The following is a 56,350-nucleotide window of genomic DNA, read 5'->3' on the forward strand; positions in this document are numbered from 1 at the left end:
GCTCGCGCAGGAGTACACGCGCGTGCACGGCGTGAAGGCCCCGAGGCCCGATCGACCCTAGAGCCCACGGAACCCGCCGAGCCCACCCGGCCCGCCGAGCTCGCCGGACATGTCCTGGATGAGCCCGTGCTCCGTCAGGTACTCGAGTTGCGCCCTGACCGACAGCTCCGCGGCCGGCCACAGCGAGCGGTCGACGTCGGCGTACACGTGCGCGACGACCTCGGCGGAGGTGCGGTAGCCGTCCTCGACGGCCGTCTCGACCTGGGCGAGGCGGTGGGCGCGGTGGGCGAGGTAGAACTCGACGACGCCCTGGGCGTCTTCCAGGACCGGCCCGTGGCCCGGCAGGACGGTGTGGACGCCGTCGTCGACCGTGAGGGACCTGAGCCGCCGCAGGGAGTCCAGATAGTCGCCCAGACGGCCGTCGGGGTGGGCGACGACGGTCGTGCCGCGGCCGAGGATCGTGTCGCCGGTCAGGACGGCACGGTCGGCCGGGAGGTGGAAGCAGAGCGAGTCGGCGGTGTGGCCGGGCGTCGGCACGACCCGCAGCTCCAGACCGCCCACCGCGATCACGTCCCCGGCGCCCAGGCCCTCGTCGCCCAGCCGCAGCGCCGGGTCCAGAGCCCGCACCTTCGTCCCGGTCAGCCCGGCGAAGCGGGCGGCGCCTTCGGCGTGGTCGGGGTGTCCGTGCGTCAGCAGGGTCAGAGCGACGCGCTTGCCGGCCTGCTCGGCGGCGCCGACGACCGCGCGCAGATGGCCGTCGTCCAGCGGGCCGGGGTCGATCACGACGGCCAGGTCGGAGTCGGGCTCGGAGACGATCCAGGTGTTCGTGCCGTCCAGGGTCATCGCGGAGGCGTTCGGCGCGAGGACGTTGACCGCGCGCGGGGTGGCGGCCCCCGAGAGGACTCCGCCTCGCGGCTGGCCGGGGAGGGCGGCTGCGTCGGTCATGCGGGGCCCCCGGGGGTCGTCTCGATCGCCTCGATCGCCTCGACCGTCCCGGTCGGCTCGGCGGTCCCGAGCGGGATGTGCTTGGTGAACTCGTCATGCCCCGGCCAGGACAGCACGACCTCGTCGTCCTCCAGGCGGGCCTCCGCCAGGACGGGGGTCAGGTCGAGGTCGGGGGCCGCGGCGAGCGCGTCCGCGGCCGTGGCGTGCGGGGCGAGCCCGCGCAGGGTCGCGATGGTCGGCGGCATCATCAGCAGTTCGCCCTTGTCGTACGAGGCGGCCGCGTCCGAGGGACGGATCCACACCGTGCGGTCGGCCTCCGTGGAGGCGTTGCGGGTGCGCTGGCCCTCAGGGAGCGCGGCCACGAAGAACCAGGTGTCGTAGCGGCGCGGCTCGAACTCCGGAGTGATCCAGCGCGTCCAGGCGCCGAGCAGATCGGAGCGCAGGACCAGGCCGCGCCGGTCGAGGAACTCGGCGAAGGACAGGTCCCGGGCGACCACCGCGGCCCGGTCGGCCTCCCAGTCGGCGCCCGTGGTGTCGCCGACGACGGAGTCGGGGGTCGGCCCCGCGAGCAGGACGCCGGCCTCCTCGTAGGTCTCGCGCACGGCCGCGCAGACGATCGCCTGGGCCGCCGTCTCGTCGACGCCGAGCCGCTCGGCCCACCACGCGCGCGTGGGGCCCGCCCAGCGGACGTGACGGTCGTCATCACGTGGATCGACGCCGCCGCCCGGATACGCGTACGCGCCTCCGGCGAAGGCCATGGAGGCGCGTCTGCGCAGCATGTGGACGACGGGGCCGCTGTCGGTGTCCTTCAGGAGCATGACGGTGGCCGCGCGCTTCGGGGCGACCGGGATGAGCGTGCCGTCCGCAAGCGCGCGAATGCGTTCCGGCCAGTCCCGGGGAAACCACTGCCCATTAGCCATGGGCGCGAGGCTATCCCCTGGTGCGCGAATGTTCGAGAGGTCCCCGAGGTCAGAGCGCGCCCAGGGGCTCTACGGCCGTACTCCTACGGGAGGAGCTCCACCTGGATCTCGACCTCCACGGGCGCGTCCAGCGGCAGCACCGCGACGCCCACCGCGCTGCGCGCGTGCACGCCCTTGTCGCCGAGAACCTCGCCCAGCAGCTCGCTCGCGCCGTTGAGGACGCCCGGCTGGCCGGTGAAGTCCGTGGCCGACGCCACGAAGCCGACGACCTTCACCACGCGCGCGATGCGGTCCAGATCTCCCGTGACCGACTTGACGGCGGCCAGGGCGTTCAGCGCGCAGGTGCGGGCCAGCTCCTTGGCCTCCTCGGCGGTGACCTCGGCGCCGACCTTGCCGGTGACCGGCAGTTTCCCGTCCACCATGGGCAGCTGGCCGGCCGTGTACACGTACGGGCCGGACTGCACGGCGGGCTGGTAGGCGGCCAGCGGCGGCACGACCGCCGGGAGGGTCAGCCCCAGCTCGGCGAGCCTCGCCTCGACCGCACTCACGCCTTGGCCCGCTTCAGGTAGGCGACGAGCTGCTCCGGGTTGTTCGGCCCGGGCACGACCTGGACGAGCTCCCAGCCGTCCTCGCCCCAGGTGTCCAGAATCTGCTTCGTGGCGTGGACGAGCAGCGGCACGGTTGCGTATTCCCACTTGGTCATGGGCCCGACTGTATCCGCTGTCGCCCGAGGGGCTGTTCCACAGGCCATGTGGCCGATTGCCGCCCCGTTGTCCACAGCCTCCCGATTGCCTCGGGCGCCGACTGGTTACGCTCGAAGACGTGAGCAGGCTCCAGGTCGTCAGCGGAAAGGGCGGGACCGGAAAGACGACGGTCGCCGCGGCACTCGCGCTTGCCCTCGCCACGGCGGGGAAGCGAACGCTTCTCGTCGAGGTGGAGGGCCGGCAGGGCATCGCACAGCTCTTCGAGACGGAGGCGTTGCCCTATGAGGAACGCAAGATCGCCGTCGCCTCGGGGGGCGGTGAGGTGTACGCGCTGGCCATCGACCCCGAACTGGCCCTTCTGGACTACCTCCAGATGTTCTACAAGCTGGGAAGCGCCGGCCGGGCCCTGAAGAAGCTCGGCGCGATCGACTTCGCCACCACCGTAGCGCCCGGCCTGAGGGACGTGCTCCTCACCGGCAAGGCGTGCGAGGCGGTACGGCGCAAGGACAAGAACGGGCGGTTCGTGTACGACTACGTCGTCATGGACGCCCCGCCCACGGGCCGCGTCACCCGCTTCCTGAACGTCAACGACGAGGTCGCCGGGCTGGCCCGGATCGGCCCGATACACAATCAGGCGCAGGCCGTGATGCGGGTGCTGAAGTCGGCGGAGACGGCCGTGCATCTGGTCACGCTGCTGGAGGAGATGCCCGTCCAGGAGACCGCCGACGGCATCTCCGAGTTGCGGGCGGCGAAGCTGCCGGTGGGGCGGATCATCGTCAACATGGTGCGGCCCGAGGTGCTGGACGAGGACGGGTTGGAACTCGTCCGGACCGTGACGCGTTCTTCTGTCGCCCGGTCGTTGTCCGCGGCCGGGCTGGGCGGGGCGCGGCGCGGCGGGCGCGCCGAGCGGCTGGTGGATCCGCTCCTCCGGCAGGCCGAGGAGTACGGCGAGCGGTATGCGCTGGAGCACGAGCAGCGCGCGGTCCTGGGCGGCCTGGACCTGCCGTTGCACGAACTTCCGTTGCTCGCCGAGGGCATGGACCTCGCGGGCCTCTACCAGCTCGCCACCGAACTGCGGAAGCAGGGGATCGCATGAGTCCGGACCAGGCTCACGACCACGGAAGCACCCGTCGCCGGCTCTCCCCCGCGCCCGTGCTGGACCTCGATCCGCTGCTCGACGACCCGGCGACCCGCATCGTGGTGTGCTGCGGCTCGGGCGGCGTCGGCAAGACGACCACGGCGGCGGCGCTGGGCCTCCGGGCGGCCGAGCGCGGCCGCAAGGTGGTGGTCCTCACCATCGACCCGGCCCGCCGGCTCGCGCAGTCCATGGGCATCGACTCGCTGGACAACACTCCGCGCCGCGTCAAGGGCGTCGAGGGGACCGGCGAACTGCACGCGATGATGCTCGACATGAAGCGCACCTTCGACGAGATCGTCGAGGCGCACGCGGACGGCGAGCGGGCGGACGCGATCCTGGGCAACCCCTTCTACCAGTCGCTCTCGGCGGGCTTCGCGGGCACGCAGGAGTACATGGCGATGGAGAAGCTCGGGCAGCTACGCGCGCGTGAGGAGTGGGATCTGATCGTCGTCGACACCCCGCCGTCGCGTTCGGCGCTGGACTTCCTGGACGCGCCGAAGCGGCTCGGGTCGTTCCTGGACGGCAAGCTGATCCGCGTCCTGCTCGCGCCCGCCAAGGTCGGCGGCCGGGCGGGGATGAAGTTCCTGAACGTCGGAATGTCGATGATGACGGGCGCGCTCGGCAAACTGCTCGGCGGCCAGCTGCTGAAGGACGTGCAGACGTTCGTGGCGGCGATGGACTCCATGTTCGGCGGCTTTCGCACGCGCGCGGACGCCACGTACAAGCTGCTCCAGGCGCCCGGCACGGCGTTCCTGGTGGTGGCGGCTCCCGAGCGGGACGCGCTGCGGGAGGCCGCGTACTTCGTGGAGCGACTGGCCGCCGAGGACATGCCGCTGGCCGGTCTGGTGCTCAACCGCGTCCATGGCAGCGGTGCCGCCCACTTGTCCGCCGAGCGGGCGCTCGCCGCTGCGGAAAATCTTGAAGAGCCCGGCATTGTGGATCAGGACGGCGGGAAAGCTGGACTTCGTAACTCTCCCGACTCGTACGACAGTTCAGAACCTCCCGCACCCGATCCGGAAGCAGCCGCTCGCCCCGCACCTGATGCGGCACCCGATCCGGAACACGACGCCCCCACCGACGCGGACCGGACCGTTGACGACCTCACCGCAAGCCTGCTGAGGCTGCACGCGGAACGCATGCATCTGCTCTCTCGCGAGCAGCGCACGCGTGACCGCTTCACCGCGCTCCACCCCGAGGTGGCGGTGGCCGAAGTGGCCGCGCTGCCCGGCGATGTGCACGACCTCACGGGGCTGCGGGACATCGGGAACCGGCTCGCGGCCAACCGACCGGAGCTGCCTGAGGTTGCCGACGCCGGGACCGCCGAGGCTTCCGACGCCTGAGCCGAGGTCTCCTCAGCTCACGTCAGCACGTCAGCTCACCGCCGCGAAGTTCTCGTACATCTGGTCGTCGTCGAGCGGCAGGATGCCCGCCCCACGCTCGTACTCCGAACGCGCCGTCTCCAGGAGCCGGCGCCAGGAGGTCACCGTCGGCCGCCTGCGCAGCAGTGCGCGGCGCTCACGCTCCGTCATGCCTCCCCACACGCCGAACTCGACGCGGTTGTCGAGCGCGTCGGCCAGGCATTCGGTGCGTACCGGGCATCCGGTGCACACCGCCTTGGCCCTGTTCTGCGCTGCTCCCTGAACGAACAGTTCATCCGGATCGGTAGTGCGGCAGGCAGCCTGCGCACTCCAGTCGGTTACCCAGCCCATACCGGCGCCGTCCTCTCCCGAATCGAGGCTCCCCCACGGCGGCAGCGGCATATTCACCGCCGCCAGTTGAGGACGTTACGGAAGGTGGGCACAGCGCAACACCCCCTTCGGGCCCAATCTTGAATGGCCCGAACGGACTATGCGTAAGCGGCAGATCACCCGGGGGAGTGAGCCCGCGACATACGTGACTTTCCCGGCAAACGGGACAGTTCAGTTGAGTCACAACGGACGCCGAGTGACACACAAGGCGGATTCGGACACGCATCCACCAAAAAAGTTGGGGAACGACCGGAACGATTCGGGGTCGCCGGACGTATTGATACGTAGCCCTGCTGCTGTGACAGTTGAGAGCAGCTTAGGCCAAGGCATTGACGTGTGTCCGGCGAATCAGAACGTAGGCTGCCCCCATGCCAAAAAAGCGCTCGGGCGGTGGTCTGTCGCCAACGCAGCAGGCCGCCAAGTTCCTCGGTGTCAGTGTGCTCGCAGGAGCGATGCTGGCCGGTATCGCCCTGCCCGCCTTCGGCGCGCTGGGCCTGGCCGCCAAGGGGTCGGTGGAGTCGTTCGACGAACTCCCGGCCAACCTCAAGACGCCGCCACTGAGCCAGCGCACCACGATCCTCGACTCCGAGGGCGGCCAGATCGCCACGGTCTACTCCCGTGACCGCACGGTGGTCGACCTCAAGAGCATCTCGCCGTACATGCAGAAGGCGATCGTCGCGATCGAGGACTCGCGCTTCTACGAGCACGGCGCCGTCGACCTCAAGGGCATCCTGCGCGCGCTCAACAAGAACGTGCAGAGCAGCGGGGTCGCCCAGGGCGCCTCGACGCTCACCCAGCAGTACGTGAAGAACGTCTTCGTGGAAGAGGCCGGCGACGACCCGACGAAGGTCCAGCAGGCCACCCAGCAGACCATCGGCCGCAAGATCAAAGAGCTCAAGTACGCGATCCAGGTGGAGGAGGAGCTCGGCAAGAAGAAGATCCTCGAGAACTACCTGAACATCACGTTCTTCGGCGAGCAGGCCTACGGCGTCGAGGCGGCCGCCCAGCGCTACTTCTCCACGCACGCCAAGGACCTCACCCTCCCCCAGGCCGCGTTGCTGGCCGGAATCGTCCAGTCGCCCAGCCGCTACGACCCCATCAACGACGAGGCCGAGGCCACCAAGCGCCGTAACACCGTGCTGCAACGCATGGCCGAGGTCGGCGACATCACCGAGTCCGAGGCCGCCACGGCGCAGAAGGCCCCGCTGGGCCTGAAGGTCAAGCAGCCGAAGAACGGCTGCATCACCGCCGTCCAGGGCGCCAGCTTCTTCTGCAAGTACGTGGAGCGCGTCTTCCTCAGCGACCCGGTCTTCGGCAAGACCAAGGAAGAGCGGGCGAAGGTCTGGAACCAGGGCGGTCTGACGATCCGGACGACGCTGGAGCCGCAGTCCCAGAAGTCCGTCCAGGACTCGCTCAAGGACCACGTCTACCAGTCGGACAAGGTCGCCGCGGCCGCCACGCTCGTCGAGCCCGGCACCGGCAAGATCCTCGGCATGGGCCAGTCGAAGCCGTACGGCTACGGCAAGAACGAGACCGAGTACAACTACTCGGTCAACTCCTCCATGGGCGGCTCGAACTACGGGTTCCCGACCGGTTCGACCTTCAAGCCCTTCGTGGCCGCGGCCGCGCTGGAGGAGGGCCGCCCGGCGAACCAGTCCTACCCGGCGCCGTACCAGATGTCGTACCCGTCCACGGTCCAGACGTGCAGCAGCAAGCCGTGGACCAACGAGGGCAACGACACGCTGGAGAACGAGAGCTCGTCCGAGAAGGGCCCGTACCAGCTGAAGAAAGCCATGGAGCTTTCGGTCAACACCTACTTCGTGCAGATGCTCGCCGACATCGGCATGTGCCCCGTGGTGAAGATGACCGACAAGCTGGGCGTCGTCCAGGGCAACGGCGACAAGGTGCCCGAGGTGCCCTCGTCGATGACCCTCGGCTCCACCGGCCTCTCCCCCCTGACGATGGCCAGCGCCTACGCGGCCTTCGCCAGCCGGGGCATGTACTGCACCCCGATCGCCATCCAGTCGATCACCCAGACGGTCGGCGGCACGAAGAAGTCGCTGGAGGTGCCGAAGTCGACCTGCTCGCGCGCGATGAGCCAGAAGACCGCGGACACCATCAACACGCTGCTGAGCGGCGTCGTCGACTCCGGTACGGGCCAGCAGGCCGGTCTTTCCGGCGGCCGCGACAACGCCGGTAAGACGGGCACCACCGACTCCCGCAAGAACGCCTGGTTCGTCGGCTACACCCCGAACCTCTCCGGCGCCGTCTGGGTCGGCAGCGCCACGCAGAAGGTCGAGATGAACAACATCACGATCGGCGGCGTCTACCACGGCCAGGTCTACGGCGGCGACACCCCCGGCCCGATCTGGCGGGACGCCATGACCGGCGCGCTGGAGGGCAAGGATGCCCCGTCCTTCAACCTCGTCAACATCCCGAACCCGCCCGTCGCCAAGGACCCCGACGACGGCAACCGCGACGACGAGGGCGACGACAACGACGACGGTTTCCTCACCGGCCTGCTCACCAACGGCGGGACGACGGGCAACACGTCGTCGACCGGTGGCAACGACGGAGGCACCCTCTTCCAGGGCCAGAGCAACGGAAACGGCAATGGCGGAGGCGGCGGACGCGGCTGAGGCCGAGGCCGAGCAACTCCGACTCTGATCTGGATACAACGCTGAATACGACGAACGGCCTCTGCCTCTCTGTACGAGAGGCAGAGGCCGTTCGTCGTATCCGTATCCACGTATCCCCGTATCCCCGTATCCGTCACACCCCTCGCACCCGTCACACGGGGACGAGGGACGAGAGTCGGGGGATGAGAGTCGGGGACGAGAGTCGGGGACGAGAGTCGAGGGGTCAGCCCGCGAGCAGCTTCTTGACGACGGCGGCGACGCGGCCGCCCTCGGCCAGCCCGGCCACCTTCGGGTTCACGATCTTCATGACGGCGCCCATGGCCCGCGGCCCCTCGGCGCCGGCCGCCTTCGCCTCCTGGACGGCCTGGGCGACGATGTCGTCCAGCTCCTCGTCGCTCAGCTGCTTGGGCAGGTACGTGGCAAGGAGCTCGCCCTCGGCCTTCTCCCGCTCGGCGCTCTCGGCCCGACCACCCTGCGCGAAGGCGTCGGCCGCCTCGCGGCGCTTCTTCGCCTCCTTGGTGATCACCTTGAGGACCTCGTCGTCGGAGAGCTCGCGCTTCGTCGTGCCCGCGACCTCCTCCTTGGTGATGGCGGTGAGCGTCAGCCGGAGCGTCGAGGAGCGGAGCTCGTCGCGCTCCCTGATCGCAGCGTTGAGGTCTTCCTGCAGCTTCGACTTGAGCTTGGTCATGGGTCTGATTGTCGCAGGTGTGGGCGGCCGGACGCCCGCTCATTTAAGGGGCCTCAGGGGGACGGCACTTGAGGGACGGTGGCGGCGGACATGTCGGCGGCGTCTGACACGATGGACGTATGCGCGCGCGATACGGAGTACCTCTGTCCCTTGCGGCGGCCGGCGCCGCCGGTCTGGTGTACGCGGCGGGTTTCGAAGCCCGCTCCTTCCGGCTGCGGCGGGTGACGGTCCCCGTCCTCCCTGCCGGGATGCAGCCCCTGCGCGTGTTGCAGGTCTCCGACATCCACATGGTCCGCGACCAGCGCAAGAAACAGCGCTGGCTGCGCTCGCTCGCCGGGCTGCGCCCCGACTTCGTGATCAACACGGGCGACAACCTGTCCGACCCGGAGGGCGTGCCCGAGGTCCTGGACGCCCTCGGCCCGCTGATGGAGTTCCCGGGCGCGTACGTCTTCGGCTCGAACGACTACTACGGCCCGAAGCTGCGCAACCCCGCGCGCTACCTCTTCGAGAAGGCCCAGGGCCGCCACGGCCTCAACGGCAACGCGCCCGCGGTGAACGTCGTCCACAACCCGTGGGAGGACCTGCGCGACGGCTTCGACGCGTCGGGCTGGCTGAACCTGACGAACACGCGAGGCGTGCTGAAGGTCGAGGGCGTGTCGGTGGAACTGACCGGCCTGGACGACCCCCACATCAAGCGCGACCGCTACGCGCAGGTGGCCGGCGGCCCATCGGCGTCGTCCGACTTCTCGATGGGCGTCGTACACGCGCCCTACCTGCGGGTCCTGGACGCCTACACGGCCGACGACTACCCCCTCATCCTGGCCGGCCACACCCACGGCGGCCAGCTCTGCATCCCCTTCTACGGCGCCCTGGTCACCAACTGCGACCTGGACACGGACCGCGTGAAGGGCCTGTCGACGCACACGGCCGAGGGCCACACCTCCTACCTGCACGTATCAGCAGGCTGCGGCACAAACCGCTACACCCCGGTGAGGTTCGCCTGCCCACCGGAGGTAACGCTGCTGACGCTGGTGGGGAGGGAGTAGCGAGGCTGGGGGTTCGGGCGGAGGACGCGGGGCTGGGGGTTCGGGCGGAGGACGCGGGGCTGGGGATTCGGGGCGGAGGACGCGAGGCTGGGGATTCGGGGCGGGGCCTCTGTCGGGTGGTGCGAGCGCCCGTCCCCCATCCGCCGTCCCTGCCCCCGTCCCCCGAACGGCCCGCCCACATCGCCCCTTTTGTCATGCTTGCCTAGCGTGAGGGCATGACCGCGCCGATACCCAGGGACCTCCCGGATCTGCCCGCGATCCCGCGAACCCACGCGCTCCTGCTCTCCTCCGTCCCCGCCGCGGCGGTGGTGACTCCCGCCCGCCGGCCACTGGCCGCCGCCCTCCGCCTGCTGCTGGCCGGCACTGCGGCCGCGGGCGTGACGCTCGCCTTCCTGCTCGGCAGCCCACCCCGGGTCGTGAGCCACTTCGCGATCCAGGCCAACATCCTGCTGGCCCTGGTCACGCTGCTGTCCGCGCGCCGCGCGTGGACGGCCCGCCACCCCCTCCCCGCAGCCCTGACCGGCGCCGCACTGCTCTACGTCATGATCACCGGCCTGGTGTACCACCTGCTCCTGGCAGACGCGGCCACCCCCTACTCGGTGACCGGCACGACGACCGCCCCCACAGGCTGGCACCTGGTCGCCACGCACCTCCTCCAGACCGTGACACCGGTGGCCGCCGTCCTGGACTGGCTGCTGCTGACCGCCCCGGGCTGCATGCGCCTGCGCCGGGCCGCGACATGGATGCTCTACCCCGTGATCTACCTGGCGTTCTCGTTCACCCGCGCCTGGCTGATCCACCCCGGCGCGCCGGGCCGCTACCTCTATCCCTTCCTCGACGCCGAGGCCCACGGCTACAAGCACGCCCTCGCCAACGCACTCCTCCTCGGCCTCTCCTTCTACGCCCTCGCGATCCTCCTCGTGGCCCTCGACCACGCCCGCCCCAACCTGATCAGCCACCGCGCCAAAACCGGATTTCGTCTCCAGCCACCGGTGGGCTAAAGTAAACGACGTCGCCGCGACAAGCATCACAAGCAGCGACATCGGGGTGTAGCGCAGCTTGGCAGCGCGCTTCGTTCGGGACGAAGAGGTCGTGGGTTCAAATCCCGCCACCCCGACAGCTGAATAGCAGTTCAGAGGGCCCTTACCGGATCGGTAAGGGCCCTCTGGCGTTGCTGCGTGTCTAACTGCGTGACTATGGTTCGCGATCACGCGCAGGGGCCACCGCAACCTCGGCCCGGGTTCGCGGGCAGCGCGCCAGCTCTAGACATCACTGCCGCATCCTCCGCTCGTAGCGCCATCGCTCGTATGCGACGTAAACCGCAGCGATACCAACGCCAACGCCGAGCCACACTCCAGCTCTCAGGTAGCCGAGCGGCGCCCCTACCAGGGTGCCGACGACTGCCGTGATCACCGCGAACTGGCCGATGCTTCGGGCATCCATTCGCCAGCCGTCCCTCTCGCGACTGGCCTTCCGCCACCGCCCATGCAACTGAGCAGCGGCACATACGGCGCGGAGCGGCAAGATGTATTGGCTCATGCCAACCGTGCCTATTCCGACTATCGCGACACGCTTCGCAGTGTTCTGGCAGTCCTCTACGAGGTACTGCGGATGGGCTATGCGGCACGGACACTGGCACTCGTTCATCGCCAGCGCCTGAGAGTGCAACTCAAAGCCTTCAGTACGCCAAGTGGTGCGACGTCTGTCGGGACCGTCTGGAAGATCCGGCAACATGTAGCCGTCCAGGTCACGCGGCATGATCCCCCCTGGGCCCTGCCATGGATACCAATGTGGAGACAGAGCGTACAGCCGGGCCTATGTGTCTAAGCCCGGCTGTACGTATGACTCTGCAAACCCCATCAGCGACCAATAGGGTCCGTAAAGATGCTGTCCATCACGACGGCCCCGGTCTGGATGACAGGCCGGATCTGCTTCCGGTAGATCTCCTCCGTCACAGCCGTCCCAGAACGCCCGACGAGCCGCGAAATCATTTCCAGCGGGACACCACGGTCGGACAGCAGCGACACGAAGCTGTGCCGGAGCTCCCGCGGCGTCCACTCGTCGGCGTCGATCCCGTCGACGTCCTTGAGCGCCTGGCGGAAGGCGCGGCGGACGTTGGCGGCGTCGAGCGGCTTGCCCACGGCCGAGGAGAAGACGAGCCCGTGTTCCTCCCACTTCTCGTCAGCGGCGAGCCGATCCCAGCCCTGATCTTCGAATTGCTGCCAGAGAGCTTCGACGCAGCGCGCCGGCAGGGCGAGCGTGCGCCGGGACTTCCGGGTCTTGGTGTCCCCGCTCTTTCGGACCGAGCGCCACACGGCGATATGCGGAGGCTGCGGCGGGTCGGCATCCGGCTTGCCCTGGAGAAAGACGTGATCCCAGGGTCTGTCAATCGAACGGGTCTTCCAAGATTTTCGTAGCAGGTGATCGGGCCAACTGGCCTGTGGTGTCGTCCGGTTGGCGGTGCCATCCTGGTGGTGTGTGCGATACGGCTGGAAGACCTCTTACCGCAGCTGGCCGCGGTACGGGGCGATCGTGTGGAGGCCAGCGGTGATCTGCTGCGGATCGCGGCCCGGACCCGGGACGATGCCGCAGCTGTCTGCCGGGGTGCGGGACGGAGTCGGACTGGGTGCACTCCCGGTACGTGCGGCATGCCGCGGACGAGGCGGTGGGCGGCCGGGCTGTCGTCATCGACCTGTCGGTGCGCCACCTGTACTGCAAGAACTCCGATTGTCCCAAGACCACCTTCGCCGAGCAGGTCACCAGGTTGACGGTGCGTTACCAGCGGCGCACCCCGGCCCTGCAGCATCTGGTGAACGCGGTGGCGCTGGCGGGATCTGCCGGGGCCCGGCTGCTGGCCGTGCTGCACTGCGTGCTGTCCTGAACTGCCTGATGCGCATCCCCGTGCCGTCGTCGGCAGTCCCGCGCGTGCTGGGCATCGACGAGTGCGCCCTGCGCCGGGGCCACCGTTACGCCACGATCATCATCGACGCCGCCACGGGCGCGCGTGTCGACGTGCTCGCGGACCGTACGAAGGAGCCGGTCGCCACCTGGCTGCGCAAGCATGCGGGATTCGAGGTGGTGTGCCGGGACGGGGCCGGCAGCTTCGCCCAGGCCATCACCGACGCGGCACCCCACGTCGTGCAGGTCGCGGACTGCTGGCACCTGTGGCACCTGCTCGGCGAGGCGACACACAGGGAAGTCCTGGCGCACAGCGCCTGCTGGGCACCCCTGGGACCACCGATCCGCGACGGCAGACGCGCGCAGACCACCCGCGAGCGCTGGCAGCAGGTCCACGACCTGCGAGATCAGGGCGTGAGCCTGCTCGAATGCGCCCGACGCCTGAACCTCGCGCTGAACACCGTCAAACGCTACGCCCGCCACGCCGAGCCCGACCGGCTCGTCCGGGCCTCGCAGTACCGCCCCACTCTGGTCGATCCCTACCGCGAGCACCTGCGTAGACGCCGGGCCGCGGACCCCGCCGTCCCCGTCACCCACCTGCTCGCCGAGATCCGCGCGGGGGAGCGTCGTGCGGTGCGTCCGTTGCGCCAGACTTACGGCCGGGCCGGCTTACCTGGGGCGCGGTGCAACTACAGGCGGTCGGCACTCAGGGCACCTACATGCCACGGTCTCCTCGAAACGAACATTTGCCGACGAGCTGGATTACCAGCCGAATGGGGCGACCGGGAGTGCCTGGACGTCACTCTGGTGCGGCACGAATTGATCCGAGGCCGGCGTCGACGTCACCCAGGCTATCGACGGCACCGGTGGCAATTTGCGGTCCTTAAGTCCCTTACGGCGGGATGCCGACGATGCTGGAGGACGCCCGAGGGGGACGCCCTCAGTCGGTGGCAGCGCCCCAGATCTGCGCTTTATTGACAACCCGAAGGGGCTTGACCCGCTTGTCGATCTTGCTATTGACGGCGTTAATGCTGGTGAGATCCCCGGAGCGTTCATCGAGGAGCAACAGGCTCTGCCCTGACCAGGCAACTCCGAATGTGTGCTCTATGTCGCTCGAGTCGAGCGCGGGTGAAATGTCGAGATCGCGGCAGGTGTTCCGGCTCAGGTCGAGGATCGCCAGATGGTTGGAGCGGAGATCACTTGCGTACCAGCGACCACTGTGGTCGAGCGTGCCCACGCCTACGGTGTCACCGCCCTCGCAGGAGGGAACTTGCTCGCTTTTTCGCTTCTTGAGGTCGTAGGCCTGTGTGCAGTTGCCTTTGCTGCACACGTCATCACGCCAGATCACGCGGTTGTTGGAGGTGGCCACCACGCTGGCGTCGGCGGCTATGGTCTTGACGGCTGCGCTTGCCTGGGCGTTGAGCAGAACGATCTCGGTCTTCGCTCGCACACCGTTGCCGCTGCCTACCGCATCGCCGGTGGTTCGCACGGCCAGCAGGCCCTGGGAGGTATCCGCGAGTGGCCGCAGGCCACAGGGCAGCGTGAGAGACGTGCGGGACGGGCGGCCGGTGGTCTCATATTTGCTCACGGTGAAGCGGGTCGTCACCGTCTGCGGGAGTCTTTGCCCGGCGCAGGCCGTGTCGGCCGGCTCTTCGGTGACGGCCCACAACTGCTTGCCGTCGGTGCTGGGAAACCAGGCGCCGGCCGGTCCGAGGAGTACTGCTCGGCCGGGCTCGCTCGGCGCGATGGCGACGACCCCGGCGTCGCGCATGCCCACGATCATCCCCGAGGCCAGCTGGCGCGGGTTGGCCAGGCGGTAGGCGTCAGCGTCTTCAGCTCCCGCCGGACGCGGGCCGACGACTCGGGGGGAGGCGTCCAGATCGTCCAGGACGGCTACTTCGCCGTCCAGGTTGACCACGATGTCGTGCGGCGCGGGCTGGCTCTCGCCGTCATCATTGCCTGATCCGCATCCGGTGGCCAGGGCGGCGAGGACGCCCAGGCCCAGCAGGGCACCACATCGCTGCCACCGCGTCGTGGTGAGAGTCGTCTTCTGGGCCATTGGGGTTCCCCCAGTGTCGTGTCAGGTGCGCGGGATGCCGGGAGCAGGTGGTCAGCCCGCTCCCAGCTAGGTGGGTCTTACGGCTTGGGCGTGCAGGCACTCCTGGCCGTGCACTCCGAGAAGAAGGGGTAGGCGGTGATGCCGCCCAACGTTCCCACGTCGCCGAGGAAGCGCGCCCCGCAACTTGGGGTGTCCTGCCACTTCTCTATGGTGAACTTGCGCCGTTCGATCTTCGGTGTGGTGTAGCCGTAGCTCCCACCCGGGACGTTGAGGGTGTTCGAGACCGTCTTCCCGCTGGTGGTCGACTCGGTGATGTCGTAGTTCGTCTTGCCTTCCACCTCGACAACTGCCCACTTCAGGGTTAGCCCGCCTCCAAAACTCCAAGTCGTCTGCTTCGACTTGGTGGTGGTCAGGTCGTAGCGCAGGATCGACGCTGTGGAGCTCGCGTTGCGCTTGCCAGCGGTGCTGCCGATCGCCTCGTAGGAGGCGCCCGACGACACCACCTTGTACCAGACGTCCGGCGGGCAGGACTGTGTGGCGGCCTCATCCGCGACTGCGGACGGCGCCGTCATCAGCCCCGCCCCCAGAATGAGTGCTCCGGTCGCCGCCGATTTCCACATGCCGAAGTGCACTGCGATTCCCCCCAATTGGTTGTGGTTGCCCGATCTGGTCAGTGATCAAGCACTCGGACTAAATCATGTACAGAACAAGCGCAGCAAGACGTAACAAAATTGTTGAGCAACACCTGAGCTTGGAACGACCTCGTCCGAAACGCAGTCGTGGCCACCGCGCTACCTTCAGCTTTCGGAGCCCCGTTTGCTCTGGCTTGAAACATCGCAGCAGGTAGGGATCAAAAAAGGAGAGAGGCCCCGGACAAGATGCCCGGAGTCTCAATGGGGTGCAGGGTTGCTTACTCGTACTCCCGGAGGAGGTCTTCGATACGCCGGTTGGCAACGTCCTGCCGTCCGTCCAAACACTTCGCATAGCGAGTCAGCAGGACCTCAACGCTGTTGCCGGCGCGCTCGGCCACCTCGGTCGGGTCGACACCGGCGTTGAGCCAGGTCGACAGTGCCGGAGGTCGTACGGCCGACTCGCCAGCGGCGAGGAGGCGACGGCTGGCGGGAGCGCGAGGAGCCGGGCTTCCTGCCAGACGCGGTAGTAGGTCGACGACGGGACGACCGAGCCCTTCTCGCTGTCTGATCGTGGAACGAGACCAGCAGATCGCACCCTCTGATCCCCCGCTGATGCTGTCGGCTCTCGTCAACTACCTAACCGCCAACGATGCCAGCCCCGGCTTCTACCAGCTCGCCAAGGAGCTTCAGCTCCTCCCCATGAGTGCGTCGAAGGATGAGAAGGACAGCTTCTGGATCAAGCAGGTACGACGGCTTTACGAACGCCACGGGGCAAGGCCGTCCCTGGCCTGAGCGGCACCCCTGAGTGTCTAACTGCGTGACAACGCCGACGAACAGCGGCGGACAACCGCGGACGTCTGCGGACCATCGCAGCAGGTGAGAGGTACGTCGGCTGGAACACGTGCCCTGTGCGGACTTCGACGTGGAGGACTTGGAAGCTCCCCGCCGCAACATCCTCGTGTTCCACGGTGTGGGCGGGATCGGCAAGTCCACGCTCTCCCGCAAGATCGAGGCATCGCTGGCCCGCAGCGAGGACCGCCGGCGCAATGGGAATCGCCGTCCCACCCCGAGGAGCGGACTCTGCCGGTCCGTATCGATCTCGCGCGCGCCGCGGGCATGGATTTCGAACGCGTCATCCTCACCATCCGTCTTGCCGTCGCCGCGCTCGGCCGGCCGATGCCCGCCTTCGACCTCGCCCTGCGTCGCTACTGGGAGCACAACCACCCGGGCGAACCGATCGAGGACCACCTGCGCCGGGGCGGGCTGCAGAGCCGCTTCAGCGCCGCTGCCGCCCTGCCCCAGCAGATGCGGTCCGCCCTCAGCGATGTCGCCCAGGCCCTGCTCCTGCCCGGCACCGTCGGCAGTGCGCTCGGGCACGGGGCCGGAGCGCTCATCAAAGCGTTACGCCGCATTCCAGTACGTAGGGGACTCCGTCTGGGAACCGCTGGCGCTTCCTGCCACCGATGCCACGTCGTCAGGTGTCCTGCAGACCGCGGCGGACGCCCTGGTGGAAACGCTGAGCGCCATCGCCCGGCGCCAGCACGAGCACCGTGAACGCACGTCCGGTCGGCTCTCGGCCGTCCTCACGTCGGGGCTGCTCCCCGATGACCTCGTCGAACTGGCCACGTACTACCTGGCGAAGGCCCAGCGAGACCTCGGGCTGACCGACGCTTCGCGTCGCGGGATGCAGCGCGTCGCCTCAGCCGGGGGTCGGCTTGCTTCCCCGGCTCGGCGCGGCCTGGCACACCTGAGCCGACTGTCCGGAGACTTCCCGACCGCGGTCGAAGCCGCAGGGAGGCTGAGCTGGGAGGGGCGGCACCATCGGGTGCTGGGAGACGTGTGGTGGGTGCAGGGCGACATGGAGCGGGCGGCAGCCGCCTACCTGGCAGGCCGGAGCGAAGCCGAGGAGCACGGTGGATCGACGGAGAACAGCAGACCCGCGAACGATGGCGCCATCTGATGACGACACGTCGCAATCACCTCGCCACGACTCGTTAGGCTTGCCGCACATGCGCAGATCGCCGGTCGACGAGACGCTACTACGATCGCCGGTCATGGACTGGCTGGAGCGCACCGCGCAACTGAGGCAGTGGACCAGAAGCGGGACCCGCGCTCCGCACAAGCCGTTGCTGTTGCTGTACGCCCTCGGTCGGTTCCAGCAGGATGCCGCCGGCGAACTGCGGTACAGCGCGGTGGAGGAGGATCTGCAGCGGCTGCTGACCGAGTACGGTCCGCCCAACAGGACGACGCCCGCCTACCCGTTCCACCACCTGGTCAGCGACGGTGTGTGGGAGGTGCGCACCGATCGCGGACCGGGCAGCCCCGGCAGCGGGGTGCGGGAGTTGCGAGCCGCGGGGGCCACGGGGCGGCTGGCGCCGGAGCTGCGGGCGGCGCTGCGGCGTGAGCCGGAGCTGCTCGGCAGGATGGCACGGGTCCTGCTCGACCTGCACTTCCCGCCTTCACTCCACGGCGACCTGTGCGAATCTGTCGGCCTGGAGCTGGAGCCGGCGGAGAGCGGACACCTCTCGGCCGCCGTGCGCAGGCGGCGGGATCCGCGGATGCGGGAGCAGGTCCTGACGGCCTACGAGTATCAGTGCGCCTTCTGCGGCTACGACGGCAGGATCGGCGCGGTGCCGGTCGGGCTGGAGGCCGCACACGTGCGCTGGTGGGCGTTCGACGGACCGGACGACGTCGACAACGGACTGTGCCTGTGCTCGCTGCACCACAAGCTCTTCGACAAGGGCGTCCTCGGTGTCGGTGAGGGCCACCGCATCCTGGTCTCCCAGCGCTTCGTCGGCCACAGCCCCGCCGCCCGCGATCACGTCATCGCGCTCGCCGACCGACCACTCATCGGACCTCAACCGGGCACCCGCCCCGTCGCCGCGATTCACCGCTCCTGGCACACCGGTCAGGTCTTCCACGGCAGCCCACGCCCTGCCACTGCCGTCTGACCGTCGAATCGTCGGCCGCGGATCGACGCCGTGCTCGCCGTGATCGCGCGACAGCAGAAGGGCCAGGTCGCCGTCTTCACCTCGGACGTCGACGACCTGGAGAAGCTGGTCCCGGACACGATCGTCGTCAAGAAGGTGTGACCCGGCACGCGTCCCTCAAGGGCCCGCAGCTGGGACGGCACCGGCCCGGGAGCGGGGCATCCCGGGAGCAGGCCCGCCTGTCTGCGTACGGCGCTACGGTGCGCGGCGCTACGGTGCGCGGCAGCTACGCCACCAGCCGTCGGGTTCCGGTCGAAGCGACAACCGAAGCGACAACCGAAGGAGTTGAGGCGATGCCGACGACCTCGACCTGGACACCCCATGTTTCGAGCGTCTTGGCCGTCTGCACCAAAGTGACCTGCGAGAACGGGAACAGGGTGTCGGCGGTGAGGTGGGTGCCGTCCTTCAGCAGGATCGCGAAGACGACCTTCGAAGGCCGGAAGTCCTCCGGTAGACCGCGCCCCTGCCGGGCCGCGGCCACCTTCTCGGCGAACCGTTCCCTCCCCTCCGGAGAGTTCCGCAGAGTCTGTACGGCGACGAGCGCCTGACTGAAGAGATGGCTCAGTGCGTCGGAACCCTTGGCGCGCTGCACCATGACCAGGACGTCGTCCGGGCTCAGCAGGTCGCAGATCTCCACGCCGTTCCCGCGGTGCAGCGCGGTCTGCACGTTGTCGCGGTCGAAGCAGACGTACCCGGGCCGCTGGTCCGGCACGGACGCGTTGTAGGTGCGCTCCTTCTCCCCGAGGACCCACGGGGGCAGGTCGACGGACGGGGTGTCGGCGATCAGCCGCTCGGCGTGCGAGCGGATCGTCTTCAGATACTCCTGGTCGATCTCGTACCAGTGCTCGTCCATCAGGAAGAACCGGCGAGAGTCGAGAAACACCTCCGCCTCGATCCAGCGGAGCGCGCTGGACGTCCAGATCTCGTCGGCCCGGTCGGCGCGGCCGTGCCGGTAAAGAGTGACGGTTCCTTCCCGGAGCGCGTCCACGCGGCTGCCCGCACGCTGGATGCGGGCACGACAGAGGACGTACTCAAGGTCGAGGTCGTCGGTCGACCGGCCGGCCGCGTCGCTGTTGATCCTGGCCCTGAACGCCCGGGCGGCCATGTAGTCGTCCCAGTGGTCGGCGGGGACGGCGACGCTGATTCTCCCGTCAGGCTCCTGACCCAGAAGGTCGTCGAGGACGGCATCCAGGCGGGTGGCGAGGCTGGGATCGTCGACGGGCACGACGTGTTCGACGAACTCCAGCTCCGGGCTCGGCTTCTCCTCGCGCAGCACACGGGCGATCGCACGGATGTCGGCCATCAGGTCGGCGCCCTCCACACCGAGCCGCAAGCGCAGGCCGGCACCGCCCTCGGCGCTGGAGATCTTCGCCGGGTTGTCCCGGGAGATGGTGAGCGGAATGTTGTCCAGGTGGCCGCCGAGGCGGCGCACGATCTGGGCGTGCTCGACGATGCCCAGGCTCCACACCGAGGCCCCGCTCGGGATCAGGGTGATGTCGGTGCGCCCTCCGCCCGGGGTGTGCGACACCAGGTCCCGGATCTTCGCGGGGTCGACCCGGCGGGACGCGAAGCTCAGCCCGAAGCGGTGGTCCTTCAGGCGGTCTGGCACCAGGCGGAAGCCCTGGTCGTAGCCGATCGCGTACACCTCGCCGTCGACGGCCAGCATCAGCAGGCCGGCCGAGCGGTTGACGGGCCGTGACACCTCGATACCCGTCGTTCGGAAGATCTCGTCGCACCAGCTCGCCACAGGCTGCTCGAAGCTGCCGGTGACGAGGACCGCCGGTACACCGAGGTTCTCGGGGACGTCGAAATCCGCGTGGACCCGTTCCAACTGGTCCGCGTCCAGGGCGTCGAACATCGCGTCGGCAGTGGGGGGCACGCCCCTGAGCCGGTACAGGGTTCGCTTGGACGTACGGGCCGTCATGGTGCCGCTCCTCTCATTGTGGTCTTTGCGGATGGTCGCGATAACCGTCCTCGTGGTGTCGTTCTCACGCGTGTCTCCTTCCGGCAGCGCCTCTTCTGGCGCCGATGCGGGTCAGCGGTCCAACAGGGCGACGATCGCCGTGACTTCGGTACGCCACGCGCGGATCTGGTCCTCCGTCGGACCGATCTCGTACTGGTGGTAGTGGCATCCCAGGCAGAGCTGGCTCCACACGGCCTTCGCGCGGCGGGCCGTTCCCGCTTCGGCGCAACCGCGGAGCCAGAGGAACGCGGCCCGCTGGGTGCCCTCCCGGATCGCGCGCGGCGCCCGGTGGGCGGTGAGGCGGTCGGCGACCGCGCTCTCCAGCGCGACACGGAGGGCGAGGGCGGCGCCTCGGCACCGGCTCGCCTTGGCGGCGGACGCGGCGGGTACGGCCGTGGCAGCGGGCGTGGCGGGCTCGCCGGTGTCGGTGAGGAGCAGGTCCGCGGTGTCGAGCAGCTGGCGAATCGTCTGGTTCACGGCCCCTCCTCGGGCTTGCGTACCGTCAGGGCGACGGTCTTGACGTCGTCCACGAAGCGATGGGGGTCCGGCATCGAGGTGCCCGGCGGGTGAGCGCCCTCCTGGCACTGGCGGACGAGGTCCACCGCCCCGGGGCCGCACCGCCTGCGCAGCTCGCGGTAGACGTCACCGGCCCTCTTCGGCTGGTCTCCGAAGAGCCCCAGGGCGGCGATGTCCATCAGGGTGACGGCCCCCGCGACGGTCTTCTCCGCCTCGTGTTCGGCCAGCCCCGCCCGGTGCAGCCGCAGCCACGCGGCCTCGGAGAAGGCGCGTTCGAGGACGGTGCGGCAGAGGCTGGGCAGTACATGGGTCATCGCGACCTGCGGGAGGTTCGGCGTGCGGACGAGGGCACGGGCGTCGGCCAGGGCCTGGCCGACAGGATCGGTCACCCGCCGCACGGTCACCGCGGACCCGCCCTGCCGCTCCACCTCCAGGACGGTCACCGGGAATTCCTGGTTGGTGAAGGCCCGCTGGAGCCGCGTGTCGTGGGTGAAGACCACGACCTGCCGAGTCTCTCCAAGGTCATGCAGCACCTTCGCGAGGCCGTGGACCTTGGCGGGATCCATGGACTGCACCGGGTCGTCGATGACGACAAAGCCGAAGGGGCTGTCCGGCGCGGCGGCGCGCGGCAGGAAGAGCGAGAGCGCGAGGGAGTGCAGTTCGCCCTGGCTCATGACGCCAAGGGCCGCCGCCTCGGTGCCGTCGACGGACACGTCCATCACCAGCTTGCGCACGGTGGCCTTCTCGCTGCCGGTCAGGCGCACGGAACGCAGGTCCACGTTGCTCTGCTGGCGCAGCTCCTCCCAGATCCGCTGCGAGTGGTCCTCGAACGGCCGCAGCCGCTCCTCGCGCAGCTCGGCACGCGCCTCCTTGAGCCACTTACGAGCCGCCCTGACCTGGCACAGTCGGGGCTTTCCGGCGTACGCGGGCCGGGCCCGGTCGAGCCAGCCCGCGAGGCGGGTGACACAGGCGCGCCACTCCTCGTCGAGCTTCTCCAGCTCCCGCAGGGCCTCCTCGCGCAGCGCGGCGCAGGCGTCGGCGAGGACGAGCGCGGCGGTCTCGGCGAGGGCGGCGAGCCGCTCGGCGTCGTCGATCGTCCGGCACGCCTGCCACTCCTCCCACGGGTCCACGAGCGGGGCGGGCAGCCACGAAGGGACCGGCGTGACGAGGTAGCGGACGGCGTCCACCGCGTCCCGCAGTCCGGTGCGGGCCTCCCGCGCGGTCGCGGCCTCCCGCCGCAGGGTCGCCACCTGCTCGACGGCCCGCTCGGCCCAAGCCTCGTCGAGTGCCCGGTCGGACCCGCACACCGGGCAGGTGTCCTCGTCCTCGTGCCGACGGCTGTGCTCCAGGGCCTTGGCCAGCAGTTCCGCGCGCTGGTGGGCGTCCTCGGCGCCCGAGGCGCGTACGTCGTCGAGTACGGCGACGGCCTCGCGCAGCCGGTCCACGGCCGCGCCGACCGCGCCGAGGTCGGGTCCGGTCAGCGCGGCGGTCGTCCGCAGTTCCCGGAGACGGCCCTCGTCCGCGTCGGGCAGTGCGGCCACGAGGGCCTCGAGTTCGACGAAGTCGGGGTCGCCCGCCTTGCCGACGACCACGAGCGCGCGTACCGCCCGCGGGTCGTCCAGCGCGGACAACGCCTCGGCGAGTACGGGCCGTTCCGCCTCGGCCTGCTTCAGCGCGGAGTCGAGCGCCTTCTCGATGCCCTGGAGCCGCTCGTCCGCGTCGGTGAGTTCGCGGAGTCCGAGGATGGCGGCGACCGAGTCGTACTGCTCGCTGGGCCTGCCGTTGAGAACCTTGTCGAGATCCGCGTACGACAGGAAGGGGCTGTAGTCCTTCAGGGCCCGCTCCCAGCCGGTGCCGACGAAGGGCCGACGGCCGTGGCCCGGCCGCCTGAGCTCGACCTCGGGGGCGGTGACGTCGTCGCCGGGCCAGGTGCACGTCAGAGTGGTCGGCCGGGGGTCGCCCGCGATGGCCAGGCGGACCTCGACCTTCGGGTCGGCCCCGTCGTGCAGGTTGCGCCAGTGCCGGCGCCACACCTCTCCCCGCTGCCTGTCCAGGCGGGTGGTCCGGCCCGTGAGCGCGGTCTCGGCGCCTTCGGCGAAGCTGGACTTCCCCGAGCCGTTGCGCCCCACGACGAGGGTGACGCCGGGCTGCGCGGTCAGCGGCAGACGGGCCTTGCGGCCGATGCCGCGAAAGCCGTTGACGCTGATGGAGTCGAGGAACACCCGCTGGTCCGGGTGCGGAGCGGCGGAGGTGCCGGAGGATTCCGTCGCGGTGGCGCCCAGTGCCTCTCGCAGGAGTTCCCGGGATGCCTCGGCGAGCGCCGAGCTTTCGAGGCGGGCGGTCAGGCGGGAGAGCGTCGACGAGTCGCCTCGGCGGTGATCGACCTGCTGGTCAGATGCGTTCGGCTCGCTCTGCGCGGGGTGTTCCGTCATGGTGCTCTCCGCCCTCCGTGGTCGGTTCCGGGGCCGGGCCCGTGCGGTGGGGCGAGGGGTGAGCCTCTCGCTTTGCGCGAGCCCGGTGTGACGGAACAGACGTTAGAGGCGGAGAAGTCACTCAACCCAAGTTATTGACGATAACCCGGGTTATCACAACTCACGTCTCATTACTGGCAGTTGGACGGGCGATGGAAACCTCCGCCCACACCGTCTTGCCCAGCGGGTGGCGCGGTGCCGAACCCCAGCGCACGGCCAGAGCGTCCACCAGGAGCAGCCCTCGGCCCGACTCGCCCTCGGGGACCGACGACGGCGGGGTCGCGGGGGGCCGTTTCGCGGAGGCCGCGTCCGCCACCTCGACGCGGACCAGGCCCGCCGCCGTGTCGAGAGCGACCCGGAGACCGAAGTCGTGTCCGGGCACCCGGCCGTGGAGCACGGCGTTCGCGGCGAGTTCGGCCACCACGAGGGCGACCGCGCAGGACGCGTCCGACGCCGGCGGATACCCCCGCTCCTCCATGTGCCGTACGGCGAGTCGCCGGGCCAGTCGCACACCCCGAGGCGAGGAGGCGAACTGTGCCGCAAGAGGCGGCAGTTCGCTCTGTACGTTCGTCGTTTCTGTCAGCACCGCGTGTTCCGTCCTTGGCTGTCGAGCAGGGGGATGTGGCGTTGCGTGCGCGAGTCACCACGTTCCGCACTCAAGAGTCGTCCGGTCGCCCTACGCTCAACAGGTGACGCGGCCTTACTTTTCCACCCGTAAGGAACGGAAGTGACGTTTTGGCCAACGGAATTGACCCCAGCTCGTCGATGGCCGCGCTGTTCGGTGCGCGGGTCCGCAGACTTCGCCTCGCGGCCGGACTGACCCAGACCGAACTGGGCGACAAGGTCCACGTGGTGGGCACACGGATCACGCAGATCGAGCGGGCGTCCGGAGCGAAGCCGACGCTGGAGCTGGCGCGGGCGCTGGATGCGTCGCTCGGTGCGGACGATCTGCTGGTGGAGCTGTGGCCGTACGTGTACCGGGAGGCGTTTCCGGACTGGTCGCGGAAGTTCATGGAGTACTCGGAGCGGGCGGTGGTGATCCGGCAGTACGCGGCGCATGTGGTGCCGGGTCTGTTGCAGACGGAGGACTACGCACGAGCGGTTCTCGCCCTGGACGCGATGCTCGCCGGCGAAGAACAGTTGGAGGAGCGCGTCGCAGCCCGTATGGGGCGGCAGGAACGACTGAGTTCGCCCGACCGACCGGAGCTGGTGGTGATCCTGGACGAGGCAGTGTTGAGGCGCCCCATCGGCGGCCATGGCGTGATGCGGCAGCAGTTGGCGCGACTGCTCGATGTGGCAGCGGAACGCCACATCAGCGTGCAGGTACTGCCGTTCGACCAGGGCGGACACGAGGCGATGGGTGGATCGCTGACGATCCTGACACTCCCGGACGGCTCGGAAGTGGCGTACACGGAAGGCTCGGACTACGGCCAACTCATCGAAGAACCAGCCAACGTCAGCCGCTACAAGGTGATTTACGATCGGCTGCGGGCGGCAGCGCTGCCCCCGCTCATGTCACTCGACATGATCCGGTCCACCCTGGAGGGCAGCTACCGTGGCGCGAATCTCCCGTCAAAATCTGAACGGCGCCGCCTGGCGCAAGAGCAGCTACAGCAATCAGGCGGGAGGCGACTGCGTAGAGGTGGCCGACGGGTTCCGGGAGGCCATCGTCCCCGTCCGTGACAGCAAGGTTCCGCACGGTCCAGCGCTGTGCTTCGAGGCCGCCTCCTGGGCCGCCTTCATAAGTGAGTTGAAGGCTGGGGACCACCGTCGCTGAGCCCGCCGGGCTCTGGTCACCGTCCACGCCCCGGGCTCACCGGACCCTTGTTCGCGGGGGCCCGGCAGGCCGCTGACCTCCCCAAAGAACCCGGGGAAAGAACTACCCGCCCACCCACCCTCCCCGGCCGCACGGCTCGCGTCACTCGTCCGAGTGACCAGCTTGCAGGCGCGGGATACGGACGGTTACGTTCGCCGCGACAACAGCACACAGACTTCGGCCCCCGCCGGGACTGCAATCCCGAACGAGGGCCTGACCGATCAGGAAGAGAACGACTTCCCGATGGCTGACCCGCAGTCTAACGCGCCCTCGCGCGCCGACGCCGGAGCTCCGACCTCCGGCGTGATCCACGTACGCACCCGCCTCACGGCCGACTTCACCGTGATCTCCAACGCCCTCGCCCAGCGACGCGGCAGCGCGGTCACGGTCGGTGTCGCGGCGTACATCTCCTCGCTGCCCGACGGCTCGTCCGTGACCATCCCAGCCCTGTGCGAGCACTTCAGCGAGGGCGAGATCCTGATCTCACGCGCGCTCAGGGAGTTGGAAGCGGCCGGTTACCTGGAGCGCCGCCGCGAGCGAACGCCCACCGGGCACGTTCGTACCCGCACCTACTTCTACGACGTCCCCGGAGGCGATCCGAACCTGGACCCGGATCCGGACGGCCCTCCCGAACCCCCGAAGCCGCGTCGCCCCCGTAGGCAGGGCACCTCCGCCGCAGTCCCACCCGCATCCGCGCCCGCCGGGGAAACGGTGGCGGCGGCCGTACCCGCCGAGGCGGAGACACCGATCCCGCTTGCCGACGCCGACCCCCGAGCCGTCGCCGTACTCACCGCCCTGCGCCGGTTCGACCCCCGCCTCATCCTGTCCGCGCAGGAAACCGCCCGCCTCGCCCCGGCCGTGGCCCGGTGGCTCGCGGCGGGCCTTCTGCCCACGCACATCACGGACCACCTCACCGCACGGCTGCCGGACCACTTCCTCACGCGCCCGGTCGGCATCCTCGCCTACCGGCTCAAGGAGACTCCCCTGCCGGTACCAGCCAGAAGCACGGAACCCTCCACGCTCCCGGTGGTCGTGCCGATGCGGAACTGCGACGGCTGCGACCGGGGATTCCGTTCGGCGGAACCCGGCCGTTGCCGGGGCTGCCGGGCCGAGGACCAACTCCGCGCGGCCGGCTGAGCCGATGACCGGGTGTGCGGTCCACCCCCAGGTGGGAGGCTTGATGTGGCACGATGCGAAATCCGGCGCCAAGAGGAGGTGGGGCATGGTCGACAGGTTCAACGACGGGCTTCTTACACCCGCAGAGACCGCCTCCTACCTTGAGATTCCGCAGTCGACCCTCACCTCGTGGCTGAAGGGCAAGGCTGCCGGAGCACCATTGGTCCACCAGGTCGAGCCGGTACGGAGGGGGCAGCCGTCGGTACCGTTCATCGCGGTGGCCGAGGCGCACGTTCTTCGTTCTCTGCGTTCCCTGGGACTCCGCATGAGTGAGATCAGGGAGGCGGCCGCCGCCGGGTCGGGCCCGGGGCGGCGGGGAGATCTCCGCAGAGCCCGCGACGGCCAGGTCCCCATCCACGAAGTAGTCTCCGACTATCTCCGCTACCTCACCTGGGAACCGGGCGAGGACTTCCCCTCCAGCCTGAGGCTGAGGCAGTACCCGGACTCCGTCCCCGTCGTGATCGATCCGAGGTTCGGCCGCGGTCTCCCCGTGGTGGCCGCCAACCGCGTCACGGTCCAGGCCATCACCGACTTGTGGGAGGCGGGGGAGACCGTCGAGGACATCGCGTACGACTACGACATGACGCCTGAGCAGGTGGACGCGCTCTGCCGGGCCGTGGTGCACCTTGCCGCCTGAGTTCTTCCTCGGCGGCCCGGCGGCCTACGCCGTACGGCATGACCGTGTTGAGCGCACGTGGCCGTGACGGGAGGGCACCCCTGGTGGTGCTCTCCCGTATGCGTTGCTACTTCGCGGCGGGCGCCCAGAGGGCGGCCACGATCTCCATCTGCTTGAGGACCAGGTCGACCGCCTCGCGCTCCTCCTCCGGCGGGTAGTCGAACATCGCGAGCACGCGGCGGATGCGGGTACGGAGCTTCGCCCGGACGGGTTCGCGGGAGAGCCAGTCGACGGAGAGGTTCTTCTGGATGTCCTTGACGAGGGCACGGGCGATCTTGGCGAGGGTGTCGTCGCCGCCCTCCATCGCCTCGGCCATGTCGCGGTGTGCGACGGCGTCGTAGAAGGCCAGCTCGGCGTGGGTCAGCGGCGGGTCGAACCGCTCGCCGCGGCGGGCCTCCGCGGACACCTCCCGTGCCAGGGCGGCGAGTTCGGCGATCACCTGAGCGCTGGTGAGCTGCTGGAGCATGTAACGCCTCATCAGGTCGTTCAGCCGCTCGGTGAAGCTCTCGTTGCGGACGACGTTGTGCTTGGTCACCTCGCGCATCTTCTGCTGGATCATGCGGCGCAGGGCCTCGGTGACCAGGTGCGGGGTCTCCGAGTTCTCCAGATTGCGCAACTGCGCCTCGTTGAGACGGGTGATGTCCAGCCGGCCGATCCCGGCCTCCGCGTACAGGTCGGTGATGTCGTCGGCGTCTACGACCGAGGCCGCGAGGGCCTGCAGGTAACGCTGAACCTCGGCGCTGAGCGGCTCCCCGCTCGCCTCGCGCTGGGCGGCGTCGAGCTTGATCATCCAGGCCCGGACCTCGCTGAAGAAGGAGATGTCACGACGCCAGTCGTCCAGGTCCTCGCAGCGCTCGGCGATCTCCTTGCTCATCGCACAGACACGGTAGAAACGGTCCAGCCGGGCCGCGCTGTCCTTGAAGCGGACGGAGAGCGGCTTGGCGGGAGGCTCGACCTTGTTGCCCGGGTTCTTCGGGTCACGCAGGAAGTCTGCGGTCAGACGCAGCGCGCGCTTGCGGGAGTCGGGGCGGCCGGTGTCGGCCAGCCACTCCTTCCAACGGCTCCCGGCCAGCAGCCCCTTGATCGTGGCCAGCTCGTTCTTGACCTCGGTGACGGCCCGTTCGATGTCCGCGCCGAGGGTCTGGTCCTTGCGGTCCTGGTCCGAGTACTCGCGCAGGGCCTTGGTGAGGTTGTCGGTGAGAGGCGCGTAGCCGACGAGCAGACCGTCCTGCTTGCCGCGGAATCGGCGGTTGACGCGGGCGAGCGCCTGCATCAGGTTGGCGCCCTGCATCGGACGGTCCATGTACAGGGTGTGGATGGGCGGGGCGTCGTAGCCGGTGAGCAGCATCGAGTGGACGATGAGCAGTTCCAGCTCGTCGTCGGGGTCCTTGGCGCGCTTCTGGACGACCTTCTGCTGGGACTTGCGCAGCGAGTGCTCGCGCAGGCGCTCGGGGTCGGAGCGGTCGCCGTGGAAGACGATCTTCATGACGCCCGTGTCGACCTCGTCACCGACCCAGCCGGGCCGCCGCTCGGCCAGCGCGTCGAAGACCCGTACGCAGATCTCGCGGGTCGCGCACACGATCATCGCCTTGCCGGGGGCGCCGATGTCGGGTTTGACCAGCTCGCGGCGCTGCTCCCAGTGGGCGATCAGGTCGTCGGCGAGCGTCGCTATGCGGTCGTCGGCGCCGTAGACGGTGTTCATCGTCGTCGCGTACTGGATGGCCCGGCGGCGCTCGGCGTCGTCCATGCCCTCGGTGAGGGTGTTGGCCTGCTCGTCGAGCTTGTTCGGGTCGACGCCCTTGGGCAGGTCGACCTTGATGACACGCGGCTCGTGGAACACGCGAACCGTCGCCCCGTCGTCGACGGCGCGCTTCAGGTCGTAGATGTCGATGTACTCGCCGAAGACGGCGCGGGTGTCGGCCTCGGCCTTCGAGATCGGCGTACCGGTGAAGGCGAGCAGGGTGGCGTACGGCAAGGCGTCGCGCAGGTGACGGGCGTAGCCGTCGAGGCTGTCGTAGTGCGAGCGGTGCGCCTCGTCGACGATCACCAGGATGTTGCGGCGCTCGGAGAGAAGGGGATGCGACTTGCCGGCGTCCTTCTCCTCCTTGCTCAGGCCGAACTTCTGGAGGGTGGTGAAGACGATCCCGCCGACGTTGCGCCGCGTCAGCTCGGTGCGCAACTCCTCGCGCGTGTCGATCTGGTGAGCTTTCGCCTCCAGCAGGGACTCGCTGTCGAGGAAGGTGTCGTAGAGCTGGTCGTCGAGGTCGTTGCGATCGGTGATGACGACGATGGTGGGGTTGTTGAGCGCCGGGTGGCGGAGGACGAGCGCGGCCGTCTCCACCATCTCCTCCGACTTTCCCGCGCCCTGCGTGTGCCAGACGACGCCGGCCTGGCCGTTCGTCCGCGATGCCTCGACGACGGCGTCCACCGCCTTGTTCACCGCGAAGTACTGGTGCGGCTTCGCGATGCGCTTGCCGGAGAGGGGCTCGCCCGGCTTGGGCGGGGGGAAGTTGACGAAGTTGCGGGTGAGGGAGAGGAACCGCTCCTGCGTGAACAGGCCGTGCAGGGCCAGGTTCAGCGCGTCGAGGCCGTCGTAGCCGGGTTCGTTGGTGTCGACGCGCTCGCCCTCGTGGTCGACGTTCCAGGGCGCGAAGTGCTCGTACGGCGTGAACGCTGTGCCGTACTTGGCGGTTATGCCGTCCGATACCAGGCAGAGGACGTTGTAGCGGAACGCGATCGGGAACTCCGAGACGTACGTCTGGAGTTGGGCGTGCGCCGACTTGAGGGTCGCGTTCTCGTCGGAGGCGCTCTTGAGTTCGACGACGGCGAGGGGCAGGCCGTTGACGTACAGGACGATGTCGAAGCGGCGGTGACTGCCGTCGGTCTCCCTGACCGTGACCTGGTTGACGGCCAGGTAGCTGTTCGCGTCGGGGTCCGTGAAGTCGACGAGGCGGACGGTGGGGGTCTGCTCGGCACCGAACTCGTCGGTGTAGGTGAGGCGAATGCCGGTGGTCAGGTACTCGTGGGCTTGCTTGTTCTCCGGGTACGCCTCGCGGGAGGCGGGGTCGGTGGCGATGCGCGTCGCCTCGTGGACGGCGGTGGCGGTCAGCTCCGGGTTCAGCTTCTCGATGGCCGCCTGGAGCTCGTCGTGGAGGATCAGGTCGTCCCAGTCACGGCGGTGACCGGTGCCGGGGGCGAGGTCTTTGCCGGGCTTGGTCTGCCAGGCGAGTTGGGCGAGTTCGTCGAGGGCCAGGTGTTCCCAGGTGGCCTCGGTCAGTTTGGCGTCGAGGTGGGCGGGGGTGTGCGTGGGCTCGCTGCCGCTTTCGGTGGTCATACGGCGTCCTCCACGATCTTCTCGGCTTCGCGGACTCGGAGCTTGCCGGACATCAGTTGGGGGAGGAGGGTGTTGCGGAGGGTGGCCAAGGTGCGAGATTCCCCCGTCGCTCGCCGGATCCGCTGGTCTAGCGTGCTCAGCCGCGACTCCAGGGAGTCGACGAACGCAGCCGTCGGCCATCCGATCTCAAGCTGCGTGAACTGCTTCTTGTTGATAGATCCGAAAACGGTCCCCTCCGCTTCGTAGGGAAGCCAAATGGATCTGTCCGCGGAAAGCGCCTGCAAAAGCACGTGAGGATACTTCTCCGAGCGCACGGATGCCAAGCCGCGTCCGATCCCGCACAGCTCTGCCGCAACGTTGATCTGCCCCACCGGAGCTCTGACGCTGACGAGGACATCATTCGCCTCCGCCTGCCTCGTCACCGCAGTGCACCAGACGCGGTACCCAGGGAAACGGAACCCGAAGTCACGAGTCCCTTGATAGAAGGGAAGTCCGTTTCCCTGCTCATTGAACGTCTCACCAGGCGGCGACTGCCCCATCGTCACGTTTGCAATGTCGGCGATCTTCACGGACTCTCGCTCATTAGTCGCCAAGTAGTGTCCCGCCGCAAGCTCCGAGGACGTCACGGCGATGCGCTCGTTGATCGAGATCTTGTCTTCCAAGGCCCCGACCACGCTAGCAATAGCTTTCTGTTCCGACGGCTCCGGCAAGGAGATCTTGATTTGCGTAATGTAATTCCGATTAAGCATGGGCTGAGCGGCTCCGGAGTTATATCCAGAGAAGTCGATCAGATCCAGCAAGTAGTAAGTAAACCTTGGGTCGTTGCCCAAAAAGTCCGTCACGTAGAGTGAAGTATTGAGGGGCCAAAAGTCGACATCGCAATACGTCGCCTTTCCCATGGATGCGCCAGCCCGCCCGAGCACGACTCCCGGGGCCTTCACCATCGCAGTGTCGTGGGTCCCACTCGGGCCTGCCGCACCTACGACAGGTACATTTCCAACTTTTCGTTGGGAGGTCGGAAGGTCATGTCCGCGTTGCAGCTTGACCAACTGATCGAGAGTTGTTTGGCGCCACTCAGCCATCGATCCTCCCCAGCTGCTCCCGCACCACAGCATCAAGACGTGCAGACTCATCCAACTGCTCGAACAGCTCCTTCGTCAGCCGGGCAATCCGCTCCCCCACTGGCTCCGCGTCCGGGTCCTCCTCGACCTCCGTTGCCCCCACATACCGCCCTGGAGTCAGCACATAGTCGTGCTTCTCGATCTCCTCCAGCGTCGCGCTGTAGCAGTAGCCCGGCACGTCCTCGTATGAAAGGCCCTTGTCCCTCGCCGACTTGGTGCCCCGCCACGCGTGGTACGTGTCGGAGATCTTCTCCAGGTCCTCCTCCGTGAGGATCCGCTCCGTGCGGTCGACCATCGTGCCCATCGCTCGCGCGTCGATGAACAGCACCCGGCTCCGCCGGTCCTCCAACGCCTTCGTGCCCTGCGGCGACTTGTCCTTGGTCAGGAACCACAGGCACGCCGGGATCGCCGTCGTACGGAACAGGTTGGCCGGCAGGGCGATCATGCAGGACACCAGGTCCGCCTCGACCATCGCCGCGCGGATCTCGCCCTCCCCCGACTGCTTCGACGACATCGAGCCGTTCGACAGGACCACGCCCGCGCTGCCCCGGTCCCCCAGCTTGGACACAATGTGCTGGAGCCAGGCGTAGTTGGCGTTCGACTGCGGCGGAACCCCGTACCGCCACCGCCTGTCGTCCGACTTCCTCGCCCAGTCGGACATGTTGAAGGGCGGGTTGGCCATGACGAAGTCGGCCTTCAGGTCAGGCAACTTGTCGTCCGCGAACGTGTCCGCCCAGCGGTCGCCGACGCCCTTCGGGTCCATGCCGTGGATGGCGAGGTTCATCTTGGCCAGGCGCCACGTGCGCTCGTTGGCCTCCTGGCCGTAGACCGCGATGTCGTGCGTGTGGTCCTTGCCGCGCCGCTTCGCGACGAACTTGCCGCTCTGCACGAACATGCCGCCCGAGCCGCACGCCGGGTCGTACACCCGCCCCTCGTACGGCTCCAGCACCTCGACGATCAGGCGGACCACGCTCGCCGGCGTGTAGAACTCACCGGCCCGCTTGCCCTCCGCACGGGCGAACTTCTCCAGGAAGTACTCGTACGTCTCACCCAGGACGTCCTGTGCGGGGCGGTCGCCGTGCCCCGTGAAGCGCGCGTCGCTGATGAGGTCGACGAGTTCCTTCAGGCGCTTCTGGTCGACGTTGTCGCGGTTGAAGATCTTGGGGAGGACGCCGGTGAGGGTCTTGTTGGCCTTCATCACCTCGTCCATGGCGGCGTCGAGGAGCTTGCCGACACCGCCCTCCGCGCTGGCCGCGTTCTCGGAGATGTGGTCCCAGCGGGCGGTCGGCGGCACCCAGAAGACGTTCTTCTCGGTGTACTCGTCTTTCTCCTCAAGGAAAGCCGCCCGGCGGTGCTCGGGGATCTGGGCCAGCTCGGGGTCGGCGGCCAGTTCCTCGCGGCGTTCGGTGAAGGCGTCGGAGACGTACTTCAGGAAGACCAGGCCGAGCACGAACTCCTTGTACTGGGCGGCGTCCATGGAGCCGCGGAGCTTGTCCGCGGCCTTCCACAGGATGTCCTGGATCTCCTTGGTGCTGGAGACACTGAGCAGTTCGCCCTGTCCGGCGGCTGCCGCGGCTCGCTTGCGGGGAGGCATCGTTCCTTCTTCCGACTCGTCGGTGGATGGGTTGCATACGGTGGATTCGGCTACGTGCGGTTGATGGTTCGAGGTTCGCCGAGCGTGAGGGTGCCGTCTGCCAAGCCCGCGATCGTCAGGCGGCGGGCCTCGGCGAGGGCGTCGGCCTGGGCGCGCAGCAGGCGTTCCCGGCGTTCCGTCTCGGCCAGTAGGGCGTCGAAGCGCAGGACCTCGTCCGGGTCGAGGTCGGGAAGCTGGTAGTCCTCGGCACGGCGGGCGGGGCGTACCGCGCTGGGGCTGCGGGCGGTGCCGCGGGCCGCGCCGAGCAGGGCCGCGAGGACCCGGGGGGTGAGCGGGCGGGCGGCGTCGGCGTTGACGCGGAGCACGCGGGCCGGGAACGCGACAACCGAGAAGCCGTCGTGGTCGACGTGCACGCCGAGGCGGGGCGCCAGGGTGTAGACGACGTCACCGGGCTCGGTGAGCGCCGCCCGTTCGTACGTCGTCGCCAGCAGCAGGCGGTCGATGCGGCGTTCGCCAACGGGCCGTTCGCCGGTGATCTCCTCGGGACCCAGGACGGTGTGGTGGCCGTCCCGGGTGAGGTCCTTCTCGTCGACACGGTGGCCAGGGAGCCGGGTGACCCTGCGTGCGGTGATCAGCTTGCCGAGGGTGGTGCGCTCAGGCAGGCGGCCCACTCTGCGCTGTACGGCTCCTCGGTAAGGGCCTCGCTCGTCCTCGTACGACCGAGTGTCCGCCGTCGCGCGCTCCAGGCGAGCCTCGGCCTCGGCGATCAGGGCGGGGCGTTCGGTGACCTTGTCGGACCAGATCGCGGAGGCCGGCGGCGCGGGCGGGGTCAGGGGACCGCCGAAGGCCCGGTCCAGGTCGGCGACGGGGACCACACGGCCGTAGCGCGGGTCGTGACCGTCGAGTCCTCGGAAGCCTTCTGCCCTCCAGAGGAGGACGTCCTCGGCGAGCCGCACGCGCACACCCGGCGTGAGCTCTTCCGAGCTGATGTCGGCCAGTAAGACCTTGCCCTCCGCCGCCGGGACAGCACCGCGTGTGAGCGTCCACAGCGCGGGACGGTAGCCGGGGCGGAAGGGCAGGACCCCGCCTGGAAGCGCGATGACCGACTCGACGATGTTCTCGCGCAGGAGGGCCGAGCGGAGCTGGGCGGCCTCGGTGCTCTTCAGTTCGTCGACGAGCGCGTCGGCCGGTCCGAGGACGAGGGCCGTGCAGCCGGGGCGGAGGAGGTAGGCGACGCGTTCGAGCTCCGTCAGGGCGGCGAGTACCGAGCGGTCCTCGCCGGGGCGGTACGGGAGCTGGGAGACTACGAGGTCCGGGTCCGCGAAGCGTTCCTCCAGGTCGGTGCCGGTCTGGACGTCGAGGTCGAGTTCGCCCACGCCCGCCAGCAGGAGGCGGCGGCGGGTGATGCGGGTGAGCCGGTCGTCGGGGTCGGCGGCGAGGACGGTGACGCGGTCGCGGTCCTCCGTGTCGTCGACGAGCGCGGCGAGCAGGTCGCCGGCGCGGGCGTGCGGGTCGGCGAGGGTGAGGGATTCGCCTCGCTCAAGGCGGACGCGGAGGTCGGTGAGCTGGGTGAGCAGGCTCCGCAGCTCCGGGGTGACCGCGTCGGCGGCGAGGGAGTCCAGCCCGAGCCGGGAGCGGGCGGCGAGCAGCCACTCGTACGCGCCGCGCTCGTCGTAGGCGGATTCGACCAGGTCCTCGGCGAGGCGGGCGAGCGGGGCCGCCGTGGCGTCGATCGCGCGAAGCTCGCGGAGTACGAAATCGTCCTCGGCGTCGATCCGTTCGGCTCGGCGCAGCAGCGCGGACCAGAGGGCCTCGTCGGCTTCGGCGTCGGGCGGGGAGGCATTCGGGCCATCGTCGGCCAGCGGCCGGCCGTCGAGCCGGCGCAGGCACAGCAGGCTGCCCAGCGTCTCGACCAGCTGCCACGGCGTGAAGCGGTCCCGCAGCGCGATGATGCCGAAAAGGGCCAGCTCGGACCGGAGCTCCTGCGGGACGGCGTTGCCCAGGCCGGAGGCGATCAGCCAGTCGGTCACCTGTACGCCGTCGAACAGCGGTCGTCCCGAGTTCTCGGACACGGCGGCGGGGAAGTCCGGGTGGCGGCGGCGCCAGGTGGAGACGACAGGCCGCTTCACCCGGGCGAACGTCGCGATGTCGGACATCGACAGCAGGAGGGGCAGCGGCGCTGGGGAGCGGAGTGCCGAGTCCGGCAGACCGGTGATCACGGTGCGCGCCCCTCCCCCGCCCATCTATCGTCACATCAGCCGCTTCGGCCATCAGGCCGGGCCTCGTCTTGCGTCACGGCTCCGCTTGCAGCGGATTCTCGCCCGACGCCACAAGACGATACGCCGACCTCGGCGACGTGAGTGCACCTTCACTTGATAATGACGGTTATCAGACCTGGATGCAGATTCACCCCATGGGGCTGTCTCATCCGGCTGGGTGATTCACATCCGAAGTGCCGCTGTCTCCCGAGAGATGCGCCGGAATGGCGGATCGGTTTCCCGACCGGACAGCACTGAGGGGGTGGCAGCGGGAAATGTTCGAGCACAGCCGTGGTCCGTCTTGCCGCAAGGGGCTCACTGCGCGGCGCACCCACCGGTCAGCGGCGGGAGCTGGCGGCATGGCTGCGCGACCTCCCGGAGAAGGTGAGGTTCTCCGCCGGAGTGCCACAGGCGCCGGGCGCGTCGGGCACCCGCTCACTCGCTTCGCGCTGGGGCTCCCCCTGGCGAAGAGCCGCTCCAGCCGCGACCGCCCCCCGGTCCCCGGGAGTAGGTCATCTGTCGAGGGATCCGCGATCACGACCGATGTCCGAAGCTGATGCGCATCAGCCGACTGTCAGCCCAGTCTTCGAGCCGAGTCGGCCGGATGGTGCCGGGGTCGTGGGGCTGATTGAGATCCGCCACGATCTCCGCCAGCACGACCTGACGTTCAGTTGGGTCGGTGACAGGCGTGGCCCGTGCAGGCAGGTCCGCGCGGATCCCGTTCTTGAGGTGGAAGGTGAAGTCGGGATCGGCGAGAAGGTTCGCATGCCAGTCGGTCGCGGCACCGCCGGCGCCGCTGCACAGGTAAGTGGCGCCCGCGGCTCGGTAGAAGAAGATCTCGATGCGGCGTGCTCGGCCGGTGCGGCGCCCCTGCGTCGTGATGTCGATGATCCGTTCCCTGGTGCCCGCGGCGGGGGTGATCTCGATGGCTCGTCGGATGTGGTGGGGCAGGTGGGATGAAGACGCGTCCCGTGCGGAGTCGTTCGACCCGGTCGTGTCTGGAGTGCTCATGCGGTCTCGGCCTGAAGGGCGGGGCCGAGGAGGAGTCCACCGTCGATGACGTACTCCGACCCCGTGATGAACGACGCGTCCGATGACGTGAGGAACAGGAGAAGACGGCTGACTTCGGTCGGCTCCCCGAGCCGGGGGACGGCGAACGGCTCGGGCGAGTAGAAGTCGGCGATTGCCGCGACTGCGCCGGCTGCTGGTTCGTGGATGAAGGAGGTCGATATCACGCCGGGGTGGATGGTGTTCACCCGGATGTGGTCGCGGCCGAGCTCGAGTGCTGCCGTTTGGGTGAGGCCTCGCACGGCCCACTTGCCGGCGACGTACGGCGCGTAGTGAGCCGTGCCGCCCAGGCCCATGGTCGAGGCGATGTTGACGATGGCTCCCCCTGCTGCGCGGCGCAGAGCGGGGGCTGCGACCTTGATGCCGAGGAAGGTCCCTGTGAGGTTGATGTCGAGGATGCGCGACCACGTGGCCTGCTCCGTGTTTTCGATTGTTGCGGGCGGATTCTGCACGCCCGCGTTGTTGACGAGCACGTTCAGGGCGCCGAAGGCGCTCTCGGCGGCCAGCACAGCGGCGGACCACGAGCTCTCGTCGGTGACGTCAAGGCGGGCGAAGCGAGCGCGGGTCCCGAGCTCGTCGGCGAGAGCGGCGCCGCGTTCCGCGTCGATGTCGCCGATCACCACGTTCGCTCCCTCCGCGTGAAAGGCGCGCACGTGGCTCGAGCCCTGGCCGCCGGTCCCACCGGTCACGAGCACGGTCTGGTTGTCGAAGCGGGGCATCGGATGTTCCTTGGGTACGTGGGTGAATGACCGGGATCACCAGTGATGAACGGCGGCCAATGGTGAGCCGGGCGACTCACCATTGCCCCGACACTAGGTCGGCGGCAGTGGCGAGTCAAGCCACTCACCTCGTATGCTCGGCCCATGAGCAGAGTCGTGACGACGTATCACCAGCGCGTCGCCCAGGAGAAGCGCGCGCTGATCGTGACGGCCGCGACCGCACTGTTTCTCGAGTTGGGCTACGACCGGACGTCGCTGGCGCGGATCGCAGAGCGCTCGGGCGTTTCGCGGGCCACCTTGTTCAAGCAGTTTCCGAGCAAAGCCGCCCTGTTCGACGCCATCGTGACCGAGTCCTGGTCGACCGCCGACGAGGAGGATCCTCCGCCGGCAGGCAACGTCGTCGACGGACTCGGCATCATCGGTCGCCGTTACGCCGAGTTGCTGGGCCGCGCCCAGATGACCGACCTGTTCAGGATCGTCATCGCCGAGCTGCCGCGGTTCCCTGAGCTGGCCCATGCGCAGTTCTCGCACGGGAAGATGCCCTACTTCGAGTCCGTACGCAGCTACCTCCTGGCTGAGCACGAGGCGGGAACGGTGCGGGTCGAGGACGTGGACCTCGCAGCCACCCAGTTCCTGGGCATGATCTCCAACTACGTCTTCTGGCCGACTCTCCTGGTGCCGGGCTGGGAGGTGAGCGCCGAACGCGTCGCTCAGGTAGTCGACGAGGCCGTCCGCACCATCGCCGCCCGGTACGCCGCGACTGGACCAGGGGCGTCCACCAACGACTGAGTCCCGCCGACCGCGACCGAGTCCCGCCGCCACCGAAGAAGCCGATGCCTACGCAATCGAGGCCGTCGACACCAAGGGCGTTCGCGGAGCATCCCGGGGCATCCGGGGGCATCCGGGGGCGGACGCCGAGGGAGGGAGTCTCGATGTGTTGACCCACCTCGATCAGCCTGGCATCAAGCATCAGCACGGCCCGACAAGAGGCCTCAGCAGCGGGCCCAAACGTGCAAGGCTGCGCTCTCGGGGTGGAAACTCCCAACGACAGCAAGAGGGGTGGCCCAAGACCCGCAAGCCAGGCCCGCAGCTGCACCCTCATCTGTGAGGAGCCGCTTCGGCGAGGTCCCCACCTCCCTCATCAGGGTCTTGCGAGTGTGGCGCCTGCCGTGCGGAGTGAGCCCCGGGGCGATCGGCACCCAGCACGTGTCGGCCCGCCCGGATGCTCCTCGCCCGCGTGCCGGGATGCCCGGACACGGCTCAGCAACCACAGGCACTGACCGCTCTCGAGTACCCGCTGCGGCGGGTCATCGGCCCCTTGACCGCGATCACCTGCGGGAGGAGCATCCTTTCACCGATAAAGGAGTTGTGATGCTGCGGTTCATGGACTGGTCCGTGGTCGCGATGGGGTGCGCGCTGGTCCTCACGAGTCTCGGCGGTCGATGGTGGGAGCGGACCAAGGTGCGGAAGGGAGGCAGTCCTGATCGGGACATGCGTTTCCTCTGGGCATGGCTCCCCCTCCTCATGGGCCTGGGGATGATCAGCGCCAAGCTGCCGAGCTTGCTGCTCGCGCCTCACCAAGTCGTCATGATCATGGACACTCTCAACGGCGTACTGGCGGCCACAGGGCTGATCTTGGCCCTCCGGGCGGGGCGTCGCTTCTCTCGGGCGCGGAGTCTTCGCACCCTCGATTGACGGCAGCACGGACGGCAACCAACGCGGACGGCAGCGGCACGATCACCGATACCGCCGAGCTCGGAACCGATGAGGACCAGATCGGCAGCTCGGGCGAGGTAGACCGGGAGCGCCTACTATGGGGTAATACGGGATAGATTCTGGGGAATCTGCGATGGGACTTGGCGCCAGGATTCCAGTGAGGAAGCGTGGGTTTCTTGCTCGTGGGGCCGTGGGGATCGTGGTCGTCGTCGGGCTGGTTCTGGCTGCGGGTGGATGTGGGGGCGGGGGAGAGAGTGGGGACGGGCGGCTCAGCGTGGGGGTGTTGCTTCCGGGAGGCGGGGCCTCTCGGTTCGGGCAGTTCGATCGGCCTCTCATCGAGGCGAAACTGAAGGAGCTGTGTCCTGGGTGTTCCGCTGTCGTGGCCGCCACGCCTGATCCGGCGGTTCAGCGGCAGCAGCTCGAGGCCATGATCGTCAGGGATGTGGACGTTCTGATCATCGCCGCCGTTGATCCGCAGTTGCTGCATCCGTCGGTCGAGGCCGCTCATCGGGCCGGGATTCCTGTTGTCGCCTACGACCGGCTCGCCCAGGGGGCCATCTCCGGGTATGTGACGTTCGACGGCGCCACTGTCGGGCGGCTTCAGGGGGAGGCCCTGCTCAAGGCCATGGGGCCTCGGGCTTCGGGTGGGCAGATCGTCATGATGAACGGGGCCACCACCGATCCCAACGCCGGCTGGTTCAAGCGGGGGGCGCTGTCCGTCCTCGAGGGCAAGGTGAAGATCGGCAAGTCCTACGACACCGCCGGGTGGCGGCCCGAGAACGCCTTTGTGAACATGAAGGGCGCCATCGCCGCCCTGGGGGCCGGGAACATCGACGGTGTCCTTGCGGCCAATGACAGTCTCGCCGGGGCCGTCATCTCCGCTCTCAATGCCACCGAGGTCAGGCCGCTGCCGCCGGTCACCGGGCAGGATGCCGACCTCGCCGCCGTGCAGCGGATCGTCCGGGGCGATCAGTACATGACCGTCTACAAGCCGTACAAGCCCGCGGCCGACGCCGCCGTCGAGATGGCCGTCGCCCTCGGGCGCGGGGAGTCGGTGGCGTCCATCGCCACCGGGAGCGTCGACAACGGGACCACCGAGGACATCCCCGCCGTGCTCCTTCCGTCCGTCTCCGTGACGGTCGGGAACATCAAGGACACGCTCGTCAAGGATGGTATGTACAGCATTAGTGAGATTTGCACTCCTAAGCTGCGGTCTGCGTGTGAGGACGCAGGACTGATCCGGTGAGGAGGTGGCCTCCGTGCCTCAGCCCCTGCTCGCGTTGCGTGGCGTCTCCAAGCGGTTCGCCGCCGTCCAGGCGCTGGTGGACGTCGAGCTGGAGATCCGGGCCGGGGAGGTGGTCGCTCTCGTGGGCGACAACGCCGCCGGTAAGTCCACCCTGGTCAAGGTGATCTCGGGGGTCGGTCCCGCCGACAGGGGCGTCATCGAGTGGCAGGGCAGCGCGATCCAGATCAAGCGGCCCCAGGACGCCCAGGGGCTGGGCATCGCGACCGTCTACCAGGATCTCGCGATGTGCGACAACCTCGACGTCGTCGGCAATCTCTTCCTCGGGCGGGAGATCCATCGGTTCGGGATTCTCGACGAGGTGGAGATGGAGCGGCACACGAACGAACTGCTGCACACCCTCTCCATCCGTATCCCCGATGTGCGGGCGCCGGTCGCCTCGCTCTCCGGCGGTCAGCGGCAGGTCGTCGCGATCACGCGTTCACTGCTGGGCACGCCCCGGCTGCTGCTGCTGGACGAGCCCACCGCCTCGCTGGGCGTCGAGCAGACCAGTCAGCTCCCCGACCTCATCGAGGCGCTGCGCGACCGGGGCCTCGGGGTGCTGCTCATCAGCCACAACATGGGCGACATCAAGGCCGTCGCCGACCGGGTGGCCGTCCTGCGTCTCGGCCGTAACAACGGGCTCTTCGACGTGAACACGACCTCCCAGGAACAGATCATCTCCTCCGTCACCGGCGCGGCGGACAACGCCGTCGGCCACCGTTCGACCCGCCCGGAGGAGACGTGGCCGTGAAGGGGAGGCCGCCGCTCGAGGAGTACTTCGGCACGGTGCGTCGGCGGCTGCACGAGCGCGATCTCGGGCCGCTGCCCGTTCTGCTCGCTCTCGCCGTGACCTGGGCGGTCTTCCAGGGGCTCAACGACAAATTCCTGTCGCCGCGCAACCTGTCCGTCCTGAGCGTGGACATCGTCGGGACGGGCATGATCGCCGTCGGCATCGTGTTCGTGCTGCTGATCGGGGAGATCGACCTGTCGGTGGGGTCGCTCGCCGGGCTGGCCGGCGCCATGTTCGCGGCGCTGAACGTGAACCTCGGGATGCCGGAATGGCTCGCGGTCGTCATCGCGGTGCTCGGCGGGGCGGCCGCCGGGAGCGTCCAGGGGCTCTTCTTCGCCAAGATCGGGGTGCCCGCGTTCGTGGTGACGCTGGCGGGGCTGCTGGCCTGGAACGGCCTGATGCTCTACCTGCTGGGGACCGAGAGCACCATCAACTTCAGCGAGGACGGACTGGTCGCCATGCTGACCAGCCACTACTTCAGCACCGCGGTCGTCACGTACGGTGTGGCGGTGCTGGGCACGGTGGCCTACCTCCTCGTCTCCTTCCACGATCGGCGGCGGCGCGGCGCCGCCGGGATGCCGCACCGGGCCGTGAGCGAGATCTGGGCGCGCACGGCGCTGCTCGCGGCGACCGCGTTCGCCGTCGTCTATGTGCTGGGGCGGTTCGAGGGGCTGCCGCTCGCGCTCCTCATCTTCATCGGGGTCATCGTCGCCACGGACCTCTTTCTGCGGCGCACGCCCTACGGGCGGCAGGTGCTCGCCCTGGGCGGCGGGGTGGAGGCGGCGCGGCGGGCGGGCGTCCATGTGGCGCGGGTGCGGATCGCGGTGTTCGTCGCGTCGGGGGGACTGGCCGCGATCGGCGGTCTGTTCGTGGCGTCGCGGCTGACGTCCGCGAGCTCGGTGCCGGGCTCCGGCATGCTGCTGATCAACGCCGTCGCCGCCGCCATCATCGGCGGTACGAGCCTGTTCGGCGGGCGGGGCTCGACCTGGTCCGCGCTGCTGGGGGTGCTCATCATCCAGTCGATCGCCTCGGGCATGGCGCTGCTGGGGGTCGAGCCGCCGGTGCAGTTCATGATCACGGGCGGGGTGCTGCTGGCCGCGGTGGTGTTCGACTCGTTGGCGCGGCGGGCCGCGGAGTCACGGGGGCGGGTCTAGGCCCCTCGCAGCCCTCCCAGGGGCCAGATCCCCCGCCTCTCGAGCCCCTCAAGCCTCTCGAGCCCCTGGAGCCCCTGGAGCCCCTGGACCCTGGCCTCCAGGTGCGGCGGCGGCTCCGGGCTCAGCTCAGTGCGCCGCCCCGTCCGGTTCGCCCGCCGCTGACGGGTGGACGTATCTGCCGTGGTCGAACGGGGTGAACCAGTCGCCGATCGCCGGCGGAGAGGCCGCCAGGGGAGAGACCGCCAGGGACGGGACTCCGAGGGCCGCTTCCACACCGTCCTCGTCGATGCCGTCCGGCGAGTCCTCGTAGAGCCAGTCGTAGAGCCACTCGTGGTCCATGTCCTCGAACACTCCGGCGGCGAACGCGTCGAGGGCGGCCGAGACGTCGTCGTCGAGGAGTTCGTACAGCTCCAGGGTCATGGTCGCCTGGCCCAGCAGGAACCTCAGGGCGAGTCCCTCGGCGACGCAGCTCAGCCGTTGGAAGCTGCCGTCGGTGAAGCGGGTGGTCATGGCGATCACCGTGACGAGGAAGCGGCGGGCGAAACGGGCGTCGTACTGGAGCGCGTAGCGGTCGGGAAGGCGTTCCAGGTGCCAGAGGGGGCCTTCGCACTCGGCGACGGTGGCGTCCTCCTGGGTCAGGACCTGGACGTCCTCGAACAGCTCGTCCACCAGGAGGTCGGTCGCGTGGACGAGGGCGCCGGCGGCGAGTCGGGCGCTCTCGGTCGGGACGGCGTCCTCGAGCACGCCGAACACGGCCGGTGGGAAGGAGCGCAGTTCGTCCGCCAGGCTCAGCATGCGGATGCGCGCGGCCTCGCTCTTCGCCCCGGCCGCGCGGCCCTCCGCGACGCCGTCGGTAGCCGGGACCTCGGCGTGCCGGGCCTTGCGGACGGCGGGGTCGTCGGGCGGGGCATCGGGGCCGTCGGCCGCGTCGAGGCTCTCCTTGGCCAGATCCTGGTGCAGTTCGACCTCGCACCGGTCGATCTTCCAGTCGGCCAGCAGTTCCGTGCGCTCCAGCAGTTCGTCGACCAGCGCCTGCACCGAGTCCTCGGCGAACTCCAGGGCGGGAGCCTCCACGATGACCTTCAGCAGGGCTCCGCCGGAGTAGACGGCCACGATGGTGTCGAGAACTTCGACCTCCACACCGTCGGGCCCCTCGACGGCCCTGACGGACTCGAATCCGTCCTCGATGAGCGCCACCGCGCCGGCGCGCTGGAGCGGGTCCATCTCCGGAGTGCCCTCCGGGATGCTGATGTCCACGGTCACTACGTACGTCACATGTCCGAGCCTCGCAGGAAGGGGCCGCTCTGCGCGAGGGGATGGGCCCGCCCACGAGGAAGCTCTTCGTCCTCGTTCAGGCCGAGTACACGCGCCGTTACGGTTTCGACGACACCACGCGATGGACGAGCGCCTGCCGAAAGAAGCGACGGCTGTCCTACGAGCCCCCGTGCGCGGAGGGAGCGGGGGTGCAGGGGGCAGGGGATGTTTCAGTGATCCCGATCACAACGAGAAGGGAGCTGCGCCGTCCGCTCCCGTCGGACCAGCAGGCTTGTTAGCCTTGGCCATAGCCCGGTCGCTGGTGCATCCCCCGTCACCAGCGACCGGGCCTTTGCGTGCCGACCGGCACCGGGTGATCCGCGCGCCGGAGTCCCTCAGCCGGAGCCGCCCGGTCCCGCGCCGGCGGCCTGGGCCAGCCAGTGGGCGATCCGGCGCAGCGTGGTCTCGTCGACGTGGTCGACCAGGGCCTGGACGGCAGCCTCGTCGTCCGGGGCGAGGTCGTAGAGGCCGGCCTTGCCCAGGCCCGCCATGAGAACCTGCTGGCGGCGGTCCTCCATGCGTTCCGCGAGCTTGGCGTGGCCCTGGGGGGCAGGCCCCTCGGCAGACGGCGCCGGAGAGGCCGCCGTCTCCGCCCCTGGGACGGCCGGGTCGAAGCGCTCCCACTCCGCGCCTGCCCCGGCTTCCCCCGCCTTCCCGTTCCCCCCTGCCTTCGGACCCCACAGGGCGACGACCGCCTCGTCGCCCCGGGCCCGTTTGACCTGGGTCATCTCGCCGATCGCGTACAGCACGGGCGTGCGGTCGGGGGAATCGGCGGCCTGCCGCCAGGACGCCGAGGGCGGGTCGTAGAACATCGCCACCCAGCGGGGAGCTCCCGGTGGCTGCGGGCTCGCAGTCGCGGTCGAGCTCGGAGTCGGAGAAGGAGAAGGAGAAGGCGAAGGAGTCGGAGTCGAAGTCGGAGTCGGAGTCGGAGTCGGAGTCGGATGGGTCGAACCGGTCGAACGGGTCTCCATGGCGCTCGCCCCTTCTGCGTCGGTGCACGTGGGTCGGCGGACGTGCTTCGGCGCAGCAGACGATATCTGACGGACCGTCAGGTATCCAGGCTCGGACGGTCTGCTTGACCGCCGCCGCGATCGCCGGACGGGATGGCGAGGCGGCCCGAGGAGCCGATGCGCACCGACAGCACGGTGCCGGTGTCGCAGGCCGCCCGCCTGCCGCACCGGGTTCCAGTACGGGCGTGGGCGTGGAAGCTCGGGTGGCCGAGCACCGCCGGGTTCTCCGGGAACGTCATCGAGTGGCAGCCCTTGGCGGCGACCCGGATTCAGGCGCCGCCGACGCTGTCGCGGGCGAGGGCCGCTGCCCGTTGGTCGTTGCAGACCGGGAACGGGGCGTCGGCGGCGACCGGGTGTCGCTGATGGGCCTGGAGGGCGGCGCTGACCAGTGTCATGAGCAGGTCGATGTCCGTCTCGCACTCCAGATGGACGGTCACCCACGGCGAACCGGGCAGCAGCCGGATGGCGCTGGAGTGCCGCAGATCCCTCTCGAACCGACGGATCGCCTTCGCGGTGAGATGCAGGTCGACACTCCGGTCGGAGTGGAAGTGCGCGATCTCGACCCCGCCCGAGCGCAACGCCCGACCGGTGCCGCAACTGGGCCGGCCCTCCACGAGGTCCGGCCAGATCGCCAGTCGTGTCAAGGCACGCGAGGCCGCCGTCATGGACCCCATCATGGGGCGATCACCGCCCGGCCACCAGAGGTCGAGAAAGGCTTAACCGGGCTGTATCGCGGAGAGTTCCACTCCCTCGTTCCACTCCCTCAGTTGTTCCACGACTCGTCGTAGGGGTCGCGGGGAGTCTTGGTCGGTTTGGCGTCGGTGACCTTGATGAAGGGGATCGGGCCGTTGTTGACCGGGTCTCGGGTGGTGCGGGGGGTGTAGGCGCCGGTGACGGTCATCCAGGTGTCCGGTTGGAGGACCGGGGGGATGGCGCCGGTCAGGCCGACCTTGACCGGCTGGGCGTCGGCGGCGCAGCAGTTGAGGGCCATGCGGATCAGGTACGGGGTGCCGTCGTGGTCCAGGGCCACGAAGCCGGTGAGCTGGACCTCGCGGCCGGTGAGGGTGCGCCCGTGGTCGTACACGGCTCGGCCCGCGTAGTCGACGACGCTGAGGGGCAGCGGGTCCGTGGCGGGCAGGGCGGGGTAGGCGAGGGGCTCCTGGAGGGCCGTGCCGGTGCGGGTCGCGCTGTACGAGCCCAGGGCCGGCGGGGCGACCAGGATCAGCGCCAGGAGGGGGAGGATCAGCAGCCAGGAGACCCGGGGTTCGGGGTGCGGGGCGTGGTCCGGGGCCTGCGCCTGCTCGCGCCTGGTTCTCTTGCGTTCGTACCAGGCCGTCGCCAGCGCCGTCAGGATCAGGACCGCGCCTGCCGCCAGCAGCAGGGGGCGCAGGCCCGCCTTCACATAGCGGAGGTAGAGGTCGGTGGTGCCGGCGTGCAGGAGGGCCGCGCCGAGGAGGAAGAGGACGGCCGCCTGGGACTGTCGGTTCACAGGAGTATCCATCCCGTCAGCAGCGCCGACGTGATCGCCAGCAAGAAGGTCGCCGGGGCGAAGCGCAGGGCGAAGCCACGGCCGAAGGTGCCCGCCTGCATCGCGAACAGCTTGAGGTCGATCATCGGGCCGACCACCAGGAAGGCGAGCCGGGCCGTGAGGGAGAACTGGGTGAGGGAGGCGGCGACGAACGCGTCCGCCTCCGAGCAGATGGAGAGGATCACCGCGAGGACGGCGAGGGTCAGCACGGCGACCGCCGGGTTGTCCGCCGCCGTGCGCAGCCAGCTCTCCGGGGCGACCGCCTTCAGGGTCGCCGCCGCCATCGCGCCCACGACGAGGAAGCCGCCCGCGTGCATCACGTCGTGCCGGACGGAGTCCCAGAACGCCGCCCCCTTCGTCTCCCCCTCGTGCGGCGCGTGCTCGGGCAGCCGCAGCCAGTCCGTGCGGCCCAGCCGTTGCCACAGCCAGCCCATCGCGCACGCCGCGAGCAGGCTGGCCACGAACCGGGCCAGCACCATCTCCGGGTTGCGGGGGAAGGCGACGGCCGTGGCCGTCAGCACGATCGGGTTGATCGCCGGGGCGGAGAGAAGGAAGGCGAGAGCCGCGGCCGGGGTGACGCCCCGGCGGACCAGGGCGCCGGCCACCGGGACCGACGCGCACTCGCAGCCCGGCAGCACCGCGCCCGCCATCCCCGCGACCGGCACGGCGAGCGCCGGACGGGAGGGCAGCGCCCGGGCGAAGAAGGAGGGGGGCACGTAGACGGCTATCGCCGCCGACAGCAGGACTCCGAGGACGAGGAACGGCAGCGCCTGGACCACCACCGCCACGAACACCGTCGTCCAGCTCTGCATCACCGGGGCGGACAGCGCGCGGCGGATCGGGCTCTGCAACAGCACCAGCAGGACCAGGACGATGGTCAGGACCAGCGGGGAGGTGAGCCGCCCGGGCTCTTCCGGTGACGCGGCCGACGGCGGCGCGGCCGATGTCTCCCCTCGGTCGGCGCGCGCGCCCTCCTCGTGCGGGGCCGGCTTGGTGATGGCCACGGGTCGGGCACCTCCGGGTTGCGTGTGCTCCCTGTTGCCTGTTGCTCGCATTCGCTCCCCTTTCATACGGAAGTTCCGCGTGGGGTGTTCACGCCCTCGGTGGAACCTCCGTGGAACCTTCCGTCCCGGTGGGGCAGTCTTCTCCCTCGTGGGGAGCGTTCCGAATCAGGGTCAGCCGCCGGGAGCCGGCGCGCACATGGTGGTGTGCGGCGACGACGGTCTGGCACACCGCCTCGCCGCCGAACTGCGGGGCGTGTACGAGGAACAGGTCACGCTCGTCGTGCCGCCCACCGAGCGAACGGTACGGCCGCCGGTCGTCGGGCGGGCCCGGGCCGTGTCGGCGGCGCTGCTCGACCGCGTGGTGAGCGCGGCCGTCAGCCGGGCCACCGGCACCGGCGCGCCCGCCGTCGCCCCGAGCGAACCCCTCGGCGGGCAGCGGACGTTGGAGGCCGTCGAGGCGACCGAGGCCGTGCTCGCCGAGGCAGGCGTGGAGCGGGCCGCCGCGCTGGCTCTCGTGTACGACGACGACGAGACCAACATCCGCGCCGCCCTCACCGCCCGCCGGCTCAACCCCCGGCTGCGGCTCGTCCTACGGCTGTACAACCGGCGGTTGGGCCAGCACATCGAGGAACTCCTCGACCAGGCCGCCGCGTTGGTCGACGCCGGGTACTCCGGCGGCGAGGCCTCGACCACCGTCCTGTCGGACGCCGACACCGCCGCTCCCGCGCTCGCCGCGACCGCCGTCGCCGGCACCACCAGGGTCGTCCAGACGAACGGGTTGCTGCTGCGCGCCGTCGAACGGCCGCCGACCACGCCCGGGGAGAGCGGGGAGGCCGGCGAACCGGGGCGCGCCACCCTCGCACTGCTCTCCGCGACCGGCGGCGACCCGGCCTTCGCGGACGGTTCCGAGGCCAGCGGCGAGCAGGGGCCGCTGCTGCTGCCCGACGCGGCGGCGGTGCGGGAGGCGGCCGCGTCCGGCAGACGCGGCTCCGTCGTCCTGGAGCAGGTCGCCTACTCGGCCGGGCCCGCGCTGCCCTCCGGGCGGGGGGTCGGGGTCGTCGCGCCGTTCGTCTCGCTGTTCTCGCGGCGGCTGCGGTGGTCGCTGGCCGGGCTGGTGGGCTGTGTGTTCGCGCTGGCGGTGGCGCTGTGGCTGGTGACCGGGATCCATCCGCTGGGGGCGCTGTATCTGACCCTGCTGGATCTGTTCGCCATCAACGACCCGGCGGTCGGGGCCACGACCGAGCGGCAGGTCCTTCAACTCCTCTCCGGGCTCGTCGGGTTGCTGCTGCTGCCGGTGCTGCTGGCGGCGGTCCTGGAGGCGCTCGGGACCTTCCGCGGGGCCGGGGCGTTGCGTCGGCCGCCCCGGGGGCTCGGCGGACATGTGGTGCTGCTCGGGCTGGGGAAGATCGGCACGCGCGTGCTGACCCGACTGCGTGAGCTGAACATCCCGGTGGTGTGCGTCGAGGCCGGGCCCGAGGCGCGCGGGGTCGCGGTGGCGCGGCGGCTGCGGGTGCCGGTGGTGCTGGGGGACGTCACGCAGGAAGGGGTGCTGGAGGCCGCGAAGATCCACCGCGCGCACGCGCTGCTCGCGGTGACCAGCTCCGACACGACGAATCTGGAGGCGGCGCTGTACGCGCGGTCGCTGCGGCCCGATCTACGGGTGGTGCTGCGGCTGTACGACGACGACTTCGCGACTGCCGTGTACCGCACCCTGCGGGCGGCGCATCCGCAGGCGCTGACCCGGAGCCGGAGCGTGTCGCATCTCGCGGCGCCGTCGTTCGCCGGAGCGATGATGGGGCGGCAGATCCTGGGGGCGATCCCGGTGGAGCGGCGGGTGCTGCTGTTCGCCGCGCTGGAGGTCGGGGGGCATGCGCAGCTGGAGGGGAAGACGGTCGGGGAGGCGTTCCGGGCGGGGTACTGGCGGGTGTTGGCGCTCGATGCGGGCACCGTCCGGCGCAGAGGCGGCGAGGAGACACCCGGGGGGTCGGGACTCGTGTGGGATCTGCCCGACACGTACGTCCTGCGGGGCGAGGACCGGGTGGTGCTGGCCGCGACCCGGCGGGGGCTGGCGGAACTGTTGCGGCGACGGCGCGGGGGTTCGGGAGCCTGAGCGCTCCGCTGGAAGTGCCGCGATGTGCCGTCGTTCCACTGCGGCGCCATCGTGGCTGGTCGCGCAGTTCCCCGCGCCCCTTCAGGGCGCCGGCGACTTCGCCCGACCTGCTCAGGCCTCCGAACCCCGCCCCGCCATCGCCGGAGGGGCTACGGCTTGAGGTGCCTCTCCGCGAACTCCAGTTCCAGCCGCACCTGCTTGATCCGCTCGTCCACCACCAGCGAACCGTGGCCCGCGTCGTACCGGTACACCTCGTGCACCGCGCGCCGCTCCTTGAGGCGCTCGACGTAGTTGTCGATCTGCCGGATCGGGCAGCGGGGGTCGTTGACCCCGGCCGAGATGTAGACGGGGGCCCGCACCTTGTCGACGTACGTCAGCGGGGACGAGGCCTCGAAGCGGTCCGGGACCTCCTCGGGGGTGCCGCCGAGCAGCGTGCGGTCCATCGCCTTCAGGGCCTCCATCTCGTCGTGGTAGGCCGTGACGTAGTCGGCGACGGGGACGGCCGCGATGCCCACGGTCCACGCGTCGGGCTGGACGCCGAGGCCGAGGAGGGTCAGGTAGCCGCCCCAGGAGCCGCCGGTGAGGATCAGCCGGGAGGGGTCGGACAGGCCCGAGCTCACCGCCCACTCCCGTACCGCCTCGATGTCCTCCAGCTCGATCAGGCCCACCCGGTGCTTCAGGGCGTCCGTCCAGGCCCGGCCGTAGCCCGTGGAGCCGCGGTAGTTGACGCGGACCACCGCGTACCCGTGGTCCACCCAGGCGGCCGGGGCGGCGGCGAAGGAGTCGCTGTCGTGCCAGGTGGGGCCGCCGTGGATGTCGAAGACGGTCGGGAGCGGGCCGGTCGCGCCGGCCGGCTTCTGCACCAGGGCGTGGATGCGGCCGCCCGGGCCCTCCACCCACACGTCCTGCACCGGGACCGAGCCCGGGGACTTCATGCCGGGCGGGTCGAGGACCACGTCACCGGTCGTCGAGCGGACCGCCGGCGGCTGCTCCGAGGACGACCACAGGTACTCCACGCTGCCGTCCGGCCGGGCCGTCGCCCCGGAGACCGTGCCCGGCGGGGTCGGGATGCTCTCCAGCTTCCCGCTCGCCAGGTCGTAGCGGAACAGTTCGCTGCGCGCCTCGAAGCTGTGCACGACGAGCAGGCCCGAGCCGTCCGGGTACCACTCGGCGCTGACGTCGCCCGGCAGGTCCAGCCTCAGGTCCGTCTCCGAGCCCGTGGCCACGTCCCACACCAGGGGCTCCCAGCGGCCGCGGCGCTGGTGGCCGATGAGCAGCCGGGTGTCGCCGTCGACCGGGGCGAAGCCCAGCACCTCCAGGCCCAGCTCCTTGGTGCCGCCCAGGGTGTCGTCCAGATCGGCGACCGTCGTGCCGTCCGGGCGCAGGACGCGCAGCGCGGAGTGCATCGCGTCGCCGTGCTCGGTGTGCTCGACGGCGATCAGCGAGCCGTCGTGGGAGAGGTCGCCCACGCCCGCCGACTCCCGGTGCCGGTACAGCTCGAAGGGGGGTTCGCCGGCCCGCGCCACATGGATCGTGGTGCCCTCCTCGTCCGTCGAGCGGCCGACCACCGCCGTGCGGCCGTCGCGGCCGAGGGCCAGGCCGGCCGGGTAGGAGGGTTCGAGACCGGGGGTGGCCGGCTCGTTCTCGCCGCCGTCGAAGGGCTGGCGGCGCCAGACGCCGAACTCGTCGCCGTCCTTGTCGTCGAACCACCAGATCCACGCGCCGTCCGGGGAGAGCACGCCGTCCGTCGTGCCGTTGGCCCGGTCGGTCGCCTGGCGCCGGCTGCCCGTGGAGCGGTCCCAGGCGTACAGCTCGTACGTCCCCGTCGCGTTGGACACGAACAGGGAGCGGTCAGGCGCGTCCTCCGCCCAGTCGGGCAGCGACACCCTCGGCGCCCGGAAACGCCTCTCCCAATCCGGCATGTCCTCGTACTGCTCGGGTGCGGCCGACCCGTTGCTCTCAGTCATGACCCCATACTGCCCGCCCACACCCCTCTTGGGACGCCAAGGCCCCCAGGCTGTGGACAACTTCCCACCACCTTCGCACCGACTGCCCACCGATGCCCCTCCTGACCACCCCCGTCCCGTGCCTCACCCCGCGGGTCGGCGGCCGACGCCCGCCCCGTACCGTGGGGGGCGTGTACCGGTTCCTGCTGACGCCCCGCTGGTGGGGGATCAACGTCTTCGTGCTGCTGGCCATCCCCTTCTGCCTGTTCATGGGGTCCTGGCAGCTGAGCCGGTTCGAGTCGCGGGTGGACGACCACCGCGACGCGAAGGAACAGGCCGAGTCCGCCCGGACCGACCCCGCGCGACCGCTGGCCGAGCTGCTGCCCGTGGACAAGGCGACCTCCGGCAAGCAGGCCGTCGCCACCGGGCGCTACGGCACGCAGCTGCTGGTGCCGGACCGGGAGATCGACGGCCGGGACGGCTACTACGTACTGACCCTGCTGCGCACGGACGGCGGCAAGGCGCTGCCGGTGGTGCGCGGCTGGCTGCCCGGCAACGCCGACTCGGCGAAGGCCCCGGCGCCGCCCGCCGGCGAGGTCACCGTCACCGGCGCGCTCCAGGCCTCCGAGCAGCCCGGCGACGACGGGGTGAGCGCCGAGGGCGGACTGCCGGCCGGGCAGACCGCGGCGATCAGCGCCGCGTCGCTGGTCAACCTGGTGCCGGACGACCTCTACGACGCCTGGGTCACGCTCGACACCGCCGACCCGGGGATGACGGCGGTGCCCGCGAAGGCCGCGGCCGACACGGGACTGGACCTGAAGGCGTTCCAGAACCTGGGCTACACCGGCGAGTGGTTCGTCTTCGCCGGGTTCGTGGTGTTCATGTGGTTCCGGCTGCTGCGCCGCGAGGTGGAGTTCGCGCGGGACGCGGAGCTCGGCATCCTCCCGGAGGCGGACGACGAGAGCGCCGCGGTGGTTCAGGACGAGGCCAGCACGCCCGTCCGGTAGAGCGTCCCCGCGCACGCGCCGGAGACCGTCGCGCTGACCGTCGGGGAGCCGCCGTCGGCCGTGTACGTCACCACGACGCTGCCGTCGGCCGTGCCGTCCTCGGTGACCAGCTGGGTCGAGGCGCCGGAGGTGGTCTCGCCGGAGGCGCCGGTCTGGTCGGTCGGGGTCGGCGAGGGGGAGGTCGTACCGCCGCTGTCGCCGCCGCCCGTGGTGGAGCAGTTCTCGGGCGAGGGCACCCAGGCGAACTTCACCTCGTAGGCGGAGCCGGGGGCGAGCAGGTGCCGGGAGACGTAGAGGGAGGGGTCGGGCAGACCGGCCGCCGCGTCCCCGGAGGCGTGTTCCAGCACGGTGATCTTCGCGGCGTCCGCGGCGCCCTGGGCGTCGTACGTCACGGAGACCGCGCCGCCGACGGTGCAGGTGGCGTCGGAGGAGTTCTGGACGCGGAAGGTGCCGTAGACGATGCCGGCCGAGTCGGCGACGTCGACCGCGGGGTCGGCGGCGGTGAGCTGGGCGGACTCGCAGACGGCCGCGCTCGCCGCGGTCGCGGAGGTGGAGCTGTCCGCGCCGTTGGAGGCGGTACCCGCGGACTCCTTGTCCTGGCCGGGGTCGGCGCCCCCGCCCTTGCCCTGGTCACCGGTCTTGCCTGCGGAGTCGCCGACCTTGCCCGAGGAGCCGCCGTCGGGGTTCTTGCCCTGATCCACGCCTCCCTGCGCCTGTGAGGCCTGGCCGGCGATGGAAGGGTTGGCTTCGGAGCCTCCCGCGTTCGAGACATGGAGCACGGCGGGGACGGCGGTGCCGAGGAAGAGGGCCGCGGCCGCCATGCCGACGGCCGCCTGCCGCTTGCGGGCCCGCCGGACGGGGACGGCCCGCCGCAGGTGGTCCAGCGTGCCGTCGCGAGGCTCCATCTCCTGGACGACGTCGTGCAGCATCCGGCGCAGTGCCAGCTCGTCCGAGTCGAGCCCTTCGGGGCCCTGGTCGTCGAGGTGGTGGTTCACGGTTGAGTTCCCAGCGTGCGATTCGTGACTGTCATGGCTCCGGCTGGAGTCCTGCCCGGCTTCTTCGCTCACGCCGGCGCCTCCATGGCTATGCGCAGGGCCGCGATGCCGCGCGAGCCGTACGCCTTGACCGAGCCGAGCGAGATGCCGAGGGTCTCGGCGACCTGCGCCTCGGTCATGTCCGCGAAGTAGCGCAGCACAAGAACCTCGCGCTGCCGGCGCTGGAGGTTCTTCATCGCCTTGATGAGCGAGTCGCGTTCCAGCTGGTCGTAGGCGCCCTCCTCCGCGCTGGCCATGTCCGGCATCGGCTTGGAGAGCAGCTTCAGGCCGAGGATGCGGCGGCGCAGGGCGGAGCGGGAGAGGTTGACGACCGTCTGGCGCAGGTAGGCCAGGGTCTTCTCCGGGTCGCGGACCCGCTTGCGGGCGGAGTGGACGCGGATGAACGCCTCCTGGACGACGTCCTCGCAGGAGGCGGTGTCGTCGAGGAGGAGGGCGGCGAGTCCGAGGAGCGAGCGGTAGTGCGCCCGGTAGGTCTCGGTGAGGTGATCGACGGTGGTTCCGGCCGCCACGGCCTCTTCGACGCCGTCACGCTGACTGGGGATGCGGGCGGGCCGCGCTGCGGGCATCGGCGCGATCACCGGCATGCCGCCGGACGCGCCGGCCGCACGGGGCCGGAGGGTGCCGCGCGGCGGCCGGAGAGCCGCGCCGCGGGGCGCCACAGTGAGTTCGAGTACCTCTGCCACGCCAGTTGGACACACTTCCCCCCGTGGGGGTTGTACGCGTCCGGCAGCACTTTTGCGTCGACCAAGGTCACGCGCACCCGTCTCATGTGTCCCGCTCTTCCCCTGAATCCATATGCAGGGCGTCCCCACGCCCCCACACGTCCGCGGCCACCCCCCGAGGGGTGACTGCAAAGACGCTCCCCGCCCTGCGCACGGTTGCGGAGAGCGGGGAGGAAAATCTTCGGATGCCAAAGGTGTCCGATACAAGTGTTTCGGACGGTCGACCGGCTCACATTGCTCAACTAATTCTACTGGCCTGTCAGGCTCTGGCCAGCACTTCTTCCTGCGGAGGCCCCTGGGAAAGACCCCGGAGGACCCGGAGGACGGCTCATCGCGACAGTTCCGCCGCCACCAGCTCCGCGATCTGCGCGGTGTTGAGCGCGGCGCCCTTGCGGAGGTTGTCCCCGCAGACGAACAGTTCGAGCGCCGTCGGGTCGTCCAGGGCCCGCCGCACCCGGCCCACCCAGGTCGGGTCGGTGCCCACCACGTCGGCGGGCGTGGGGAACTCCCCCGCCGCCGGGTTGTCGAAGAGGACGACCCCGGGGGCCGTCGCGAGGATCTCGCGGGCGCCGTCGACGGTGACCACGTCCTGGAAGCGGGCGTGGACGGTGAGGGAGTGCGTGGTGACGACCGGGACCCGGACGCAGGTCACGGCCACCGGCAGCTTCGGCAGCCCGAGGATCTTGCGGGACTCGTCCCGCACCTTCATCTCCTCCGACGACCAGCCGTCCTCGCGCAGCGACCCGGCCCACGGGACGACGTTCAGCGCGACCGGCTCCGGGAACGGCCCGGTGTTGTCGCCGACGGCCCGCCGCACATCCCCCGGGCTGGTGCCCAGCTCGGTGCCGGCGACCAGCGCGATCTGCTGCCGCAGCGTCTCCACCCCGGCCCGCCCGGCCCCGCTCACCGCCTGGTACGAGGAGACCACCAGCTCGCGCAGTCCGTACTCGGCGTGCAGCGCGCCCAGGGCGACGATCATCGACAGGGTCGTGCAGTTGGGGTTGGCGACGATCCCGCGCGGCCGGGTCCGCACCGCGTGCGGATTGACCTCGGGGACGACGAGCGGAACCTGCGGGTCCATCCGGAAGGCGCCGGAGTTGTCCACGACGACCACGCCCTTGGCGGCGGCGATCGGCGCCCACTGCGCGGAGACCTCGTCGGGCACGTCGAACATCGCGACGTCGACCCCGTCGAAAGCCTCCTCCGACAGGGCGACGACCTCGACCTCCTCGCCGCGCACGGCCAGCTTGCGGCCGGCCGAGCGCGGTGAGGCGACAAGCCGTATCTCGCCCCAGACGTCCGCCCGCTGGGACAGGATCCGCAGCATGACCGTGCCGACCGCCCCGGTCGCCCCCACGACCGCGAGCGTCGGTCGGCGCGTCCCCGAGATCAACGCCCGGTGCCTCCGTAGACGACCGCTTCGTCGCTGTCGGAGTCCAGCCCGAAGGCGCTGTGCACGGCGCGCACGGCCTCGTTGACGTCGTCGGCGCGGGTCACGACCGAGATGCGGATCTCGGAGGTCGAGATGAGCTCGATGTTGACGCCCGCGTCGGCCAGGGCCTTGAAGAAGTCGGCCGTGACGCCCGGGTTGGTCTTCATCCCGGCGCCGACCAGGGAGATCTTGCCGATCTGGTCGTCGTAGCGCAGCGAGTCGAAGCCGATGCCGGACTTGTTCTTCTCCAGGGCGTCGATGGCCTTGCGGCCCTCGGCCTTGGGGAGGGTGAAGGAGATGTCCGTCAGGCCGGTGGACGCCGCGGACACGTTCTGCACGATCATGTCGATGTTGATCTCGGCGTCGGCGATCGTGCGGAAGATCACGGCGGCCTCGCCCGGCTTGTCCGGCACGCCGACGACCGTGACCTTGGCCTCGGAGGTGTCGTGCGCGACACCGGAGATGATGGCCTGCTCCACCGGCTTGTCCCCTTGCTGAATCTGTCGGGTCGGCTCACTGCTGACCCACGTGCCCTGGAGCCCGCTGAAGCTGGACCGGACGTGGATCGGGATGTTGTAGCGGCGGGCGTACTCCACGCAGCGGTGGAGCAGCACCTTGGAGCCGGAGGCCGCGAGCTCCAGCATGTCCTCGAAGGAGATCCAGTCGATCTTCTTCGCCTTCTTCACCACGCGCGGGTCGGCGGTGAACACGCCGTCCACGTCGGTGTAGATCTCGCAGACCTCTGCGTCGAGCGCGGCGGCCAGGGCGACGGCCGTCGTGTCCGAGCCGCCCCGGCCCAGCGTGGTGATGTCCTTCTTGTCCTGGCTGACACCCTGGAACCCGGCGACGATGGCGATGTTGCCCTCGTCCAGCGCGGTCCGGATGCGGCCCGGCGTGACGTCGATGATCCGGGCTTTGTTGTGGACCGAGTCGGTGATGACGCCTGCCTGGCTGCCGGTGAACGACTGGGCGCTGTGGCCCAGGTTTTTGATCGCCATCGCCAGCAGGGCCATGGAGATCCGCTCTCCGGCGGTCAGCAGCATGTCGAATTCCCGGCCGCTGGGCATCGGTGACACCTGCTCGGCGAGATCGATCAGCTCGTCCGTCGTGTCGCCCATCGCGGAAACGACGACGACCACCTGGTGGCCGTTCTTCTTC

The 56,350-nt window shown here is 69.8% G+C and carries 51 protein-coding genes, 1 tRNA gene and 3 pseudogenes (2 of these 55 only partly in view); 22 read left to right on the top strand and 33 right to left on the bottom strand.

Annotated features, from left to right (window positions below):
- Positions 1–61: the end of a nucleotidyltransferase domain-containing protein gene (locus tag AB0J04_RS05550; protein WP_363167072.1), read on the top strand. 767 nt of this gene lie to the left of the window's left edge; 61 of the gene's 828 nt are visible here — the last part of the coding sequence; its start codon lies off the left edge, out of view; the stop codon is at positions 59–61.
- Here the strand turns inward: AB0J04_RS05550 and AB0J04_RS05555 are convergent.
- From AB0J04_RS05555 to AB0J04_RS05570, 4 genes are all read right to left on the bottom strand, one after another.
- Complete coding sequence (locus AB0J04_RS05555) at positions 58–945, bottom strand: MBL fold metallo-hydrolase (RefSeq protein WP_363167073.1); 888 nt, start codon at positions 943–945, stop codon at positions 58–60. The two genes, AB0J04_RS05550 and AB0J04_RS05555, sit on opposite strands and share 4 nt — an antisense overlap.
- Positions 942–1,865 (bottom strand): NUDIX hydrolase, encoded by a 924-nt coding sequence (locus AB0J04_RS05560; RefSeq protein ID WP_363167074.1) that lies wholly within the window; start codon positions 1,863–1,865, stop codon positions 942–944. The genes AB0J04_RS05555 and AB0J04_RS05560 overlap by 4 nt, the downstream gene beginning before the upstream one ends.
- A gap of 83 nt (positions 1,866–1,948) precedes the next feature.
- Positions 1,949–2,413: a RidA family protein gene (locus AB0J04_RS05565; protein WP_363167075.1), complete on the bottom strand. Its 465-nt coding sequence runs from the start codon at positions 2,411–2,413 to the stop codon at positions 1,949–1,951.
- The gene (locus AB0J04_RS05570) at positions 2,410–2,568 is read right to left on the bottom strand and encodes a DUF4177 domain-containing protein (protein WP_020129281.1); all 159 of its coding nucleotides are present in this window, start codon (positions 2,566–2,568) and stop codon (positions 2,410–2,412) included. Before AB0J04_RS05570 ends, AB0J04_RS05565 begins: the two co-directional genes overlap by 4 nt.
- A gap of 119 nt (positions 2,569–2,687) precedes the next feature.
- Between AB0J04_RS05570 and AB0J04_RS05575 the strand changes: the two genes are divergently transcribed.
- Together AB0J04_RS05575 and AB0J04_RS05580 are read left to right on the top strand one after the other, a co-directional pair.
- The gene (locus AB0J04_RS05575) at positions 2,688–3,665 is read left to right on the top strand and encodes an ArsA-related P-loop ATPase (RefSeq protein ID WP_363167076.1); all 978 of its coding nucleotides are present in this window, start codon (positions 2,688–2,690) and stop codon (positions 3,663–3,665) included.
- Complete coding sequence (locus AB0J04_RS05580) at positions 3,662–5,047, top strand: ArsA family ATPase (protein ID WP_363167077.1); 1,386 nt, start codon at positions 3,662–3,664, stop codon at positions 5,045–5,047. Before AB0J04_RS05575 ends, AB0J04_RS05580 begins: the two co-directional genes overlap by 4 nt.
- Positions 5,048–5,077: 30 nt before the next feature.
- Here AB0J04_RS05580 and wblA read toward each other — a convergent pair whose 3' ends face one another.
- The gene (gene wblA / locus AB0J04_RS05585) at positions 5,078–5,416 is read right to left on the bottom strand and encodes a transcriptional regulator WblA (protein WP_363167142.1); all 339 of its coding nucleotides are present in this window, start codon (positions 5,414–5,416) and stop codon (positions 5,078–5,080) included.
- Between the two features lie 407 nt (positions 5,417–5,823).
- Between wblA and AB0J04_RS05590 the strand changes: the two genes are divergently transcribed.
- Positions 5,824–8,094 (top strand): transglycosylase domain-containing protein, encoded by a 2,271-nt coding sequence (locus tag AB0J04_RS05590; RefSeq protein WP_363167078.1) that lies wholly within the window; start codon positions 5,824–5,826, stop codon positions 8,092–8,094.
- A 223-nt stretch (positions 8,095–8,317) separates the two neighbouring features.
- Here AB0J04_RS05590 and AB0J04_RS05595 read toward each other — a convergent pair whose 3' ends face one another.
- Positions 8,318–8,782 (bottom strand): GatB/YqeY domain-containing protein, encoded by a 465-nt coding sequence (locus tag AB0J04_RS05595; protein ID WP_363167079.1) that lies wholly within the window; start codon positions 8,780–8,782, stop codon positions 8,318–8,320.
- 119 nt (positions 8,783–8,901) lie between these two features.
- Between AB0J04_RS05595 and AB0J04_RS05600 the strand changes: the two genes are divergently transcribed.
- The 3 genes from AB0J04_RS05600 to AB0J04_RS05610 all read left to right on the top strand — a co-directional run bounded on the left by AB0J04_RS05600 (position 8,902) and on the right by AB0J04_RS05610 (position 10,945).
- A complete protein-coding gene (locus AB0J04_RS05600; RefSeq protein ID WP_363167080.1) occupies positions 8,902–9,828 on the top strand; it encodes a metallophosphoesterase in 927 nt (308 codons plus the stop codon).
- Positions 9,829–10,043: 215 nt separating this feature from the next.
- Positions 10,044–10,829 (top strand): Pr6Pr family membrane protein, encoded by a 786-nt coding sequence (locus AB0J04_RS05605; RefSeq protein WP_363167081.1) that lies wholly within the window; start codon positions 10,044–10,046, stop codon positions 10,827–10,829.
- Between the two features lie 42 nt (positions 10,830–10,871).
- Positions 10,872–10,945: transfer RNA gene (locus AB0J04_RS05610), tRNA-Pro, on the top strand.
- Positions 10,946–11,687: 742 nt separating this feature from the next.
- Here AB0J04_RS05610 and AB0J04_RS05615 read toward each other — a convergent pair.
- Positions 11,688–12,206 (bottom strand): annotated as a pseudogene (locus AB0J04_RS05615) (tyrosine-type recombinase/integrase); the annotation flags it as partial.
- Positions 12,207–12,454: 248 nt separating this feature from the next.
- On the opposite strand from AB0J04_RS05615, the gene AB0J04_RS05620 reads away from it, so the two are divergent.
- Both AB0J04_RS05620 and AB0J04_RS05625 read left to right on the top strand, forming a co-directional pair.
- Positions 12,455–12,709, top strand: a complete 255-nt coding sequence (locus tag AB0J04_RS05620) for a hypothetical protein (RefSeq protein ID WP_363167082.1) — start codon at positions 12,455–12,457, stop codon at positions 12,707–12,709.
- 44 nt (positions 12,710–12,753) lie between these two features.
- Positions 12,754–13,704: a transposase gene (locus tag AB0J04_RS05625; RefSeq protein WP_363167083.1), complete on the top strand. Its 951-nt coding sequence runs from the start codon at positions 12,754–12,756 to the stop codon at positions 13,702–13,704.
- Here the strand turns inward: AB0J04_RS05625 and AB0J04_RS05630 are convergent.
- From AB0J04_RS05630 to AB0J04_RS05645, 4 genes and pseudogenes are all read right to left on the bottom strand, one after another.
- Complete coding sequence (locus tag AB0J04_RS05630) at positions 13,667–14,785, bottom strand: hypothetical protein (RefSeq protein ID WP_363167084.1); 1,119 nt, start codon at positions 14,783–14,785, stop codon at positions 13,667–13,669. The two genes, AB0J04_RS05625 and AB0J04_RS05630, sit on opposite strands and share 38 nt — an antisense overlap.
- 77 nt (positions 14,786–14,862) lie before the next feature.
- Positions 14,863–15,417 (bottom strand): hypothetical protein, encoded by a 555-nt coding sequence (locus AB0J04_RS05635; RefSeq protein ID WP_363167085.1) that lies wholly within the window; start codon positions 15,415–15,417, stop codon positions 14,863–14,865.
- Between the two features lie 278 nt (positions 15,418–15,695).
- Positions 15,696–15,979 (bottom strand): annotated as a pseudogene (locus AB0J04_RS05640) (site-specific integrase); the annotation flags it as partial.
- A 74-nt stretch (positions 15,980–16,053) separates the two neighbouring features.
- Entirely contained in the window at positions 16,054–16,794 is a 741-nt protein-coding gene (locus AB0J04_RS05645; protein WP_363167086.1) for a hypothetical protein, read from the bottom strand.
- A gap of 130 nt (positions 16,795–16,924) precedes the next feature.
- Here AB0J04_RS05645 and AB0J04_RS05650 point away from each other — a divergent pair, with 130 nt between their 5' ends.
- Both AB0J04_RS05650 and AB0J04_RS05655 read left to right on the top strand, forming a co-directional pair.
- The gene (locus tag AB0J04_RS05650; protein ID WP_363167087.1) at positions 16,925–17,377 is read left to right on the top strand and encodes a hypothetical protein; all 453 of its coding nucleotides are present in this window, start codon (positions 16,925–16,927) and stop codon (positions 17,375–17,377) included.
- Positions 17,378–17,471: 94 nt separating this feature from the next.
- Positions 17,472–18,368, top strand: coding sequence for a phosphorothioated DNA-binding restriction endonuclease (locus AB0J04_RS05655; protein WP_363167143.1), 897 nt, complete (start codon positions 17,472–17,474; stop codon positions 18,366–18,368).
- A 265-nt stretch (positions 18,369–18,633) separates the two neighbouring features.
- On the opposite strand, the gene AB0J04_RS05660 is transcribed toward AB0J04_RS05655, so the two are convergent.
- From AB0J04_RS05660 to AB0J04_RS05675, 4 genes are all read right to left on the bottom strand, one after another.
- Entirely contained in the window at positions 18,634–20,331 is a 1,698-nt protein-coding gene (locus AB0J04_RS05660; protein WP_363167088.1) for a TIGR04141 family sporadically distributed protein, read from the bottom strand.
- Positions 20,332–20,442: 111 nt separating this feature from the next.
- Positions 20,443–20,847, bottom strand: a complete 405-nt coding sequence (locus tag AB0J04_RS05665) for a hypothetical protein (protein WP_363167089.1) — start codon at positions 20,845–20,847, stop codon at positions 20,443–20,445.
- On the bottom strand, positions 20,844–23,318 hold the full coding sequence (locus AB0J04_RS05670) for an AAA family ATPase (RefSeq protein WP_363167090.1): 2,475 nt from the start codon (positions 23,316–23,318) through the stop codon (positions 20,844–20,846). Before AB0J04_RS05670 ends, AB0J04_RS05665 begins: the two co-directional genes overlap by 4 nt.
- A 160-nt stretch (positions 23,319–23,478) precedes the next feature.
- Positions 23,479–23,943, bottom strand: coding sequence for an ATP-binding protein (locus tag AB0J04_RS05675; RefSeq protein WP_363167091.1), 465 nt, complete (start codon positions 23,941–23,943; stop codon positions 23,479–23,481).
- A 179-nt stretch (positions 23,944–24,122) separates the two neighbouring features.
- On the opposite strand from AB0J04_RS05675, the gene AB0J04_RS05680 reads away from it, so the two are divergent.
- The 4 genes from AB0J04_RS05680 (at position 24,123) to AB0J04_RS05695 (ending at position 26,986) form a co-directional block, all read left to right on the top strand.
- Complete coding sequence (locus AB0J04_RS05680) at positions 24,123–25,040, top strand: helix-turn-helix transcriptional regulator (RefSeq protein ID WP_363167092.1); 918 nt, start codon at positions 24,123–24,125, stop codon at positions 25,038–25,040.
- A complete protein-coding gene (locus tag AB0J04_RS05685) occupies positions 25,000–25,134 on the top strand; it encodes a DUF397 domain-containing protein (protein WP_363167093.1) in 135 nt (44 codons plus the stop codon). The genes AB0J04_RS05680 and AB0J04_RS05685 overlap by 41 nt, the downstream gene beginning before the upstream one ends.
- 282 nt (positions 25,135–25,416) lie before the next feature.
- Positions 25,417–26,310 (top strand): hypothetical protein, encoded by an 894-nt coding sequence (locus AB0J04_RS05690; protein WP_363167094.1) that lies wholly within the window; start codon positions 25,417–25,419, stop codon positions 26,308–26,310.
- Positions 26,311–26,395: 85 nt separating this feature from the next.
- Positions 26,396–26,986, top strand: coding sequence for a DUF433 domain-containing protein (locus tag AB0J04_RS05695; RefSeq protein ID WP_363167095.1), 591 nt, complete (start codon positions 26,396–26,398; stop codon positions 26,984–26,986).
- A 106-nt stretch (positions 26,987–27,092) separates the two neighbouring features.
- Here the strand turns inward: AB0J04_RS05695 and AB0J04_RS05700 are convergent, their stop codons facing one another.
- From AB0J04_RS05700 to AB0J04_RS05725, 6 genes are all read right to left on the bottom strand, one after another.
- Positions 27,093–30,359 (bottom strand): type I restriction endonuclease subunit R, encoded by a 3,267-nt coding sequence (locus AB0J04_RS05700; RefSeq protein ID WP_363167096.1) that lies wholly within the window; start codon positions 30,357–30,359, stop codon positions 27,093–27,095.
- Positions 30,356–31,492 carry a restriction endonuclease subunit S gene (locus tag AB0J04_RS05705; protein WP_363167097.1) on the bottom strand — a complete coding sequence of 379 codons (1,137 nt, stop codon included), beginning with the start codon at positions 31,490–31,492 and terminating at the stop codon, positions 30,356–30,358. Before AB0J04_RS05705 ends, AB0J04_RS05700 begins: the two co-directional genes overlap by 4 nt.
- Positions 31,434–33,074, bottom strand: coding sequence for a class I SAM-dependent DNA methyltransferase (locus AB0J04_RS05710; protein WP_363167098.1), 1,641 nt, complete (start codon positions 33,072–33,074; stop codon positions 31,434–31,436). Before AB0J04_RS05710 ends, AB0J04_RS05705 begins: the two co-directional genes overlap by 59 nt.
- 50 nt (positions 33,075–33,124) lie before the next feature.
- Positions 33,125–35,293, bottom strand: a complete 2,169-nt coding sequence (locus AB0J04_RS05715) for a hypothetical protein (RefSeq protein ID WP_363167099.1) — start codon at positions 35,291–35,293, stop codon at positions 33,125–33,127.
- A 573-nt stretch (positions 35,294–35,866) separates the two neighbouring features.
- A complete protein-coding gene (locus AB0J04_RS05720; protein WP_363167100.1) occupies positions 35,867–36,343 on the bottom strand; it encodes a nitroreductase/quinone reductase family protein in 477 nt (158 codons plus the stop codon).
- Positions 36,340–37,119 carry an SDR family oxidoreductase gene (locus tag AB0J04_RS05725; protein WP_363167101.1) on the bottom strand — a complete coding sequence of 260 codons (780 nt, stop codon included), beginning with the start codon at positions 37,117–37,119 and terminating at the stop codon, positions 36,340–36,342. Before AB0J04_RS05725 ends, AB0J04_RS05720 begins: the two co-directional genes overlap by 4 nt.
- Positions 37,120–37,263: 144 nt before the next feature.
- Between AB0J04_RS05725 and AB0J04_RS05730 the strand changes: the two genes are divergently transcribed.
- Positions 37,264–37,908 carry a TetR/AcrR family transcriptional regulator gene (locus tag AB0J04_RS05730; RefSeq protein ID WP_363167102.1) on the top strand — a complete coding sequence of 215 codons (645 nt, stop codon included), beginning with the start codon at positions 37,264–37,266 and terminating at the stop codon, positions 37,906–37,908.
- A 308-nt stretch (positions 37,909–38,216) separates the two neighbouring features.
- Here the strand turns inward: AB0J04_RS05730 and AB0J04_RS05735 are convergent.
- A pseudogene (locus AB0J04_RS05735) lies at positions 38,217–38,402 on the bottom strand (LacI family transcriptional regulator); the annotation flags it as partial.
- An 88-nt stretch (positions 38,403–38,490) separates the two neighbouring features.
- Between AB0J04_RS05735 and AB0J04_RS05740 the strand changes: the two are divergent.
- The 4 genes from AB0J04_RS05740 to AB0J04_RS05755 all read left to right on the top strand — a co-directional run bounded on the left by AB0J04_RS05740 (position 38,491) and on the right by AB0J04_RS05755 (position 42,064).
- Entirely contained in the window at positions 38,491–38,814 is a 324-nt protein-coding gene (locus tag AB0J04_RS05740; RefSeq protein ID WP_363167103.1) for a hypothetical protein, read from the top strand.
- A 154-nt stretch (positions 38,815–38,968) separates the two neighbouring features.
- On the top strand, positions 38,969–40,081 hold the full coding sequence (locus AB0J04_RS05745; RefSeq protein WP_363167104.1) for a substrate-binding domain-containing protein: 1,113 nt from the start codon (positions 38,969–38,971) through the stop codon (positions 40,079–40,081).
- Positions 40,082–40,094: 13 nt separating this feature from the next.
- Positions 40,095–40,871 (top strand): ATP-binding cassette domain-containing protein, encoded by a 777-nt coding sequence (locus AB0J04_RS05750; RefSeq protein WP_363167105.1) that lies wholly within the window; start codon positions 40,095–40,097, stop codon positions 40,869–40,871.
- Entirely contained in the window at positions 40,868–42,064 is a 1,197-nt protein-coding gene (locus tag AB0J04_RS05755; protein ID WP_363167106.1) for a sugar ABC transporter permease, read from the top strand. Before AB0J04_RS05750 ends, AB0J04_RS05755 begins: the two co-directional genes overlap by 4 nt.
- Before the next feature lie 126 nt (positions 42,065–42,190).
- Here AB0J04_RS05755 and AB0J04_RS05760 read toward each other — a convergent pair whose 3' ends face one another.
- The 6 genes from AB0J04_RS05760 to AB0J04_RS05785 form a co-directional block, all read right to left on the bottom strand.
- A complete protein-coding gene (locus AB0J04_RS05760; RefSeq protein ID WP_363167107.1) occupies positions 42,191–43,339 on the bottom strand; it encodes a hypothetical protein in 1,149 nt (382 codons plus the stop codon).
- Positions 43,340–43,713: 374 nt separating this feature from the next.
- Complete coding sequence (locus AB0J04_RS05765; RefSeq protein WP_363167144.1) at positions 43,714–44,190, bottom strand: hypothetical protein; 477 nt, start codon at positions 44,188–44,190, stop codon at positions 43,714–43,716.
- 236 nt (positions 44,191–44,426) lie between these two features.
- Positions 44,427–44,627 carry a hypothetical protein gene (locus AB0J04_RS05770; RefSeq protein WP_363167108.1) on the bottom strand — a complete coding sequence of 67 codons (201 nt, stop codon included), beginning with the start codon at positions 44,625–44,627 and terminating at the stop codon, positions 44,427–44,429.
- Between the two features lie 30 nt (positions 44,628–44,657).
- Positions 44,658–45,053, bottom strand: a complete 396-nt coding sequence (locus AB0J04_RS05775) for a luciferase family protein (RefSeq protein ID WP_363167109.1) — start codon at positions 45,051–45,053, stop codon at positions 44,658–44,660.
- A gap of 98 nt (positions 45,054–45,151) precedes the next feature.
- Complete coding sequence (locus AB0J04_RS05780; RefSeq protein ID WP_363167110.1) at positions 45,152–45,877, bottom strand: TIGR03943 family protein; 726 nt, start codon at positions 45,875–45,877, stop codon at positions 45,152–45,154.
- A complete protein-coding gene (locus AB0J04_RS05785) occupies positions 45,874–46,920 on the bottom strand; it encodes a permease (protein ID WP_363167111.1) in 1,047 nt (348 codons plus the stop codon). The genes AB0J04_RS05780 and AB0J04_RS05785 overlap by 4 nt, the downstream gene beginning before the upstream one ends.
- Positions 46,921–47,116: 196 nt before the next feature.
- On the opposite strand from AB0J04_RS05785, the gene AB0J04_RS05790 reads away from it, so the two are divergent.
- Positions 47,117–49,030 (top strand): NAD-binding protein, encoded by a 1,914-nt coding sequence (locus tag AB0J04_RS05790; RefSeq protein ID WP_363167145.1) that lies wholly within the window; start codon positions 47,117–47,119, stop codon positions 49,028–49,030.
- A gap of 149 nt (positions 49,031–49,179) precedes the next feature.
- Here the strand turns inward: AB0J04_RS05790 and AB0J04_RS05795 are convergent, their stop codons facing one another.
- Positions 49,180–50,997 carry a prolyl oligopeptidase family serine peptidase gene (locus tag AB0J04_RS05795; RefSeq protein WP_363167112.1) on the bottom strand — a complete coding sequence of 606 codons (1,818 nt, stop codon included), beginning with the start codon at positions 50,995–50,997 and terminating at the stop codon, positions 49,180–49,182.
- A 170-nt stretch (positions 50,998–51,167) separates the two neighbouring features.
- Between AB0J04_RS05795 and AB0J04_RS05800 the strand changes: the two genes are divergently transcribed.
- Positions 51,168–51,983: an SURF1 family protein gene (locus AB0J04_RS05800; protein WP_363167113.1), complete on the top strand. Its 816-nt coding sequence runs from the start codon at positions 51,168–51,170 to the stop codon at positions 51,981–51,983.
- Here the strand turns inward: AB0J04_RS05800 and AB0J04_RS05805 are convergent.
- The 4 genes from AB0J04_RS05805 to AB0J04_RS05820 form a co-directional block, all read right to left on the bottom strand.
- A complete protein-coding gene (locus AB0J04_RS05805) occupies positions 51,953–52,978 on the bottom strand; it encodes a hypothetical protein (protein WP_363167114.1) in 1,026 nt (341 codons plus the stop codon). The two genes, AB0J04_RS05800 and AB0J04_RS05805, sit on opposite strands and share 31 nt — an antisense overlap.
- Positions 52,979–53,046: 68 nt before the next feature.
- Positions 53,047–53,622, bottom strand: coding sequence for a SigE family RNA polymerase sigma factor (locus AB0J04_RS05810; protein WP_363167146.1), 576 nt, complete (start codon positions 53,620–53,622; stop codon positions 53,047–53,049).
- A 466-nt stretch (positions 53,623–54,088) separates the two neighbouring features.
- Positions 54,089–55,150, bottom strand: a complete 1,062-nt coding sequence (locus AB0J04_RS05815) for an aspartate-semialdehyde dehydrogenase (RefSeq protein ID WP_358802764.1) — start codon at positions 55,148–55,150, stop codon at positions 54,089–54,091.
- Positions 55,150–56,350, bottom strand: the 3' portion of a protein-coding gene (locus tag AB0J04_RS05820) for an aspartate kinase (protein ID WP_351910334.1). The gene runs 86 nt beyond the window's last position; only the last 1,201 of its 1,287 coding nucleotides appear in the window; its start codon lies off the right edge, out of view — the gene reads right to left on this strand; it ends in the stop codon at positions 55,150–55,152. Before AB0J04_RS05820 ends, AB0J04_RS05815 begins: the two co-directional genes overlap by 1 nt.

This window comes from Streptomyces sp. NPDC050263 (assembly GCF_040655955.1).
In the GTDB taxonomy this organism is placed as follows: domain Bacteria; phylum Actinomycetota; class Actinomycetes; order Streptomycetales; family Streptomycetaceae; genus Streptomyces.

Excerpts from the sequence above, each read along its gene's own strand:
- AB0J04_RS05595 (WP_363167079.1), bottom strand. The coding sequence starts at position 8,782 with ATGACCAAGCTCAAGTCGAAGCTGCAGGAAGACCTCAACGCTGCGATC.
- AB0J04_RS05720 (WP_363167100.1), bottom strand. The coding sequence starts at position 36,343 with ATGAGCACTCCAGACACGACCGGGTCGAACGACTCCGCACGGGACGCG.
- AB0J04_RS05770 (WP_363167108.1), bottom strand. The coding sequence starts at position 44,627 with ATGACGTTCCCGGAGAACCCGGCGGTGCTCGGCCACCCGAGCTTCCAC.
- AB0J04_RS05655 (WP_363167143.1), top strand. The coding sequence starts at position 17,472 with ATGGACTGGCTGGAGCGCACCGCGCAACTGAGGCAGTGGACCAGAAGC.
- AB0J04_RS05690 (WP_363167094.1), top strand. The coding sequence starts at position 25,417 with ATGGCTGACCCGCAGTCTAACGCGCCCTCGCGCGCCGACGCCGGAGCT.
- AB0J04_RS05570 (WP_020129281.1), bottom strand. The coding sequence starts at position 2,568 with ATGACCAAGTGGGAATACGCAACCGTGCCGCTGCTCGTCCACGCCACG.
- AB0J04_RS05600 (WP_363167080.1), top strand. The coding sequence starts at position 8,902 with ATGCGCGCGCGATACGGAGTACCTCTGTCCCTTGCGGCGGCCGGCGCC.
- AB0J04_RS05660 (WP_363167088.1), bottom strand. The coding sequence starts at position 20,331 with ATGACGGCCCGTACGTCCAAGCGAACCCTGTACCGGCTCAGGGGCGTG.
- AB0J04_RS05560 (WP_363167074.1), bottom strand. The coding sequence starts at position 1,865 with ATGGCTAATGGGCAGTGGTTTCCCCGGGACTGGCCGGAACGCATTCGC.
- AB0J04_RS05555 (WP_363167073.1), bottom strand. The coding sequence starts at position 945 with ATGACCGACGCAGCCGCCCTCCCCGGCCAGCCGCGAGGCGGAGTCCTC.
- AB0J04_RS05580 (WP_363167077.1), top strand. The coding sequence starts at position 3,662 with ATGAGTCCGGACCAGGCTCACGACCACGGAAGCACCCGTCGCCGGCTC.
- AB0J04_RS05710 (WP_363167098.1), bottom strand. The coding sequence starts at position 33,074 with ATGCCTCCCCGCAAGCGAGCCGCGGCAGCCGCCGGACAGGGCGAACTG.
- AB0J04_RS05670 (WP_363167090.1), bottom strand. The coding sequence starts at position 23,318 with ATGACGGAACACCCCGCGCAGAGCGAGCCGAACGCATCTGACCAGCAG.
- AB0J04_RS05695 (WP_363167095.1), top strand. The coding sequence starts at position 26,396 with ATGGTCGACAGGTTCAACGACGGGCTTCTTACACCCGCAGAGACCGCC.
- AB0J04_RS05700 (WP_363167096.1), bottom strand. The coding sequence starts at position 30,359 with ATGACCACCGAAAGCGGCAGCGAGCCCACGCACACCCCCGCCCACCTC.
- AB0J04_RS05725 (WP_363167101.1), bottom strand. The coding sequence starts at position 37,119 with ATGCCCCGCTTCGACAACCAGACCGTGCTCGTGACCGGTGGGACCGGC.
- AB0J04_RS05790 (WP_363167145.1), top strand. The coding sequence starts at position 47,117 with ATGGTGGTGTGCGGCGACGACGGTCTGGCACACCGCCTCGCCGCCGAA.
- AB0J04_RS05795 (WP_363167112.1), bottom strand. The coding sequence starts at position 50,997 with ATGACTGAGAGCAACGGGTCGGCCGCACCCGAGCAGTACGAGGACATG.
- AB0J04_RS05590 (WP_363167078.1), top strand. The coding sequence starts at position 5,824 with ATGCCAAAAAAGCGCTCGGGCGGTGGTCTGTCGCCAACGCAGCAGGCC.
- AB0J04_RS05775 (WP_363167109.1), bottom strand. The coding sequence starts at position 45,053 with ATGACGGCGGCCTCGCGTGCCTTGACACGACTGGCGATCTGGCCGGAC.
- wblA (WP_363167142.1), bottom strand. The coding sequence starts at position 5,416 with ATGGGCTGGGTAACCGACTGGAGTGCGCAGGCTGCCTGCCGCACTACC.
- AB0J04_RS05740 (WP_363167103.1), top strand. The coding sequence starts at position 38,491 with ATGCTGCGGTTCATGGACTGGTCCGTGGTCGCGATGGGGTGCGCGCTG.
- AB0J04_RS05730 (WP_363167102.1), top strand. The coding sequence starts at position 37,264 with ATGAGCAGAGTCGTGACGACGTATCACCAGCGCGTCGCCCAGGAGAAG.
- AB0J04_RS05680 (WP_363167092.1), top strand. The coding sequence starts at position 24,123 with ATGGCCGCGCTGTTCGGTGCGCGGGTCCGCAGACTTCGCCTCGCGGCC.
- AB0J04_RS05705 (WP_363167097.1), bottom strand. The coding sequence starts at position 31,492 with ATGAGTCTGCACGTCTTGATGCTGTGGTGCGGGAGCAGCTGGGGAGGA.
- AB0J04_RS05765 (WP_363167144.1), bottom strand. The coding sequence starts at position 44,190 with ATGTTCTACGACCCGCCCTCGGCGTCCTGGCGGCAGGCCGCCGATTCC.
- AB0J04_RS05605 (WP_363167081.1), top strand. The coding sequence starts at position 10,044 with ATGACCGCGCCGATACCCAGGGACCTCCCGGATCTGCCCGCGATCCCG.
- AB0J04_RS05745 (WP_363167104.1), top strand. The coding sequence starts at position 38,969 with ATGGGACTTGGCGCCAGGATTCCAGTGAGGAAGCGTGGGTTTCTTGCT.
- AB0J04_RS05630 (WP_363167084.1), bottom strand. The coding sequence starts at position 14,785 with ATGGCCCAGAAGACGACTCTCACCACGACGCGGTGGCAGCGATGTGGT.
- AB0J04_RS05810 (WP_363167146.1), bottom strand. The coding sequence starts at position 53,622 with ATGCCGGTGATCGCGCCGATGCCCGCAGCGCGGCCCGCCCGCATCCCC.